The organism is Qipengyuania sp. ASV99 (assembly GCF_047872805.1).
Classification (GTDB): domain Bacteria; phylum Pseudomonadota; class Alphaproteobacteria; order Sphingomonadales; family Sphingomonadaceae; genus Erythrobacter.
The window spans coordinates 728217-779806 of sequence record NZ_JBLQUK010000001.1 but is presented as its reverse complement, the minus strand read 5'-3'; the positions used below and the strand labels follow the sequence as shown (position 1 = coordinate 779806).

Here is a 51590-nt window from a genome sequence, read left to right as displayed (position 1 = left end):
GGGCGCGAACCTCCGGCGAAAACTTGTTCGTTGTCTTGCTCATAAGGACTCCATCTACTCAAGAGTTGGAGCCTCCGACAATCCCGGGGCGGTTCACCGCCGCCGCCGCGCAGCGCCGCGAGCTTGAACAACTGGGACTTTCTCCCGGCGCCATCGAAAGCGTGATGCGGCCTTTCTCTGTTGAAATCGAGCGCGCCCATTTTGCGCCCATCATGGTCATCGAACCCGCAACCGAATTGTACGATCGGCTTGAATTCGACCCCGCCTTGATTGCCCGCAATATTGAGCGTGGCCGCCAAGCGGTGCGCGACCAGTGGAGCGTGCTTGCCAGGTTCCTTGGCGTGGCAGAGTAACTCCGCCTATTGGTCAGCCCGCGCCCGAGCGCCTGCATCTCCCGGTTCCAGCTTGCGGATCATTGTTACCCGGCAGCGCTGCGGACCCAGATTATCGTCGGGCACGATCAGATCCACGTCCAGCCCGTTGCATATCCTGCCCGCGCCGGTCTGATCAAAGGCAATGCTGCGGGCAAAGCGCAATTCAGGACAGCGGCTTTGCAGCTGAAATTCATACGTATCGCGGGGCCCGACATCAATCAGGACGCGCCGGTCGCTTTCCTGCCCGCCCGCATCATCAATATTGCGAAACCCAGTGACCTGCGCCGCAAAAAAGCACTGCCGCCCGCCCGCCTGCCGCGCCGAAAGCGCGCTATCGTCTTGAGCGGAGGCGGCGGCCTGACGTTCTACACCGGCGCAGGAAGCCAGCGACGCAGCAAATGCCAACGCCGCCAGCGCTGCGGGAGGAAGGGGGCGATATGTCATCATCCGATCATCCTGTCATACCGCGATGAACCCATGCTTTCCCGGCTTGGTTGGCTTGATCACAAGACCTTGTCGGGGCGCGGTTCGTGCTTGTGCTTTTCGCCTTTGCCAAACAGCCGGTCGAGCCGCTGCGCCATCGTGTTCGCCGCTTTGCGCGCGGCATCGTCAACCTTTGACGCATGGTCGGTGACGCCAATCGGCTTGCCGCCGCGCGGGCGCGCTTCGATTGTGCAGGCCTTGTCATCAGCACCGTGTTTGCTGCCGTTTTCATCGGAGACATGGACCTCGACCCGCGTCAGCCGGTCTTCGAACCGGGCGAGCTTTTCGCGGACCATCACCTCAATCCGTTCTGCGACGTTCTCCGTGCCCATAACCGAACTGTCGGAGTTGAACTGAAACTGCATCATGGCGAGGCTCCTCTGGATTGTTACGCTGTGGTTTCAATCTGGGTGCGATGCCTTGGTTTCGCAATGTAATTTAGGGGTTTCGCAATGTAATTTAGGGGTTTCGCGTGGCAATCTAGGAATCAGCCCGCGCGTTATTGCACGTCCAGCGCTTCTGCGGCGCGGCGCTCTGCGCGTTCGGCGTCGGCTTTGGCGCGGTCTTCGGCGACCCTGCGCGCCTGATCGGCCAGCGCGCGCCAGGTTTTCTCCGATCGCAATTCCCGCATCCTGACGTTGTCCAGCGTTGCCTTTTCGGCAGCAGCAGCAGCGGCATCGGCGCGTTCGCGGTAAAAATCGAAGGTCTGGGCCATGATTGGCTCCTGTGGGAGGATACGGAAGGCAGCGCCGGGAAGCGCGCCAGTAATTTTAACGGGTGGCGGCCGGGGCGCGGCACCAAAGCGCCGCACCCCGATCACTCAATATCAGTCAGCCGACGACAGGTTGGTCGCGCTTTCCTTGCCATTGCGGCCGGTTTCGACGTCATAGTTCAGACGCTGTTCCTTATCGAGGCTGTGCATGCCGGCGGCCTGCACTGCGCTGATGTGGACGAAGCTGTCAGCCGAACCATCGTCGGGCTGAATGAAACCATAGCCCTTGTCGGCGTTGAAGAATTTGACGGTGCCAGTTTTGGCCATGAGAGTGTTCCTTTCGAAGAACATAGGTTGCGGACCCGCGAACATGCGGGGCCGGTCGTGCTTAGGATCGTTCAGGGGAAAGGAAGTCGTCGTCTGGTTTACGCCGGGGCCTGTTGAACACTCCGTTCAAAGGCAAGCGGCGGTCGTCAAATCTCGAAGTCCGTCGCAAATTCCGACGTCAGCGCAGACTGTGTAGCAGGAGATCGCCGTTTCTCCTAATTATCATTGCTCCAGAGCCATTACGCGACCCGAACCGCGCCAGATATGCGCCAGCAAAACCACCCGATCTGCTTGACACAGTGGACATAGTGTCAAGCGCCATTTTTATCCTCAAACCTCTCATATCACACGATTTTCTGTCTTTTTGGGCGCTTGACACTTTTCCAACATTATTCCTCTTCGTCGCTGTCATGATCGCCTTCATCCGCGTCGCCCTCTGCTTCCGCCGCCGCTGCGTCGCGCGCATATTCCTCATACAGCGCGATGCGTTCCTGCCGGTCCTGTTCATCCCAGGTTTCCGGCCCGGCCTCGACCCGTTCAACCAGCCGGCCGAAATCATCCGAGCCATAGCGCGCGGCGACATCGTGCTGGCGCGCATGCGGCAGGCGAAAACTGTCGCGCATCATCAGCAGCGCAACCGTCAGCCGCTCATCATATTTGCGCGAGGTGCCGATCAGCTCGCCGCGGTGATAATGCGGCACTTCGACCCCGTTGAGCGCGCGCTCCATCGCGGCCTCTGCCAACGCATCAAAGCGGCACCGCAGCGCCGCCGTCCAGGCGTGATCGAACGGCTCCCCCTTTAATCGCGCGCGCAGGGCATAGGCGGATTGCCGCGACATCCCCGCCACCCGCGCCGCATTGGCAACCGAATGGGTGGAAGCCAGCGCCTGCAAGAAAGTCGCCTGCCGCGCCGGTGTCCACCCGGCACCGTCCTCCAAGGGAGCAGCGATCAACGCATGGGCGAGGGTGGGGTTGGGGGTGGGGGCGGTGTCTTCGTCGAATGTGTGGGTCATCTGCAAGGTTAAGGCAGAATTCGCGCGTGTAGGAAAGTTTTTGGTGGGGGGTTACCGTTTCGCAAGCATTGGCGTGGCACATGCCTGTCATGCCTGCGGAGATTCTCGCCCTCCTCGACAAACCCTGGCCGCTCGCCATCCTGCTGGCGATCGGCGCGGTCATTGGTATGGCCATCGAACGGTTCGTCGAAGGCGAAAAGCGCGAAGAGCGCCGCGCCTATTGGCAGGAGCGCAAGGCCAAGAACCGCGGACCGAACCTCAGAACAATCGAGCGGGCCGAACGTCAGCAGGCCCAGCAATCGGACTTTGCCGCCAACCAATTGAAGGCCGTCAGCAAGGCCGCCTTCACCTCGCGTGCATTGCTCAACAAATCAGAGGCCAATGTGTTCGCCGCGCTGGACAAGGCGGTGATCGCGCGCAATCCGCGCTGGCAGGTGATGGCGCAGGTTTCGCTCGGCGAATTCCTTGCCAGCCCCGACAAGGACGCCTTTCGCGCGGTTAATTCCAAACGCGTAGATTTCGCGCTGATGGACGACAAATGCCGCGTAGTCCACGCGCTGGAATACCAAGGCAGCGGGCACAACGTCAGCAATTGTGCGCCCGCAAGGGACGCGGTGAAAAAAGAGGCGCTTCGCAAAGCCGGGATCGGCTATCACGAGATAGTGGCCGGGCATACGACGCCGGCGGAATTGCGGGCTTTGGTGGAGAAATTGGTGGCTGGTTGAAGGGGACGCCGCGCTGCTTTAAGCGGGGTTCAATGACGCCAGTGACCATTCTTGTCGATGCCGACGCCTGCCCGGTGAAGGAAGAAATCTACCGCGTTGCCGAGCGTTACAAGGCCCAAGTGCGGGTCGTCAGCAACAGCCCTTTCCGCGTGCCGGTAAGCGAGCGGGTGAAGCGCGTGGTGGTCGATGACAGCTTTGACGCGGCGGACGATTGGATCGCGGAGGCTGCGGATGCGCGATCTGTCGTCATCACCGCCGACATATTGCTCGCCGCCCGCTGTTTGAAAGCGGGCGCGCGGGTGCTCAAACACAATGGCGAGGAATTCACCGCAGCCAGCATCGGCAGCGCAATCGCCACCCGCGCGATCATGGCGGACCTGCGCGCTGGGATGGATGGGGTGGGAGGCGGACCGGCGCCGTTCAGCAAGGCGGATCGCTCGCGGTTCTTGCAGGCGCTGGACCGGGTGCTGGTGGGGATGGGATGATGGGGAAGGTTCTATAGGGTGAGGGGAGTGAGCTAGCAAGCATATCAAAAATAATTCTACTCATGCTTGCTAAATAAGCAAGCATCCGGTATCGATTGCTGCAAGCATAAACGATTCGGAGATTGCAGATGGCTGACCCACAGAGCGCAGGAGGGAAGGCACGAGCGATTTCCCTATCAACTGAAAGGAGGGCGGAGATCGCGAGAAAGGCGGCCGAGACACGGTGGGCGTCACCCAAGGCTGCCTATGAGGGCGACTTGGCCATCGGTGACTTGAGCTTGCCCTCTGCCGTTCTCCAAGACGGTCGCCGCGTTTTAATCAGCAGGGCATTTCTTACAGCGTTGGGTAGGCCTTGGAAGGGTACATACCAAAAAAGCGATCGGCCCAATTTTGTAGATGCCCGTAATCTTGATTCATTTATCACAGAGGAAGTTCGAGATTTTCTTGAGCCGATCGAGTTCCGGAACCTCCGAGGCCAAAAGGTTCAAGGCTTTCGAGCAGAACTGCTCCCATTGGTTTGTGATGTCTACCTGAGAGCAAAAGATGCTGATGTTCTAACCGATGGCCAAAAAGCAGTAGCGCGTCAGGCCGAAATACTTACTCGCAGCCTCTCCAAGATCGGAATTTTGAGCCTTGTCGACGAAGCAACGGGCTATCAGTCGGTCAGAGCTCGAGACGAACTCCAGCGAATTCTTGCCGCATACATATCGGAAGAGCTACTTCCATGGGCGAAGAGATTTCCAGACTCGTTCTACGAGCAAATTCATCGTGTCTGGGGATGGGCGTATGCTCCGGGCAACAACAAGCGAACTGCCTACATCGGGAAGCTCACGAATTGGCTGATTTACGAACAGCTTCCTCCGGGCGTAATTGAAGAGCTGAGGCGGAAGAACCCACGAAATGTCGCAACAGGCCGGAGAAATTCTACTCACCACCAGCATCTTTCGGAGGAAATTGGGCATCCATCGCTTGAAAAGCAAATCACATCAGTGACAACACTTTTGCGAGCGACGCCAACAGGGAAGCCGGGCTTTTTCAAACAGCTTTTCACTGCTGCCTTTCCTCAAGACCAAGGCGAGTTGTTCCCTGACTTCGATACTGGAGAGAAGCCACGGAAGACATAAAAATCCCCGGAATGTGAATGCACCCCCCACATTGACACCGTCCCCCATCAGGCCCACGCCCGCTCTCGGGCATCTCGCCCCCGATTGGAACGACTTATGGCCAAGGGCCAACAGAAGAAGAGCAAGGAAGCGCGTAAGCCGAAGAAGGAAAAGGTGAAAACCAACGCCTCGCAGCCATCGCAAAAGCCCGGCGGGATCAAGGGGCTGGAGAATATGCGGAACGGGTGAGGCGATTAGCCCCTTCCCCTTGGGGATGGGTGTGCGACGCGCGGAATCATGCCCTGCCCTCTCACCGCCGAACCCCCATCCCCGACCCTTCCCCAAGGGGAAGGGAGAAGATGCCTCAATCGTGTTCGCGGCCCCCTGCCCCGACATACAGCTCGCGGCCGCCTTCGTTATAGCGGCGACTCATCTCCTCCATGCCCTTCAGCGCGGCCTGTTTGCTGGCCTCGGCGGTGTCCGCGCCCAGTTTTTCGGAGGCGAGGAAGCTTTCGGGGCTTTCGTTCTGCTTGGCGGCAAAGTCGCGGACTTCCTGGCTGATCTGCATCGAGCAGAACTTTGGCCCGCACATGCTGCAGAAATGCGCGGTCTTGGCGCCTTCTGCGGGCAAAGTCTGGTCGTGATATTGCTCGGCGGTTTCAGGGTCGAGGCTGAGGTTGAATTGATCGCGCCAGCGGAATTCAAACCGCGCTTTCGACAGGGCATCGTCGCGGACCTTGGCCGCCGGGTGACCCTTGGCAAGGTCGGCGGCGTGGGCGGCGAGTTTGTAGGTGACCACGCCGACCTTCACATCGTCGCGGTCGGGCAGGCCCAGATGCTCCTTGGGCGTGACATAACACAGCATCGCGGTGCCGAACCAACCGATCATCGCCGCGCCAATGCCGCTGGTGATGTGGTCATACCCCGGCGCAATATCGGTGACCAGCGGGCCGAGGGTGTAGAACGGAGCCTCCCCGCAGACCTCAAGCTGTTTCTCCATGTTCTCTTTGATCTTGTGCATGGGCACATGGCCCGGCCCCTCGATCATCACCTGCACGTCATGCGCCCAGGCGCGGTGGGTCAGTTCTCCGAGGGTGTAGAGTTCGGAGAATTGCGCCTCGTCATTGGCATCCGCGACGCTGCCGGGGCGCAGCCCGTCGCCCAGCGAATAGGCGATGTCATAGGCCTTCATGATTTCGGTGATGTCGTCGAAATGTTCGTAGAGGAAGCTTTCCTTGTGATGCGCGAGGCACCATTTCGCCATAATGCTGCCGCCGCGCGAGACGATGCCGGTGACCCGCTTGGCCGCCATCGGGACATAGGCGAGGCGCACGCCTGCGTGGATGGTGAAGTAATCCACCCCCTGCTCGGCCTGTTCGATCAGCGTGTCGCGGAAGATTTCCCACGTCAGTTCCTCGGCCACCCCGCCGACCTTTTCCAGCGCCTGATAGATCGGCACGGTGCCGACCGGCACGGCGGCGTTGCGAATGATCCATTCGCGGGTGTCGTGAATGTTGCGCCCGGTCGAAAGGTCCATGATCGTGTCCGCGCCCCAGCGGGTCGCCCACACCATCTTGTCGACCTCTGCCGCCACGTTCGACGCCACCGCCGAATTGCCGATATTGGCGTTGATCTTGACCAGGAAATTGCGCCCGATTGCCATCGGTTCGGTTTCGGGGTGGTTGATGTTGTTGGGGATGATCGCCCGACCGCGCGCAACCTCTTCGCGGACGAATTCGGGGGTGATGACATCGGGGATTACCGCGCCCCAACTTTCGCCGTCGCGGACAAAGTCCCTGGCCAGCTCACGGCCCAGATTCTCACGCTCGGCGACATATTCCATTTCGGGGGTGATAATCCCTTGTCGGGCATAGTGCATTTGCGACACGTTCATCCCTGCACGCGCGCGCAGGGGGCGCTTCACCGTGTTGGGGAACTGCGGGACGCCGCCGCTGCGGTCCGGGCCCAGCTGGCCGTTATCCTCGGGCTTCACTTCGCGTGCGTCATATTCCTCGACATCACCGCGCGCCCTGATCCAGTCGGCACGCTTGGCGGCGAGCCCGGCGTTGATGTCGATGGCGATCTCTGGGTCGGTGTAGGGGCCAGAGGTGTCATAGACCCGCACGGGTGCCTCCCCGCCCTCAAGGTCAATCTCGCGCATGGCGACGCGAATGCCGCTGCCGGTGCGCGCACCGACGTGAACCTTGCGGCTACCCCGGATCGGTCCGGTGGTGACGCCGATTTCGACAGGTGAATTGATGTCGGCCATGCGCAGTCTCTCCAAATGGCGAAAGTGCGGCCCTTCGACAAGCTCAGGATGAGCGGGTCAGACCACTCCCTCCGCCGATGTTAGTCGGTTCAGGTTCAACGGGTCGGGCGGCGCTTACCCCGCCCCTCTCAGCGCAAAGCTGCGCTCCCCGGGGATGACGCACAGAGTTACGCGCCGACTGCGCCCATGTCCAGCCGTCTGACTGAGTTGCGCGCAAACCGGCAGTAATGAAAATCCATCGCGGGGCACGAAAAAGAACTGGCATCCCGCTCAAATATAGAGGAAATTACGGATTGCCGGGCCAATTCAGGCCTGCCGCATTTTCACAAGCGTCAACAGCAGGGGCGGCACATTGATGCCGCGGTTTTTTTGGGGGAATTTTGACAATGAACATTTCTCGTCTTTCGAGCGCGATGCTGCTGGCGTCGACCGCAATAGTTTTTGCCGCTCCCGCCTATGCCGACACAACACCCGAATGCAACGCATCGGAGGGGCCGAACGTCGCTTCGCAGGACGATGGTCTCGAATGCGGGGTCAATGCCGCTGCCAGCGGCGCGAACTCCACCGCGCTGGGCAACAATACGGTTGCAAGCGGTGCCAACAGTGTCGCGGTCGGCGATACTGCGAGCGCAACCGAGACCGGCAGCACCGCAATTGGTCAATTCACGATCGCAGAAGGTCTTGGCACCACCGCGGTCGGTCAATCTGCAAGAGCGCTTGTCAACGGCGCAACAGCGGTCGGTTCGGCGTCAAGGGCGGAATCGACCGGATCGCTAGCGGTTGGCAATGGTGCTGTGTCGAGCGGCCTTAGCGCGGTGGCAATTGGCCGTTCGGCGGCGGGCGTTGGTGCGGATTCGGTCGCGGTCGGCAATGCCTCACGCGCAGGCATGGCAGAGGCGGTGGCGATTGGCGCAGCCGCCGAAGCGGCAGCGCAAGCGGCCATCGCCATCGGAATCAGCGCCGATGCGGACAGCGCCTTTGCCATCGGCATCGGTTCGGGCGCGAATGCTGCTGGCGAAAATTCCGTCGCTATCGGGGAACTGGCTCAGGCGAGTCAGGACGCCATCGCACTGGGGGAAAACTCCGAAGCCACGGGGCTCGGTTCCATCGCCATCGGTGCCAACACCGCAGGCAATGACAATTTCGGAACCATCGCCGGCGGCATTGCCACTATCGCGATTGGATCGGAGACTCGCATTAGTGTGGACGGCGCGATTGCGATTGGCGGCGATATGGACGGTGACGGGCTCGGTTCCTTTGTCAGCACCACCGGCAGCATCGCCATCGGCGCGGATTCCTTTTCGGTAGGCTTCGACGCGATTGCCATTGGCGCGGGTTCGATTGCAGACCTCGACCATTCGGTGTCGGTCGGCAGCGAGACCAATCGCCGCGTCATCACCAATGTCGCGGACGGTTACCGCGACGATCATGCGGTGACGCTGGGGCAGGTCAACGCACTGCTGTCAGGGGGCGGAACGCCGGGCGTCGTCGTCAATATCAATGGCGGGTTTTCGCCCACTGCGACCGGAACGGGCTCCATTGCGATTGGCGACGGGGCGTTTGCCGATGGCAGCGAGGCGGTGGTGGTCGGCGCGACTTCGGGCGCGGATGGCGACGGGGCGACCACCTTTGGCGGCTTTGCCAATGCGACCGGCACCAATGCGACGGCGCTGGGTTTCAGCGCCAATGCCAGCGCCAGCAACGCAACCGTGCTGGGCAGTTCTTCCAGCGCAGGCGCCAATGGCGCAGTGGCAGTGGGCACCGGGGTTCAGGCCTCGGGCGTCAACACGGTGGCCATCGGCACCGGGTCGAGCGCGAGCTTTGCCAATTCGGTTGCAATCGGCGCGGGATCGACCGCAACGGACGAAAATACGGTCTCGTTTGGTAGCAACGGCTTCGAACGCCGCCTCACCAATGTCGCCGACGGTGTGTTCGACACCGACGCCGCCACGGTGGGGCAATTGAACGCGATTGCTGGAAACCCGCTGTTCGATTCGAGCGGCACCACTGGCACCGCTTCGGCCACCGGGATCAATTCGCTGGCAGTGGGATCAGGTGCCTTTGCCCAAGGGCGCAATTCGATTGCCATCGGTCTCGACACCAGCGATCCTGGCGATGTTGGCGTCTTTGCGAACGGAGAAGGCGCGCTCGCCATCGGAGCTGAAGCGCAGGCCAATGCCGACAATGCGGTGGCGCTGGGGGCAGGATCGCTGGCGCTGCAAGCGGACACGGTTTCGGTCGGCAACGATACGCTCAAACGGCGGGTCACCAATGTCGCGGACGCGGTAGAAGACAATGATGCGATCAATCTCGGTCAACTCACCGAAGCTCTTATGGATGCAGCGGGCAGCCCCTTCCTCGCTGTCAACGCGGCTGGCTCTGCCGCTTCGGCCATTGGCACTCAGGCGATAGCCATCGGGGCAGGCTCCGATGCCCAGGCTGCCAGTTCAGTAGCGATTGGTGACAACGCCCGCACCGCGTTTGGCACTGGCAGCATTGCCATTGGCGCAGGCACCAATTCCTCCGGCGAAGGCGCGGTCGTCATCGGCCAAAGCGCATCAGCCTCTGGCGCAGGAGCGACCGTGCTGGGATCAGGCGCGAGCGAATTTGGATCGATCAATGGCACCGCGCTGGGCAAGAATGCCTTTGTCTCGGGGGTTAATTCGGTCGCGCTCGGCTCCGATTCCTTTGCCGGACAGGACAATACTGTCTCGGTCGGAAGAACCGGCCAGGAACGCCGCATCGTCAATGTTTCGGCGGGCACCGCTGGCACAGATGCCGTCAATGTGGCGCAGTTCAACGCCGCGCTAAACGGGATTTCGGGGGCCAACAACCGCTTTTTCGGGATCAATTCCGATGGCACTTCTGCACTGGCAAGCGGGGTGGATGCGCTGGCTTTGGGTGAAGGTAGCGTTGCGGCGGGCAATCGCGGTATTGCCGTTGGTGTTTTAGCCACCGCCAGTCAGGAAAGCGCCAACGCCTTTGGCACCAGAGCCCGCGCGGACGGGATCAATTCCGCTTCGTTCGGAGCGGATGCAAGAGCATTTGCGAACAACTCGATTGCTGTCGGCGCTGGCTCGATTGCAAATGCCAACTTTGCGACCGCTGTTGGCCGTTCGGCGAGCGCGACAGGCGACAGCTCCACCGCCTTGGGCCGGGCGGCCGATGCCTTTGGCGCCAACAGCGCCGCATTTGGCACCGGAGCACGTGCGGCGGCGCAAGGGGTGGCCTTTGGTCAGACGGCCCGGGCAACAGGAACCAACACCACTGCGCTGGGCCAACAGGCACTCGCAAGCGAATTGCTCGCCACCGCCGTAGGCAATTCGGCCTCGGCTTCCGGGCAAAGCGCAACCGCTATTGGCTCGCGCTCAGAAGCATCCTTCGCTGGTTCAACCGCCGTTGGTGCCAATGCCGAAACCACCGCCGCCAATCAGGTGGCGCTGGGCGGCACGGGCAGCGCTGTTCGGATTGGCGATATCGAAGCCAGCACCATGGCGCAGCAGGGACCGGTCGATGTGGTCACCATCGACCAGAACGGCACTTTGGGCCGCCAGACCGTCGCCACGGCTGCCTCGGTTCAGAACATCCGGGTTACGATGGACGGACTGCAGGCGATCACCGATGCGCAATTTGACAGCCTCTCCCAAAGCGTCTCCGCGCTTGACGGGCGGATCACCGGCCTCGCGTTTCAGCTGGAGGATCTCGACACACGTTCACGCGGCGGGATTGCCGCAGCTATGGCGATGGGGGGCACGATGATCGTGCCTGATAGCACGTTTTCGATGAGCGCCAATGTCTCCACCTATCAGGGCGAACAGGGATTTTCCGGATCGCTCGCCGCGCGTGTGGGAGAACGGGTGTATGTCTCCGCCAGCGTCGCGGGATCGACCGCAGAGAAAAGCACCGGCGGGCGCGTGGGCGTGGCGTTCGGGTTCTGAATGGGGAGAGGGGGCGGGCAAGCGAGGCTCGCCTGCGGGCTCGCCCCTATTCCGGCCCTTGCCTCTTGTGCAGCCAACAACACTCTGGTTTGTATAGGAGATCACCCAAACTAGGCTTTATCGAAAGGTCATGCCCATGAAAACACCAGTTGCAATCGCGGCGCTCGTGCTTGTCAGCGCCTGCTCTCCGGCTGAGAATGCGACAAAGGATGCAGCGACAACGGAAACAGCGATGGCTGAAGATACAGCCACGGTGAAGGAAGCCGAAACGCCAGCCCCAGAGGATCAGGCTTCCTCGAAGGAACCAGAGCCGGAGCCGGCAGCTCCAAAGCCAACCTCAACTGCGATCAAAGTCACGGGCACAGTGGACTCAATAATTCTGGACGCAGAAGAGCCAATGATCGAAATCTCCGGCCAAGGTGGCGCGAAATACCTTGCCGTCGTCGCAACAGGCCAGATTGACGCAATCCTCGACAACACGCAGGGGATCGGCAGTGCGATCAGCCTCAATTGCCAGAAAAGCGACCTCCCACCCGAAGATGGCTATATCTGGATAGAGGAGTGCAAATTGTCGTGATGCTGCATCAATCAGCCCCCTGACTGGCAGCGCCGCTCGCCGCGCCGGGCAGAAGTGCGCGGCCTTGCATCATTCGATCACCCGGCCCCGCACCATCACGAAATCGACATCTTCCAGAACGGTCACATCGGCCAGCGGATTGCCGTCCACCGCAATCAGATCCGCCGAATAGCCCGGCGCGATCCTGCCGATCTCATTCTCCAGCCCGATCACCCGCGCTGCCACCGTGGTTGCGCTGGCCAGCGCCTCGCGGTTGGACATGCCCTGCGCGGTCATCAGCGCAAATTCCTCAGCGTTGCGGCCATGCGGGAACACGCCTGCATCGGTGCCGAAGGCGATGGGCACGCCGAATTGCCGCGCCCGCGAAACCAGCGTCGCCATCAACGGCTGAACCGCGCGAATCTTGCTTTCGACCACCGGCGTGTAGGTGCCGCTGCCCAGACCTTCGGACACACCTCTTAGCGCCATCAGCGTCGGCACCAGAGTGGTGCCACTGTCGCGCATCACCTGAGCCGCCTGATCGTCGAGATAGGTGCCGTGTTCAATCGTATGGACGCCCGCGCGCGCTGCGGCCTCGATCCCGCGCGCGCCGTGGGCATGCGCGGCAACCCGCAGCCCCAGCGTTTCCGCCGTGCTGACAATAGCGCGCATTTCCTCGTCGCTGAAATGCGCCTCCAGCCCGCGGCCCTGCTGCGACAGCACCCCGCCGGTCGCGGTGATCTTTATCAGATCGGCCCCGTATTGCGAGGCAAGCCGCACCTTGGCAGCGCATTCGACCGCGCCGGTGCAGGTAAACCCGCTATCAAGCACATCGTTCACATGTTCGGTAAAGCCGTTCACGTCGCCGTGCCCGCCGATAATCGCGATGGTCCGCGCAGAGGTAACAACACGCGGTCCGGGCACCAGCCCTTCTGCCGTGGCGCGGCGCAGCATCTGCGTCACCTGATCGGTGCGAGAACCAAGGTCGCGCACCGTGGTAAAGCCCGCCAGCGCGGTCAGTCGCGCGTTCTTGGCCGCGATGAAGGTGAAATATTCGGGCGGAGTCGTCGCCGCGCGCCAGAACTCCCCGCTGGGATCGCCCGACAGATGCGTGTGCAGGTCGATCAGGCCGGGCAGCACGGTCTTGTCCGACAGGTCGATAACGCGCGACCCTTCGACCGCGTAAACCTCCAGATCATCGCTGCCTGCGGGCAGGATGTCGCGGATCGTCCCGTCGATCACAACGATGGTCATCGGCCCGCTCGGCTCGCTGCCTGCGTCCATGATGACGCTGCCCGCTTCGACAAGCAAAGTCTCCGCCGCTGCCGGTGAGGCCGTCAATGCGCCCAGTCCAGCGGCCATGCCCGTCAGCACACCCGCCCAGTTTTTCAGGAACCTCATGCGTCACTCTCCCCTTTTTATACTATGGCGCAAAGTGATGACCCGCCTGCGGGCCGCTTGCAAGCCTTGCCGCAGATTTGCCATTCGATGTTGGACCGTTATGGATGGAGCCATTCATGAATTGAAGAGAGGACTATTCGACCATATGACCCGCATTACGTTTGCCTCCGCTGCCCTGCTGGCCTCGGTTTCGCTGACCGCCGCCGCTGCCAATGCCCGCCCGATGACCCCCGAAGACGTCGCAAAGCTGGAAAGCGTCGGCGCGGTGGCGATCTCTCCCGATGGGTTGCGGATTGCCTACACCACCGCCAGCCTGCCTGACGTGACCACCGGCGAAGATAATGGCGGCACCACCAGCGAACTTTCAATCGCCACCGCGCCCGATGTGGCGCGGCAATTCCTGCCCGAAGACATCAGCCCCGGCGATGTGGCGTTTTCCCCCGATGGCCGGATGGTGACCTTCACTTGGGGCAAGGACGAGGAAGACACCGCCGTATGGGGCATTCCCGTCGATGGCGGCACCTATACAAAACTCGCCGCGATCAAGGATGCCGATGTCCGCGATTACCATTTCAGCCCCGATGGCAGCACGATCTATCTGCTGACCGGCGCGGCGAAAGACAAGCAGCGCGAGGCGCAGCGCAAGGGCGGTTTCAACGCCCGCGTTTATGAAGAGGAATTTCGCCCTGCACGCCTGTTCGCCGCCACCATCGGCAGCGCGGTCGACGAAAACCCGCGCGAAATCGCGCTGCCCGGCTTCGTCAGTGCATTCAAGATTTCCTCCGATGGGCGCATGGCCATCGTCGACACCGCGCCAACCCCGTTGGTGGATGACAGCTACACTGAAAAACGCGTCAATGTAATCGACCTCACCAGCGGCGCAGTGACCGCCGTGGTCGAAACGCCGGGCAAGATTGACGATGTCGAGATTTCCCCCGACGGATCACAATTGTCGCTGATTGCGGGTGTGGACATCAACGATCCCGCGCCGACCACGCTGCATCTGGTGGACACCGCCAGCGGCAGCTACCGCGCGCTGAACGCGGGCGCAGCCGAAGCGGCGGTGGATGCCGAATGGCTGCCCGATGGCCGGCTTGCTGCGGTGGTGCATGTCGGCGTGCAATCGCTGCTACGCATCTACAATGCCGATGGCTCGTTCGCAGAGGAACACGACCCCGGCGCGCTGATCCTGACGCGGGTGGAGGCTGCGGGTGACCGCATCGCCTTTGCCGCCAACGCGCCGCAGCATCCGACCGAACTGTTCGTGTGGAACCCCGGATCGGGGTCCGGGGCAAGCAATGGCGCGTTCGAACGCTGGACCAATCACAATGACTGGCTGTCAGAGATCAGTTTTGGTGAACAGCGCGCCTATTCCTACACCGCCACTGATGGGCAGACGGTCGAAGGGGTGCTGATCCTGCCGGTCGGCGGGGTTCCCGCTGGCGGAGCGCCGACAATCATGAATGTCCACGGCGGGCCAGAGGCGCATGACAGCAACGGCTGGCAGACCGCCTATTCAAAGCCCGGCCATGTCGCTGCGGGTCAGGGCTATGCGGTGTTCCTGCCCAATTATCGCGGATCGACAGCTTACGGTGTCGATTTCTCCAAACAGCATCAGGGCCGCTACACCGATCCCGAATTCCGCGACATCGTCGATGCCAAGACCGCGCTGGCGGCAGATGGCATCACCGACGCGGCGCGCACCGGCATCACCGGCGGATCATACGGCGGCTATGCCAGCGCATGGGGCGCGACCTATTATTCGCAGGAATTCGCCGCCAGCGTGATGTTCGTCGGGATTTCCGACCAGATCAGCAAGTTCGGCACCACCGACATTCCTTACGAGATGTACAATGTCCACAGCCGCGCATGGCCGTGGGATAATTGGCAAAAAATGCTTGAGGTGTCGCCGATCTATTACACCGACCGCGCGCGCACACCGCTGCTGATCATGCATGGCGAAGACGACACCCGCGTCGATCCCAGCCAGAGTATGGAACTGTACCGGTTCATCAAGGTGCGCCAGCCCGAAACGCCCGTGCGGCTGGTGTTCTATCCCGGTGAAGGGCACGGCAACCGGCTTGCCGCCAGCCGCTATGATTACAATCTGCGGATGATGCAATGGTTCGACACCTATCTGAAAACCGGCGACCGCTCCGCCGCCATGCCCGCCCCGCGCCCGCAACTGGCCGAAGGAGCAAAGGGGGCCGAGGCACCAGAGGACGACGCGGAGTAGGCCGCCGGACCTGCCCGACGGCGCAACACGCGCCGCGCGTTGGGAAACCGGCGCGCGGCGCGTGTTGGCGGGCCCTGCAATATTGCCCCTTGGCCCGCCCTGCCCTACGGCTTTGCGGGCATGAGCGATTCCCAATTCGATGTGGTCATTGTTGGCGGCGGCCTCGCCGGGGGCTTGACCGCGCTGGCGCTGCACCGGGCGCGGCCCGAATTTCGCATCGCTTTGATCGAGGCTGGGCGCAGCCTGGGCGGCAATCACCGTTGGAGCTGGTTTGACAGCGACCTGTCGGAAGACGGGCGCGCCTTGCTGAGCGGGTTTCGGCAAACGGGCTGGAATGGCGGGTATGACGTGCAATTCCCCAAATATCGACGCACTTTGGGGACCGCCTATCGGTCCATGGCCTCGCATGATTTTCACGAAGGCCTGACGCGCGAATTGCCCGCCAGCGCGATCATGCTGGAACGCAAGGCAATCAGCCTGGATGCACGCGGCGTTGATCTGATCGGGGGAGAGCGACTGGACGCGCGCGCCGTGATCGATTGCCGCAGTTTCCAGCCGAGCCCGCATCTCAGCGGCGGCTGGCAAGTGTTTTTCGGGCGGCACATGCGGCTGGCCGAACCGCACGGGCTCGAACGTCCGATCATCATGGATGCAACGGTCGATCAACTCGCCCCGCACGGCAATGGTGCGGCCTATCGGTTTGTCTACACTTTGCCGCTGGGCGCGCATGACGTGTTTGTCGAGGACACCTATTACGCCGATGACCCCGTGCTGGACCGGGCGGCGCTGTCGGCGCGGATTGACCAATACGCCCGCGCCCATGGGTGGCAGGACAATGCGATCGTCGGGCACGAAGCGGGGGTTCTGCCGGTGCTGACTGGCGGCGACTTCCGTGCCTATCAAGCCGAAATCCGCATCCCGGGAGTGGCGGCGGCGGGCGCGCGCGGCGGCTTCACCCATCCGCTCACCAGCTATACGATGTGCGCCGCGGTTGAAAACGCGCTGATCATCGCGGAAGAGGCTGATCTGACTGGCCCGCAGCTCGCCGCGTTGATGGAGGCGCGCGCGCGGCGGCATTGGCGCAGGACCGCCTATTACCGGCTGCTCGCGCGGTTTCTGTTCTTTGCTGCGGAACCGGATAAGCGCGTGAAGGTTTTTCAGAGGTTCTACAAATTGCGGCAGGGGTTGATCGAACGTTTCTATGCCGCCCGTTCGCGGCCATTGGACAAGCTCCGCGTCTTGTGGGGTGAACCCCCCGTATCTATCCCAAGCGCCATTCTGGCCATGTTCAAACGCGGCGCGCCCTTACGGCCGGACACTCAAACGGAGAAGAAAAAGGCATGACTGCCCCCACTACGCCATCGGCCTCCCCCCTGGCTGCCGCCAAACTCGATCTTGCCCCGGCGCTGCGCGGCAAACAGGGAATCGATCCCGTTCTGGCTGAGAAATATTCCGGCAAATCGGCCTGCGTGATCGGTGCTGGGTTCGGCGGAATGGCATTGGCAATCCGGCTGCAATCGCATGGCATTGCAACCACCGTGGTCGAAGCCCGCGACCGGCCCGGCGGGCGCGCCTATTACTGGGAACGCGACGGCTTTACCTTTGACGCCGGCCCCACCGTCATCACCGACCCCCCCTGTCTGGAGGAATTGTGGGCGTTGACCGGGCACAATATTGCCGACGATGTCGAATTGATGAAGGTCATGCCGTTCTACCGGCTCAACTGGCCCGACGGGACCAATTTCAACTATTCCAACGACGAAGCCGATCTCAATTCCGAAATCGCCAAGCTCAACCCCGATGACGTGGTGGGGTATCAGCGCTTCCTCGAATATTCGGCTAGGGTGTATGAGGAAGGCTATCTCAAGCTGGGCACGGTCCCGTTCCTCGATTTCAAATCCATGCTCAAGGCTGCGCCAGCGCTGATCAAGGAACAGGCGTGGCGCAGCGTCTATTCAATGGTGTCGAGCTATATCGAGCATCCGAAACTGCGCGAGGCGTTCAGTTTCCATTCGCTGCTGGTCGGCGGCAATCCGATGAACACTTCGTCGATCTACGCGCTGATCCACAAGCTGGAAAAGGACGGCGGCGTGTGGTGGGCGCGCGGCGGCACCAACCGGCTGATCGCGGGAATGGTGCGCCATTTCGAACGATTGGGCGGCACGATGCGGGTGGGCGATCCGGTGGTGCAGGTCCACACGATGGGCACCCGCGCGGATGAGGTCGAAACCAAGTCCGGCTGGCGCGAGCGGTTCGATGCGGTCGCCTCCAACGGCGATATCATGCACTCATACAAGGATCTGCTGTCGGGTTCGCCGCGCGGACCGCAAATGGCAAAGTCACTGAAACGCAAAAGTTTCTCGCCCTCGCTGTTCGTCGTGCATTTCGGGCTGGAGGGGACATGGCCGGGGATCGCGCATCACATGATCCTGTTCGCCAACCGCTATAAGGGGCTGCTCGACGACATCTTCAAGAACGGTGTCCTGCCCGAAGATTTCGCCATCTACCTGCATCACCCCACGGTGACCGATCCGAGCATGGCCCCGCCGGGTAAGAGCACGTTCTACGCGTTGGTGCCGGTCGCCCATATGGGCAAAATGCCGGTTGACTGGGACGAGGTCGGGCCAAAGCTTGAAAAAATGGTCCTCGACGAGGTGGGCCGCAGGCTCATCCCCGATATTCACGACCGGATCGTGACCAAATTCAGCTATGCTCCCAAGGATTTTCAGCAGGACCTGTCCGCTTACATGGGCAGCGCCTTCAGCCTCGAGCCCTTGCTGTGGCAAAGCGCCTATTTGCGCGGCCACAACCGCGATGATGTGTTGGGTAATTTCTACCTCGTGGGTGCAGGCACGCATCCCGGCGCAGGCATCCCCGGCGTGGTCGGCAGCGCGAAAGCGACCGCCGGGCTGATGCTGGAAGATCTGGCGAAGGTGGGCGCGTGAAACGTCTCGCCGTCTATTGCGGGTCCGCCAGCCCGGCCGATCCGCGCTATGTCGAACTGGCCTATGATGTCGGTGCGGCGCTGGCGCAGCGCGGCATAGGCGTTGTCTATGGCGGCGGCAGGCTCGGGTTGATGGGCGCGGTGGCCAAGGGGGCGAAGGAAGCGGGCGGCGAGGTGATCGGGATCATCCCCGAAAGCCTGATCCGCGCCGAGGTTGCCAACCACGATTGCGACGAACTCATCTCCGTATCGGGCATGCACGAACGCAAGCAGAAATTCACTGACCTGTCAGACGGATTTGTGACGCTGCCCGGCGGGGTCGGCACGATGGACGAATTGTGGGAGGCGATGAGCTGGGCACAGCTGGGCTATCATTCGGACCCGGTGGGCGTGCTGAACGCCTTCGGCTTCTATGACGATCTGCTCGCCTTCAACGCGAAGATGGCGGCGGTCGGCTTTGTCCGGCCAGCGCATCAGAACATCTTGATCGCAGCGCAAACCCTGCCCGATCTGCTGGAACGGATGGCCGCCTATGTTCCGCACACCCCGATCTTCCGCATGAAGGCAGAGGAACTCTAGGGCACGCGCTATGGCTGTCGATGCGGAAACACGCGCCGCGCTGGTAAACCACGCGCATCAGGCGATCAAATATGGCTCGCAAAGCTTTTCCGCAGCTTCGCAATTGTTCGACAGCGACACGCGCGAACGCGCCTGGCTGCTCTATGCCTGGTGCCGCCGGTGCGACGATATCGCCGACAATCAGGAACTGGGCGGAGTGCTGGGCGATCAGTCCGATCTCGACGCGCGGCTTGCGCTGATCCGGCGGCTGACGGCACTTGCGTTTGAGGGTAAGCCGACGGGCGATCCCGCCTTCGATGCGCTGGGCGTGGTGGCGCAGGAATGTGGGCTGACCCCAGCGATGGCAGAGGACGTGATCGCGGGATTTCAGCTTGATGCAGAGGATTGGCGGCCCCGAACCGAAGCGGACATGATGCGCTATTGCTATCACGTCGCCGGGGCGGTGGGCGTGATGATGGCGGTGGTGATGGGAGTCTCGCCCGAGGATCAGGACACACTCGACCGCGCCTGCGATCTTGGGCTGGCGTTTCAACTGTCCAACATCGCCCGCGATATTGTCGAGGATGACGCCGCCGGGCGCTGTTACCTGCCGATGGAATGGCTGGTCGAACAGGACATCGAACCGGGTCAGCACACCAAACCGCACCACCGCGCTGAACTTGCGGAAATGGCCGCACGGCTGGTGGCGCTGGTGGAAAAGCACGAGGCGGCGGCGCGGGTGGGCGCAGAACGCCTGCCCTTCCGCAGCCGCTGGGCAGTGCTCAGCGCCGCGCGCATCTACGGCGCAATCGGGCGCAAGGTGCGCAAACGCGGGACCGAGGCGTGGAACAGCCGCACCTTTGTGCCGCGCGGGGAAAAGGCGCTCTACGGCGTGCGTGCGTTCCTGTCGGCGATCATCAACCGCGAAAAGCATCCCGACGGGCCGATCACATGGGGCATCTCGGATTATCGGCCCACCACCTCATAATTGTCATTGCGGGCCGACGCAGTCGGCGCGGCAATCCAGAGCCGCATCGCGCAACGCTCTGGATTGCATCGACTACGTCTCGCAATGACCAAATTTTTGGGCTAGCGCAGCCCAATGAGAGGACTCTTGAAATCCGTCGCCGCGCTGCTTGGCCTTGTCGCCGCACCGCTGGCTGCCACCACACCTGAAGCAAAGCCCTCGCGCGAACAGGCCGAGGTCATGCTGGCCGCTGACGCCTTCTTCGCTGCCCTGCGCAGCGAGGACCGCACCGCGCTCGCAGCGGTGATGCTGTCCGAAGGCGTGATCTTCATCCACAGCCGGATGAACCCCGACCTGCCGCGTGTCGATGCCGTGCCGGTCGCCGATCACCTGGCACGCTGGGGCACGCGCTCCGGCGATTTCGACGAGCTCATGTCCTACGATCATGTGTTGGTGGACGGCGACATGGCGCAGGTCTGGGGGCCTTACCGCTTCCTGGCAAACGGCGCGACGTCGCATTGCGGGGTCAATTCGCTGTCGCTGGTGCGCACCGAGAGCGGCTGGAAAGTCGCCAACACCAGCTTCACCATGGAGCCACCGACGCGCTGCGCCGCTCTGGGCGCGCCTGAGGCACCCGAGTTCGCGCTATGATCACCAAACTCCTGATCGCCAATCGCGGCGAAATTGCCTGCCGGATCATCCGCACCGCGCGCGCGATGGGCGTCGCCACGGTCGCAGTCTATTCTGATGCCGATGCCAAGGCGCTGCACGTGCGCCAAGCCGACGAGAGCGTGCATATCGGCCCCTCACCCGCGGCGGAAAGCTATCTGGTGGGCGCGAAGATCATCGCCGCCGCGAAGCAGACCGGGGCGGATGCAATCCATCCGGGCTACGGATTCCTTTCCGAGAACGCCGACTTCGCGCAGGCCGTGCTGGACGCCGGGCTGATCTGGGTCGGCCCCAAGCCTGCCAGCATCCGCGCGATGGGTCTGAAGGACGCGGCCAAGCAGCTGATGCGCGCGGCGGGCGTGCCGGTGACGCCGGGCTATGACGGGTCGGACCAGTCGGTCGAACGGCTGACCAAGGAGGCCGAAGCCATCGGCTACCCCGTCCTCATCAAGGCGGTCGCGGGCGGAGGCGGCAAGGGGATGCGCAAGGTCGATGCCCCGGCTGATTTCGCCGCCGCGCTCGAATCCTGCCGCCGCGAGGCCAAGGCCAGCTTCGGCAATGACGAGGTGCTGCTTGAAAAGTGGATCACCTCGCCCCGCCATATCGAGGTGCAGGTGTTCGGCGATGCCCACGGCAACGTCGTCCACCTGTTCGAGCGCGACTGCTCGCTCCAGCGCCGCCACCAGAAGGTGATCGAGGAAGCCCCCGCCCCCGGCATGGACGCGGCCACCCGCGAGACGATCTGCGCCGCCGCCGTGCGCGCCGCCAAGGCGGTCGATTACGAGGGCGCGGGCACGATCGAATTCATCGCCGATGCCTCAGAGGGCCTGCGCGCGGATCGCATCTTCTTCATGGAGATGAACACCCGGCTTCAGGTCGAGCACCCCGTCACCGAAGAGATCACCGGGGTCGATCTGGTCGAATGGCAATTGCGGGTTGCAAGCGGCGAACTGCTGCCCAAGCGGCAGGAGGAACTGTCGATCTACGGCCACGCGATCGAGGCGCGGCTCTATGCGGAAGACCCGGCGAAGGGGTTTCTGCCGAGCACGGGGCGGTTGGAGCACCTGAATATATCGCCGCATTTTGCTCGCGTTGAAACCGGCGTCGATCGAGGAGCCGAGGTCAGCTCTTACTACGACCCAATGATCGCGAAACTCATCTGTCATGCTGAAGACCGTGACGCTGCGATCGCCGCACTACGACAATCAACGGGTCATGTGCAGGTCTGGCCGGTCAAGCAGAACGCCTGGTTCCTGTTCCGCCTGCTCGATCTGCCCGCATTCAAGAGCGGTACGATGACCACCGGTTCCATTGCGGAGAACATCGATACGCTGACAGGCCCGCCATCGCCGCCCAAGCTGTCCTTGGCGCTCTACGCGGAAGACCTGCTCTACGCTGACGCTTGGGGGAACAATTACGCCCGCCAATCGGGGATCGGTGGCTTTCGTCTAAACGCCGAACACAAACAGTCTGTGCGATTGCTGGTTGACGGCGTGGAGGTCGAAGTCGACCCGGCATTCGATGGCGACGACCCGGCATTCGACCTCACCATTCAAGGCAACTCCGGCAAACTCTATTTCTGCGACGGCGCAACGTTCCACATCCAACCCTATCGCCATGACGGCACCGGCCAAGCCTCAGCCGCAGACGGCGCGATCATTGCGCCCATGCCGGGCAAGGTCATCGCGGTCGATGTCGCCGAAGGCCAGGCGGTCACCGCCGGGCAGCGGCTCTTGGTGCTCGAGGCGATGAAGATGGAACACGCCCTCACCGCGCCCTTCGACGGGGTGGTCGAGGGGCTGAGCGTCAGCGCGGGCGCGCAGGTGCAGGTTGAGGCGGTGTTGGTGACGGTGGTGCCTGCCTCGACAGAAGAATAATCCGTAACCCCAGCGAAAGCTGGGGCCTAGGGCGGCAAGCACTGCACCATGAGGCCCTAGGTCCCAGCTTTCGCTGGGATGACGGTTTGCCTATGGGGTGAGAATGAGCTGGCAAAAGGAACTCGAAGAACTGCGGCAACGCGAGGCGCTTGCCGAGCAGATGGGCGGCGCGGACAAGGTTGCGCGGCAACACTCACGCGGCAAGATGGATGCCCGCGCGCGGCTGGCGGCGCTGTGTGACGAAGGCTCCTTCCGCGAGATCGGCAAGATCGCAGGCAGCGCCAAGTATGACGCCAATGGCGACCTCCAAGGCGTCACCCCCGCCCCCTTCCTCTTCGGCAAGGCACTGATCAACGGCCGCCCCGTCGTCGCCACAGCGGACGATTTCACCATCAGAGGCGGCGCGGCAGACGCTGGCATCGCGCGCAAGATGGTGCAGGCCGAGATGATGGCGCACGAGCTGAAGCTGCCCATCATCCGCATGATCGACGGGACGGGCGGCGGCGGCAGCGTCAAGACACTCGAACAGATCGGCGCAACCTATATTCCTGCCGTGCCCGGCTGGGGCGATGTAGTGACGAACCTCGACACCGTGCCGGTGGTGGCGCTCGCTCTGGGGCCGACGGCGGGCCTCGGTGCGGCGCGGACGGTCGCCAGCCATTACTCGATCATGGTCAAGGGCCTCAGCCAGATCTTCGCCGCGGGCCCCGCCGTGGTAGATGGGCTGGGCGAAGCTTACAAGGGCGGCGCGGCCAATCACGAGGAGGCCAAGGAAGTGCTCGGCGGATCGGCGATCCACACCCGCAACGGGGTGGTGGATGACGAGGTCGCCAGCGAGGCCGAAGCCTTCGCCCGCGCGCGGCATTTCCTCAGCTTCATGCCCGAATATGTCGGCCAGCACGCCCGCCGCGCCGCCTGCGATGACCCAGCGGACCGGCGCGAAGAGGCGCTGCTCAGTCTCGTTCCGCGCGATCCCAAGCAGGTCTATTCGATGCGCCGCTGCCTCGACATGCTGTTCGATCACGGCACCGTGTTCGAGATCGGCAGGCACTGGGGCCGCGCCGCGATCACCGCCTTCGCCCGGCTCGACGGCTGGCCGGTCTGCGTGGTGGCGAGCGATCCAAGCTACCTCGGCGGATCGTGGGAGGCCAAAACCAGCGAGAAGGTCGAACGTTTCGTCAGACTCGCCGACCAGTTCCGCCTGCCCATCGTGCATCTGGTGGACAATCCCGGCTTCATGATCGGGCGCGAGGCGGAGATGGCGGGGACGATCCGCTACGGCGTCAATGCCATGAACGCGATTTACCGCGCCACCGTGCCGCTCGCCAGCGTGGTCCTCAGGCGCGCCTATGGCATCGCAGGCAGCGCGATGAGCAATGCCGAGAGGTATCAATACCGCTATTGCTGGCCGTCTGGCGACTGGGGCAGCCTCCCGATCGCGGGCGGGCTGGAGGTTGCTTACAAGGCCGAACTGGAAGCCGCCGATGATCCGCAGGCGCTGCTGGAGGACATCCGCGAACGGCTGGCCAAGGTCACCTCGCCGTTCCGCAGCGCCGAACGTTTTAATGTCGAGGACATCATCGACCCGCGCGACACACGCCCGCTGCTCTGCGAATTTGCGGGGCTGGCGTGGCGAAGGTTGGAAAGCGAGCGCTAGGCCGGCCTCCAACCCCTCAAATATTGCGCATCTTCGTCGGCCCCAGCGCGGCATCGGGCGGACCGAACAATTTGCCCTTTTCGCTGAACAGCACCAGCGCAAGGCACGCCAGCCCGCTCGCCAGCAAAGCCAGCGCCAGCGGCTGCGCCGTTCCATCAAACGAATATCCGATCAGCCCGCCCAGCAACGCCGCCGTGGTCATCCTGACAAAGCCGTGTGCCGAACTGGCCGCGCCCGCAATCGCAAAAAACGGGTTCATTGCAATCGCGCCAAAATTGCTCCCGATAAAGCCGAGCAGCATCATGTTGATCGCCATCAGCGGGACGAATTGCCACAGCGTCTCATCGGGCTGATATGCGAAATAGACTTGCAACGAAGCCACGCCGATGAACACGAACAGCGCGGTGTGGCTGACCCGGCGCGCACCAAACCGTTCGACGATCCGCGAATTGGACCAACTGGCAAACGCCATTGAACCAGCGCAGATGGCAAACACAAAGGGGAAGATATCGCCCGCGCCAAATGTCTCGGTGATCAATTGCTGCGCGGAATTGATAAAGCCAAACAGCGCCCCGAACACCAGCGAGCTGCCAATGATATAACCGGCCACGCTGCGCAGGCTAAGCGCGCGGGCCATGTTGCGCGCAATCACGCCGGGCAGGATCGCCTGGCGGTTTTCATCCGTCAGGCTTTCGGGCAGACGGAAATACACCCAGCATCCCACCAGAATGCCCTGCACCGCCATCGCCACGAATATTGCGCGCCAATCGGCGACCAGCAGGATCAGCTCGCCAATGCTGGGCGCGATGGCCGGAACCATCAGGAATATGACAAAGATCAGGCTCATCATGCGCGCCATCTTGTCGCCGCCCACCCGGTCGCGGATGATTGCTGGTGGCAGCGCGACTATGCCTGCGCCAAAGAACCCCTGCGCGGCGCGCACCGCGATCAATTGATCGAATGTGGTGACCATCGCGCTGGCGAGCGAGAGCGCAATATAGACCGCAATCGAACCCAGCAGAACTGGCCTTCGCCCGAAACGATCGGCCAATGCGCCCGGCACCAGCGCGCCGATTCCGGCGGTGAGCAGATAGACCCCGATCACAAATTGCCGGTCGTTGCCCTCCACCGTCAGCGCCAACGCGAGTTCATCAAGCGCAGGCAGGATGGCGTCAATGCCGAACGCCTGCAGCGCCATCAGCATCGCCATCATCCAGATCAGCTCGGTTTCGTGCAGCGGCTTGTGCGCGGGCTTGGGACTGGTAGCGGGCGCAGAAAGAGAGGTTTCAGCAGACATCGCAGGCTCTTTGACGCCTGCTCCGCCCGATGAAAACTCTTCATTTCGCATGTGCACAAAAAACATCGCGGCCCGGATAGTTCCGCGCGGGCGCAAATGAGGCTAGATTACTCACCATGAGCGAGGATCTGCGCGATGATGGTGAGGCGGCGGGGCTGCGCAAGATCATCCATGTTGATATGGATGCCTTCTTTGCCAGCGTCGAACAGCGCGACGAACCGGATTTGCGAGGCAAGCCGGTGGCGGTGGGCGGCGCTGGCGGGCGCGGGGTGGTTGCTGCGGCGAGCTATGAGGCGCGGCGATTTGGCGTGCGCAGCGCCATGCCCTCCGTCACCGCAAAACGGCTGTGCCCCGATCTCATTTTCGTGCGCCCGCATTTTGACGCTTATAAAGAAGCGAGCCGCCAGATCCGCCGGGTTTTTGAACATCACACCCCGCTGGTCGAACCATTGAGCCTGGACGAGGCCTATCTTGACGTGACCGAGGACCGACTGGGTATCGGCAGCGCCACCAGGATTGCCACGCTGATCCGGCAGGAGATCAAGGCCAAGACCCAGCTGACCGCGAGTGCCGGGGTCTCCTACAACAAATTTCTCGCCAAGCTGGCGAGCGACCAGAACAAGCCCGATGGGCTATGCGTCATTCGTCCGGGCGAAGGGGCGCAATTTGTTGCGGGCCTGCCGATCCGACGGTTCCACGGGGTCGGGCCCAAAGCGGAGGAGAAGATGAAGCGGCTGGGGATCGCCACTGGTGCAGACCTCGCGGCCAAGGACATCGCTTTTTTGCGTGCGCATTTCGGATCGTCCGCCGATTATTTCTTTCGCGCCGCGCGCGGGATCGACCTGCGCCCGGTCAGCGCGCATCGGCTGCGAAAATCGGTGGGCGGAGAACGCACTTTCAGCGAGGATATTTCCAGCGGAGCGGCGCTGCGCGACACGCTGGAGACTATCATCGACATTGTGTGGGACCGGATAGAGGGCGCCGATGCGCGCGGGCGAACGGTGACGCTGAAGGTCAAATTCACCGATTTCCAGCTGATGACCCGCGCCAAGTCCTTGATCCATCCGGTCGCGGACAAAGCGGATTTCGCGCGGATAAGCCGTGAATTGCTCGACGAAGCGCTGCCCTTGCCCTCACCGATCCGGCTGATGGGCCTGACGCTGAGCAATCTCGAAGGCGCAGAGGAACGCAACGCGCCGCCGGATACCGCGCAATTGTCGCTGCTTTAGGTTCAGGGCTTATCCGGCTGTCCCGCGCGCTTTCCATGCGGCGATCCGCCGCCGCGTGACCTCGCCCAATGGTTCGGGCAGCGAATGCGAGGGGAAGAACCGTGCCTCCACCACTTCGCGCTGATCCGGATTGGGTTGAGCATTGATCGTCGCTGCAAACAGATAAGCGGTGTGCGGCGAACCCGACAGCACTTCCTCCAGCGTGGCGAAGGCTTCAACCGCGCCCAGCCGGATGCCCAGTTCCTCTTGCACCTCGCGCCGCACGCAGGCCTCGGGCGCTTCGCCGGGCGCAAGGCCGCCGCCGGGCAGCCCCCACACCTCGGGACCATAGGAATGGCGCAGCAACAAAACCTCGCCATTGAGGTTCATCAGCACCGCGCTCACCCCGGCAATTGGTGCGCCCCGCCAGATGCGCCAGCGGTGCCGGATGCGATGCGCAAGCGGCATCAAGGCGCGCTGCATAGGCGCAGGCAAAATGCGCTCTATAAGATTGGCGATCAGGTGAAGCATGTAACCGGAATTCCGCGCGCCCCTGCTGCGCGTAGCAAACGCGCGACGGGCAGATCATGCTCGCCCGCCATAGCCGCCTCGAACACGCCGCGCTTGTCACCCGCGCCCCCTAGCGTGAACAGAATTGCATCGCTCGCCAGCAAGGCTGGCAAGGTCAGCGTGATGCGGTCAAACGGCGCGTGTGAGGGCAACGGATCAGGGGTGAGGCGACGCAACATCTGCGGATCGTCCACTTGCGGATCGGTATTGGGAAACAGCGAGGCGGTGTGTCCGTCCGGCCCCATGCCTAGCCAAGTCAGCGCAAAACGGGGCGGGACCAGCCCCTCTTCCAGCCCTACAATAGCCGCGCCTTGCGGTTCCAGCAGGGCGCGGATCTTGCCGGTATTCGACGCTTCGTGGTCTTCGGGCACAATGCGGTCGTCATTGGGCCAGACTTCGATTCCGTTCCAACCTACCTCGCCCGTTTCGATCAGCGCTTTGATGATCGGGAATGGGGTGGACCCACCCGGAATGGTGATGGCAGCGGGCGCGGCAAGGCAGCCCGACAACCATGCGGCGATGGCAGCAGCATCGCCGCCTTCAATGATCGTTACATTCTGCATTGCCCACGCATAGCAAAAGGGCCGCTCCCGCAAAGCGGAAACGGCCCTCTCCTTCGAACGCGAATTCTCGCGTATCGTTTGTCTTATCCTAGCCAAGCAGCGAGTTGAGGAACCACACGCGCTCTTCGGCCATGTCGGTCCAATCGTCGATGAGTCCGTCGGTGGCGTTGTCGCCGGCGGCCTCGGCAAAATCCTTCATCTTCTTGAGCCGGGCGACCATGTTGGCGTTGTCATCGCGCAGTTCGCGGATCATGTCTTCTGCTGAAAGTGCGGCATTATCCTGATCTTTGACCTGGCTGTGCTGCGCAATCATGCCCAGCGAGGTGATCGTATCACCGCCCAGTTTCCGCGCGCGTTCACCGATGGCATCGATCTGGTCGCGGATGGCAATCGCCTGTTCGTCAAACAGCAGATGCAAATCGCGGAAACGCGGACCTTTTACGTGCCAGTGAAAATTCTTTGTCTTCACAAAAAGCGCAAAGTGATCTGCCAGCAAGCCGTTGATTTCGGCTACCATCTGGGTGGTCGAGTTAGCGTTGGGGTCAAGCATGATTATCCTCCTTTTCTATCTGTCGGGCACCATTGTCGGGGAATAGGCACCGCTAATATCTCCACTCTATCAATGATTGAGGAGGTCGTTTGATCCGAAAAATACCAATTCGCAGTGATCGGTTCAGTGGTTCACAAAAACATGAAACGAGCATTCAATCCGATCACTATCGCCGCAACTATCAAACCCCCGCCCATCACACTGCGGATCGCGCGCAGCGGGAATTGCGAGAGGCGCGAAAGTCCCAGCGACCAGCCGAGCGCCGCCGCCGCGATCCCGCCGATGGCCCCGCCGATCAGCGCGGTAGCGGGATAGGTCGCCTGCGCGGCAAAGGCGAAAATCACGAAGCGCGCTGCATCGCCGACTTGCCGCGCCAGCACCACGATCCCGATGGCGATCAGCGACCGGGTCGGCTCCGCCATCGCTTTCAATTTTACGGGCCAGATCAGTTCAAACGCTGCAATCATCAGCGCAAACGCGACCAGCATGGCGGCGGCGCGCGGCGGCAGGATGGCGGCGAGGCTGGACCCGGCATAGGCCATGATCGCCGCGCTCAGCAGCGCGCAGAACGCTCCCGTCACCAACAGCGGCAGACCGCGTTCGAGACTTTCGGAAAACTGCGCGACGATCAATTGCTCGCGCCCGCCAAAGGCAATGGCGAAGGTCATCACCAGGCAGAGCAGAAAGGAATCCATAGCACGCGCGCTGTATCACGCGGCCTGCAATCCGCCATCCCCCGCCGGAATGGACCTAACGCGAAGCGCCGCTTTCCAGCGCGGCAAGCACTTCATCCCAGCGCGCATATTTGAAATTCTGCGCATTGGGCGGATTGATCCCGTCCTGCGCGACGAACAGCCCGCCGGGGAAACCCGGGCCGAAATCGCGGATATCGAGTTCGATACCGTCGGTTTCCTCAGTGCTGCCATAGGTGCCCGCCGCGATGCGGAAACGGCCCACCGGGGTCACATCCGGCAGCCGCAGCACGGCGTAGGCATTGTCGCCCTGCGACGAGGCGACCAGATAGCCGCCGTCAGCGCCTTCTGGGGCCAGCGCCAGCCCTTCGACATCAGCAATCAGCAATTTATTGTCGACCCGCGCGACCATCCGCTTTTCACCATTTGCGATGTCGATCGCCCAGATGCCCGCCAGTTCCTCGCCAATGTAGAGCGTGTTGGTGCGCGGATCGGCAACGCAGCCCTCCGGCTGGCTCGGCACGGTGGCAAGCGTTTCTGTGACGCCTCCGAAGCTATTTCCGCCCGCTGCGATAGTCGTGCGGTAGATTACGCCGTTCTTGGGCGCGCTGAACACGGTGAATTCATTGCCCGACACTTTGCCTGAAAGCGGGCGATCGATGCAGATGCCGTAACCCTCACCCGGACCGACCGCGATGCTGCCAGCCGCGCTCAGCGTGCCGGTCGCGGTGTCGAGCAGTGCCAGCATGATCTGCGCCGTGGCCAGATTGCTGCGGTCGCTCGCCGCGACCACCACCCGGCCATCGCCCAGTTCGATCAGATCGACATTGTTGAGCCCCGATGCGGCGAAAAAGCTCTTTTCGCGGCCCATGAGATCATAGACATACAGCCCGCCCTTCTTGTCGGTGCCGACAATCAGGCTTTTCGCGGGATCTGCTGCATTGCGCCAGATAGCCGGATCGTCCGCTGCATCTTCATTGGCGGTCCCCACTGGCGGAGTTTGCACCCGCGCGGTCACCGTGACGGCAGGATCGCCCATCACCGGAATCGACGCACAGGCTGCCGCGATTGTCAGCGTGATCAGAGCAAAGCCGTGAAAGGGACGCAACATCAGAACGCATACCTCGCAACGAGCTGAAACACCGGACCGGCGCGCTCGCTTTCGATTTCGAACTCGTCAAAGTCGCGGGCCAACTGGTCGGCAACATTGTCGAATTTGTTGAACACTTCGTCCTTTGTGCTGTCCAGCAGGTTCGAGCCTACCGCGCGGATAGTGAAGCGGTCACCGATGCGTTTCTCGACAAAGATTTCAAGGTCCGCGCCGTAACTGGTGGTGACTTCTTCGGCGATCACTCGGCCAAATGCGGTGCCCTGTTTGCGATAGGTTGCCCCGAACGCCGCTCCGAATTCGGGCAAGTTCTGGATCGCGCCGAAGTTGTAGACATATTCGGACTGGTCGTTGAACCGCCGTTCACCGGCGAAATCGGTGATGTTGCTGTCGAGCAGCGCCAGATTGCCGAACACGCCAGTGTCGCGCAGGCCGATAAAGGCAAGGCTGAACGAGGCGTCGAACTCGATTCCGTAAACCTCGCCGCTACCCACATTCTGCGGCTGAAATACGAATGTGCCGGGCCCTTCCGATCCTTCGACCGCCATTCCCGTAAGCGGGTCGATAACCGTGGTCAGCTCGACCAGATTGGTGATGTCGCGGTAAAACACATTGACCCCGATCACGCCGGTTCGGCCAATTTTGTGCTCATAGCCCAGATCACCGCCCCATGCGGTTTCCGGGACAAGGCCTGGATTGCCGAGGAAATCGCTGTCTTCCAGTTCCTCTTCGAGCAGAACCGGCGACAGGAAATCGAGCCTTGGACGGCGCAGGGTCCGTGCCACCGAGGCGGTAAGGCGGCCTCGGCCCAGCTCATATTTGAACGAGGCCGACGGCAAGAACTCGTCATAATCCACGCTGGTAAAGGCAAGCGCAGCGGGGACGGTCGCATCTTCGATATCGACCGATGTGTTTTCCCAGCGAATGCCGATCTCTGCGGTCAGATCGCCGCGTTCAATGTCGAACAATGCGAACAGGTCGGTGCGGTCTTCGGAGATGGTGTTGACCCCGCCGGGGATGTCTTCGAACGGGTCGAACTGGCCGGCGACATCGAATGGATTGTCGCTGAACTGATCCCAGCTTTGCAGCGCCGGATCGAGGTCGATCTCTTGTTCCGCCACGGTTAGATCGCTGTCGCGTTCCTTGAACTGCAGAAACCCACCGATCACAAATTCGATGCCATCAGCGATCTCAAACTCGTGATCGATTTGAAACGACAATTCATCATCGACCACATCGACCAGTGAATTTTCGCCTTCGAGCACCGGCTCGGCGTCTTCGAAATCAATCTCAAATTCGGTGCCGTTTTCATTGCCGTCAAACCGGGCAAAGGTCGCGCGAAAGGTGGTTTCTCCGAGCGACCATTCCTGTTCGAGCCGCGCCGAAATCGACCATGTATCCTGATCGATGTCAGTAAATTCAGCATTGTCTGTAAGCAGATTGCCGCCGAGGAACACCGAGCCGCTGATAGCGGTCAGATCGTCATATTCAAACGAGCGTTCGCTTTCAGTCCGATCCGTGTGCACGAAATTGCCGAGGATTTCGAATTCCGTCGTCTCGCTCTCAATCCCCCAGCTGGCGTTGAAGGCGTAATCAGTGCCGTCGCGCGTATCGGTCTGGTCTTCGCGGTTGTCGAAATCGTCAGCGAAGAAATTCGGGTTGTTTTCGGGCGAATCTCCGAACCTCAGGCTCGATTTGATCTTGGGGTTGTAGCGCCCCTGAATATTGGCCCCGATCAGCACCCGTCCGCCAGCCAGCGCGCCGCCATAATAGAAACCACCCGAAGGCTTGAATTCGCCATCATCGAAAAGCAATCCGCCGCCGCGCACATATCCGCCGTCCAGCGAAAACCCATCGCGCAAAACGATGTTGAGCGATCCTGCAACCGCATCGCCAGTCCGGCGGGCGGAGGAGGAGCGGACGATTTCGACTTGCTGGATCAGTTCGGCCGGGATGCGGTCGAGGAAGAACGAGCGGTCCGCATTGCCGCCGGGCACGCGTTCGCCATTGATCAGGATCTGGGTGTAGCCGGGGTCCAGCCCGCGCAGCCGCGCGCCGTCGCTTTCAATCACGTCTGAAAGGAATGTCACCGAAGGCACCCGTTTCAACGCGTCGCCTGCGGTCAGGGGTTCGAACCGCTGGAAATATTCCTCGTCATAGATCAGGATCGGTTCGGCATCGGGGCTGCGATTGCGGAACCCGATGTCGCCCTGGACCACGATTTCGCGGGCGGTCTGGATTTCATCCTCGCCTTCCTCTGTTTGCGCGCCATCGGTGCCCTGAACCTGCTGAGCTGAAAGCGAAGGAGCAGCAATTCCAGCCGCCAATGCGAGCGCGGCGCTACCCGTGAAAAGACCAATACGCATGACCTGAAACCCCCGATAGTCCCGCGGCGCGGGATGCTGTTTCGAGGATCGCGGCTAGCGCGCGCAGATGACCGCAAGGCGACCGAACGGTGACACGGTCGTTACGGGCCGGGAATATGTATTACAGTTTGGTCATGGTGCCGCCGCAGCGACAGATTACCGAGGGGCGTTGACCCGAAAGTTGCTTTAGATCGCCGTCATTGAAACGCTGAGCCGCAGCACACCTTTCAGCCCATCGGCGCGCAGCGCAATCGGAACCCGCTTCAAAATCGGGCCGGTGCGATTGATCAGTTCGGTGCGCCCCAACGCGCTGAGTTGCAGACTGCGCGAATCGTAATCGATCATGACCAGTTCGGTTGGATCGAGTGCCCGCGTTGTCGCCGCGATCTGATAGCTGCGGCGCGAATTGCACGCCTCCCACGCAAATCCCTGCGCGCTTGGCTGCCCTTCGGCAATCACGAGGTCGGAGGCATCCAGCCTGCAACTTTCGGGAATCGACGCAGTCACCGTCACACGTTCGGTTTCGGCCTGTGCGGTCTGATGAAAGGCGGTGCAGGCAAGACCTGCAAAAATCACCCTGAAATAGCGCGGCATATTGGGCTCCGTGGCTGACTACGGACGCTTATCGCCGGATTTGCTTACCAAATGCTTCAGACCGGCGGCAAAAACGTGCCGCTCGGCAAATTAATGCATGTAACAGTGAAGAATAAAGCGGCTCAGCTTGTGCCATTATAGAACGACCTGCGCATTACCAAAATGAATCTCCGAAACTACGTAGAACTACTCTATACCTAAAGTTTAACACGCGGTTAAACCCGCCCCTGACGGCGTTAGTTTGTTGTCAACGGATGGTCAGTTGGCGCTATTTGTCCAGCTGTTTGCTCCGTTAATATGTCGGACCATCGAGAGCCGACCAAACAAAGGGGGGGTGGTGTAAAACCTCGCAAACGGGACCCCTTGCAATCGCGATCAAACCGGCGTGCGCCCTGCCCGCCGGCTTCAACGGAACAGGAAGGTATCCAGATGAAAAAGATTCTTACAGCTTCAGTGATTTCCATGGCCATGGCGACTTCGGCAATGGCTCAATCGAATGCCCAGAGCCAGGACGTGGTGGTCACTGCTTCGGTTCCACAAGAGTGCAGCATCGAAGACATTGCTGACCTCGCCTTTGCCTCGCTGACGATTAACGAAGCGCCCGGCATTGATGCCTTGCAGCTTTCTGAATTTGAAGCCGCCGGAAGCCAACAAGCCTGGGTGAGCTGCAATTTCAATAATCAATTGACTATCTCAACCCCGTTGCCGTTGACCTCGGCCACCGCAGCCGGTTTGACGGTCTCCCCAGGCAGCGAGCCCTTTACGAGCACGATTAACTACGGCTTTCGGGCTCAAAATTATGGGGGTGGGGAAGTCGTGGCCAATAGCTTGGATCGTCTAACTGCAACGCGGTCTACAGGCCCGATTCATCGGCAAGTCAGATTCAGCGCATTTGTCCGGGACGACCAGAATGCGGGCGCCCGTCCAATTGCCGCAGACGATTACACGGCGACGGCCACGGTGGAAATCACCACCATCTGATCCAACGGGTCTTTGGTTGTAACTGGAAAGGCGGGGAGGCGTTCCTCTCCGCCTTTTCGTTCTCACATCTATTGCCGTCAAAATGGACGCAGTTCGAATATCCAGATCGCATCCGTTTTGTATGCCGTGCTGCACTTGAATTTGATCCTTTGGGGGGAGACTGAATTGTGATCAGGCTATTGCGCGCGTTCGCCGCGTTCCTTGCTTGTGCGGGCCTGTTTACTGCACCCGCCCATGCCTCCCGCGTGTCGCCAATGGCGGTGGAACTTGATCCTTTCGGGCGCGGTTCGGTCGCGCGGATAGAATTCACCAACACCGCAGACCGCGATTTCCCTATCGAAGTGCGCGCCTATGTCGGCGAAATATCTGAGGATGGTCAGCTTCAACTGACGCCCGCCGACGATGATTTCCTGATCTTTCCGCCGCAATTGGTCATCGCCCCGCTTCAGGGTCAAGTGGTCCGGGTGCAATATGTCGGCGAACCCGACCTGGACGAAGCGCGCGTTTATTACATCGCACTCAGCGAACTGCCGATCGAACTCGAAGCCGGATCGCCCAAAGTTCAGGTCACGGTCCGCTTCAACGTGTTCGTGAGCGTGGAACCTGAAGGTGTCAGCGCGGTGCCGCGTGTCGACACGATAGAACCCGCAATTGTCGAGGAAGTATCCGGTATCAATGTGCGCGTTGCAAATGACGGCAAGGGGATGCTGCTGGCTGGCGGCCGCAATTGGACAATTGCGGGCACCACCACCAGCGGAGAACCTTTCACCCGAGAATTTGACGGTGCGCAAATGGGCGGGACGTTGGGTGCGGGCATTGTCGCGCCGGGCAAGGCGCGGCAGTTCTTCATCCCGCTCGACGTCGAGGTCGAGCCTGCGAGCGTCACCGTCGAAATCGAATAGATCAATGGCTATTCGCAATTCAGCGCAGGATCGCCTCAGAGACACGGATTATCGGCGACTATCTGCGCGCCCGGTATCGCTGATCGCTATGGCAGCCGCCTTGGCATCGGCTCCGGCGACGGCGCAATCCAGTGGCGAAGGGCAGTCATCTCCGCCCTCGCCCGATTCGGCACTAGAAGCGGTAGGGGAAGCCGCCGTGTCTCCTCAGCCCGACGCCGTTCCTGACCTTCCAACGCAGCGGCGCGCGACGATCCTGTCGCTGCCGTTGATACGCGGGGAGGACGCGCTGGGCGAAATCAATGTCGAAATCGACGGTGACGGTTCCGTGCGTTACGACCGGTTTACTCTGCTTAGCCTCCTCGGCCCGCTTCTTTCGGTGGATGGCAAGGCCAGGATTGCCGAAGCACTGGCAGCCGATGCCACAGCGGAGCCTTTTGTCTCGCCGCGTGTGCTGGCCGATGCCGGGGTTGCATTGCAATTCGACATGTCACGGCTGGAGGTGCAACTGCAAAGCCTTGCCCCCGAATTGACTCCGGTGATTGATCTTGATGCCCGCAACCGGCGGTTGGAGGATCGCCCGCCGACGATTCAGCCCGCAGGCTTTTCCGCCTATATGAATTTTGCCGGAAACCTCGACTATCTCGACAGCCCGACCGAAGGATCGCGGGTCAGCAGCCCGGACATCATTGCCTTTGGCGCGGCCCGAATGGGAAATTTCGCCCTGCAATACGAAGGCGGATCGACCATTCGTGAAAATGGCGAATACGGAGTGTTCCGCAGGTTCGTTCGCGGGATTTACGATATTGAAGGGCGCGATATGCGGATCAGCGCGGGCGACCTTCAGGCCCCCTCGCTGCCCTTGCTTGGCACGCAATTGCTCGGCGGCATCGGGATCGAACGCCGGCGACGCATTTTCGAACCGTTCGAACCCGCATTTCAGCTTGGCGGGCAGCGGCTGCGCATCTCCAGCCCTTCGACAATCGAAATCTTGAACAATGGCAATCTGGTGCGCACCATTCCGGTCGAACAGGGGATTTACGACCTCACCGAATTGCCCCTCACCTCTGGCGCAAACGATGTTGAAATTCGCATCCGCGATGCAGCCGGCAGGACCAGCGTTACCAATTTCAACTATTTCTTCGACCCGGTCGATCTCGAAGTCGGAGAGGTAGAATATGGCGTCTTTGCAGGCGTTATTTCCGAAGTGGCAAACTTGGAGCCAACGTATAATGGGCCCTTAGGCGCTTCGGCATATTATCGTCGCTCATTTACGCCATCATTGCTGCTGGGCGGGGCGCTGCAATTGTCAGAAGCGGCCCAATCTGCCGCAGCGGAGGTCCGCTGGGTCCCGCAAATCGTGCCTGGCGTGTTTGAAACCCAGTTCGCCATTTCCCGCGGTGGTGATGACAAGGTCGGGTTCGCCACCCGAACGGGCTATCGCTGGGCGCAGAACACGCCCACGGGCAGCCGCCAACTGGCGTTGGTGTTCGATTATGAAAGTAGCGGTTTTCAGCTTGCTGGTCAAAACGACGTCTTCGACGAAGAACGCATCACGCTGAACGCAACTTATGGGCAAAGCCTCGGCCTGCGCACCTTCCTCAATGTCGGGCTCAATCATCTTATCCGGGACACCAGCCCAGCTCGAACTAATGTCTTTGCCGACGTAATTCATCAGCTCAACAGCCGCCTGCGTATGGTGGCGGGGGTCGAATATGGCCGCAATGACGGCTTCGATACAGCCTTTGGCGCTCGCATTAACGTCACCTATCTGTTCGGCGGTAATAGCCGGCTGAACGCCGATGCGCGAAGCAGGCAATCGCTGTTCCGCGTCGGGGCCAATCGCGGGGTCGAAAACCGGGTTGGCGCGTGGGGCTATGACGTAAACCTGCAGCAAAGCGACGGGGACAACCTCGCCGATGCAGCGTTTCAATATCGCGGCAACCGATTTGACGGGCGATTGCTGTTCCAGACCTCTGGCGACGGGTTCGGCAACATCACCGATAATCGCCGCGCGCAAATGCAGCTTGCAACGTCGATTGCCTATGCTGATGGCTCCTTTGGTATCGGCAGAACCATCACCGACGGATTTGCGCTTGTCGAACCGGCCGGAGGGATCGCGGGTGAAGCGATTGTCGGCAACAGTCTCAACGATGGCGAATATCAGGGCCGTAGCGGGTTGTTCGGAGCAGCGCTGGTCCCCGACGTGCTCGGCTATCAGACCCGCGAGATCATCTATGACATCGATGCGAAAGGCACGGTCTTTGACGTTGGCGAAGGTCTCGACAGGATCCGCGTTGCGACCGGCGGCGGGGCGAGGGTCATTATCGGCAATACGCGGTATATCTCTGCGGTCGGCACGTTGTTGATCGGCGACGCGCCCGCATCGCTGCTGAACGGCCGGGTAGTGTCGGATAGCGATGAGGGTTTTGAACCGCTTCAGTTCTTTACCAATTCTGCCGGCCGGTTCTCGATCATCGGCTTGGCCCCGCGGCAGACCTACCGTATAGAGTTGAGCGATGGCAGGCAGTTTGAACTGATCGTTCCGGACACCACAGAGGGGCTTTATCGGATTGGCAGCATCGCCATAGAGGAGACGAAGCAATGACGTTCGGCAATCGGATCACCGGGTTCAATCGGATATTTTCACCGCTGGCCAGTGCGGCGCTTCTGCTCCCCCTTTTTCTGCCTGCCCCGGCGCTCGCTCAGCCAAGCGATGAATGTGACGTCCGGTTCGCGCAGGACAGCGCGACGATTGCCATGCTCGCGCCGGGACTTGGTATGGGTCAGCAGGCGATCGGCGAACAAACGATCACGGTCACACTCGTTCAAAGCACCGATGGGGACGACGATCAGCGCAGCGGAACTTGTCAGGTCGACCTGCGCCTGTCGCGGCTAACCAGCGATCCCTCTTTCCCCGAATACCGCTTGACTGCGTCGGGCCGTGCGCTCGAAGCGGGATTCAGCGAAACCGTCTCAAGCAGCCAGAATCAGATCATCGTCACAGTCCCATCGGGCCGCAGCGGACGCAGCATCAGTCTTCAGGCGTCCGCCCCGGCCGACTGGGGCACGATTGCGGGCCGCTATAATGAACAATTGCAACTTGCGCTGGTAGGCGCCAGCGGCGAAATCCTCGACCGTCTCGCGCTCAATCTGGAACTCGATATTCCCAAAGCGGTGGATGTGATGTTCGTCGGCGCGACAGGCACTGGGCAGACCAGCCGGATTGATCTGGGTGCGCTGTCAGCGACCGAACCGACACGCTCGCCGCCCTTTGGCCTCAGGGTCTGGAGCAGTTCGGGATACAAGGTGGATATTTCATCGGAAAATGGCGGAAATCTGGCGCATTTGCAGGCGATGGACGCGATCCCCTATCAGTTTGAAATCGACGGACGCAATGTGGCTCTGGGCGCGGCTCCGGCGGCCTTCACGCGCGCCAACGCCACCAGCCGGTCCGGCGATCTGTTCCGCTTGGGCGTTTATGTCCCGGCGCGGCGCAGTGTCGCGGGGGAATATCAGGACCGGATCACCGTATCGGTCAGCTCGATCTAGGCTCAGGATTCAAGCGTTCCGGGCCAGGATCAACGCGCCCGTGATACCGGAATCCTCGCCTAGTTTCGGGGTCTCGATCCGCTGACAATGGCTGCCCGGCAAATATCCCCGGTCCAGCAACGAGGCATGTTGTCTGACGCGGCCTAGCAAGCCGTCTGTCTGCATCACGCCCCCGCCCAGCACGATAATTGGCACCGCTGTCATAGCGAACAGGGTGTGGCAAAGCTGCGCAAGGTAGAATGCAACGATTTCATGCGCCGCATGGTTTGAGGGCAGCTCAGACAGGGACATCCCCCATCGCGCGGTGATTGCGGGTCCACTGGCCAGCCCTTCGAGACAATCACCATGATGCGGGCAAACCCCGTCAAACACTCGGTCGCCCGGATGACGGCGCGGTATCATATGACCCATTTCCGGATGGGCGACACCATGAACCGGCACGCCGCCGATAACCAGCCCGCCGCCGATCCCGGTGCCGACGGTCACATAGGCGAGCGAATTGTTCTCACCTGATTCGCGCGCGCCGAATTCAGCGAGGGCGGCGGCGTTGACGTCGGTTTCAAATCCGACCGGCACCTGCAACCGACGCTCAAAAAATCCGGCAAGGCTGCATCCTGACCAGCCCGGTTTGGGCGTGGTCGTGATCTGGCCCCAGCGCGGTGAAGCGCGGTCCAGGACGACAGGACCGAAACTCGCAATGCCCAGCGCTGACAGCCTGCCCTGCCGTTCGAACCAATCGGCCGCATCGGCAAGGGTTGTGGCCGGGTCACGGGTAGGGATGACATGTCGAGCCGCGATTTCATAAGGCGAAGCGCCGACCGCCAGCACGAATTTGGTGCCACCCGCTTCAATCCCGCCCAGCATTATCGGGCGATCCTCGCGATGGAGTCAGAGCCTTGCACCAATCCGCAGGCATCGCCGTCGATCTCCAGTTGCAGCAACGGCGCGGGCACACCGCCGAAATGCCTATTTTCCGGCACAGAGCCCGCAAGGCCCCAGAAATCGACGAAACTGCAAACTTGCAAGGATGCATCGACGAACCAGCTGTAGGTCTGGAACGGTTCGCTCTGCGGGTTGGCGATCACCAGGCCGGTGCCGTTGAGCGGACGGTAATCCCCGAAAAGACTGTCCGCCACCATGCCATACAATCCGTTAGGCGCACCGCGCAGTTCGGGAGCAAAGGTGCTGCGTTGGGTCGACCAGAAGACATAATAGCGGCCATCGTGGAACACCGCATGAGCGCGCTCCAGCTCATTGTTCACGCCGTCAGCGGCGATGAGCGGCGGCAACAGCTGCCAGTCGCCCGCAGCCCCCTTGCGCGCAGCCCCGACCGCGCCATTGAATGCGCTGACAGAGCCAGCGAGTGAGGCCGAGAATATCAGATATTCGCCGCCATCATCAGGATCGCGAAAATAGGCCGGATCGCGGAAGGCCTTGATCTTGCCCGCCTCGCCTTCATGCGCGTCGGCAGGCGTGTAATGCAGGCCATAGTCTTTCACCGACGGGTGCGGAGCGCACCAGCCCGAAGGAAGCCCGCTCTCATCAAGCGCGGCGGTCGTTTCCCACAGGCGCTGCTGATATCCGCCGGGGCGCTCTCTTGAGCCAGCGGCGGTGAAATAAAGCGTTACGCAGCCATCGTGAAACAGCGCCGATCCGGCCCATTCGCGTTCATACACTGCGGCGCGGTCAAGGCTATCGGGGAGCAGCGGCCCGAAATCGTGCCAACCGCCGGAGCGATGCTCGAGAAGGTGTATCTTCGCCTCGAAATGGCGCAGCGACGGATCACCCCGGTCGGGCGCGCTCAGCGCCATCCACAGCTCACGCCCTCTGATCCTTGCGACCCGGCCATCGGGCGATTGGATGGGCCACATGTCCCAATAGACCCGGCCCACTTGCAGTGCGCCTTTTTCAGCGCTGCTGACCAAAGGCACTTCGGAAAAACGACGCGGATCGATCAGGCGCACATGTGCTGCTGTCCAGGCCGTGGTCATGCGGTTACCTTAGGAGATTGAAGCTTGGGAACAACATTCGTGAAAAATGGGGCCAGCCAAAGGGGAAGGTCTCGGCTGGCCCCGCCTGCTTCCGAGCGGTCAGAAATCAAACCGCACGGATGCGAGTAAGGTCCGGCCAGCGATTGATCGCGCGCGCACGATACCATTGCCCGGAATCGAACCTTCCTCCGCCTCGGTATAGCCTGTGACGTCGAACAGGTTCTGCGCGTTGAGCCCGATCTCGACCCGGTCAATCGGACGCACCGCGAGGAAGGCATTGACCTGCGCAAAGGCAGGCAGTTCGAGCTGGTTGCTGTCTTGTGTGAAGCTGTCGGTGGTGCCGACAACATTGGCGCCCAGCCTGAACATGTCGGTGTCATATTGCGCGGTCGCCTGATAGACGAAATCGGCCTGGCGGCGCGGTGTGTTGCCGATCACCGTCACATCGAGCGCATCGACAATCTCTGCATCGGTCCAGGTTACGCCCGCAGACAGGCTGAACGGTCCGGTGCGATATGCGCCTTCGAGTTCGAGGCCGTATGCTTCAAATTCAGTGTCGAACAACACCAGCGGAGCAATATCGACATTCGTTTCGGCGGTCTTGGCAAAGAAGCCAGTGGCGAACAAGGATACCCCGCCCGACTGATATTTAAGACCCGCCTCCAGTTGATCCACCGTCGCCACCACACCCGCATCACCGCCTGGCAGGCTGCCGTCAGTGGTGCTGACTGCAGGCGAAAACAGGCTGCGGTCGGCGGTGTGACGCCCGCCCTGACTGTAACGTGCGAACACGCCCAGATCATCGGTGACAAGATAGTTCGCGCCGAGCGAGAAACTAACATAACCGAAATCGTAATTCACGGGCCTTGCATTGCCCAGCGGCAGGACGCTGGTCTGCGCCTCTGCCGGGCTGATGACACCATTGTTATCGAAATCGAAGCTGGTGACGCCAATGCCAAAGCCGCTGTCCGACCCGGTAATCGTACCGCTGGCATCGCCGTAATCATAGCGGATGCTGGCGTCGAGCGTAAGCCGGTCAAGCTCCAGCGACAGCGAGGCAAACGGCGCATAGGTGCTGTAATCGACATTGTAATTCCGGCGGCAACAATTGCCGAAGAAACTCGCGCCGAACCCGACCGTGCCATTTTGCGTCACCAGACCGCCGCCCGCGTCGCGGATATCGACCAGCACAGCCTGCCCATCGCCCTGCACTGTCTGGACGTGCGAAGTCCACACCCAGTCAGTGTCGATGGTCTGGCGCGATAGGTAGAAGCCGGTGGTAAAGTTGGCTGAACCTCCGCCAAAATCGAATTGTTTGTTCACGCGGAAATCATTGGTGACATTATCAAGGCTGTTGAGCCGGACGTTGAACACCACGACATTGGTCAGCAGTCCGTTGCCGCCGATTGTCGCCGCGCTGGCGGTCGCTCCTGTATTGGGACCGCTGGCAAATTCGATAGTCGAACCCGCGCCGCCAATGCCATCGGCAATATCCTGCGCCGCGCCCGCGCTGGCCGGGAATGGCGACTGGAAGCTGCCCGAATTGTCGGCAAAGCGGAACCGGTTGGTCAGCGTCCACCCGCCGCCCACTTCGATCTCACTCTCGATCCCGAAGGTCAGGCTTTCGACAGAAAGTCCGTCACGGAAATCGAAACTGGCGACATTGTTGTTTCCGTCCAGCGTCACAGCCGGGGTCAGGAAAGGGCTGTAAAGCGAATCGGTGCGCGGGTCGAAGCCGGGAATGGCGCTGTAATCAGGGTCGCCATTGGTGCCGCCGACAAACACCGGTTGCGGCAGAATCGTCGGGGTCTGATCGTCGAGATATTTGGCGCTGAAACGCACATATCCGCCATCGAACCTTTTGGTGATATTGGCCTTGATCTGGCCGCCATCATAACCGTTATAGCCTATGTCCCGCGGCCCTTCGCCGGTCCGATAGAATCCGCCGACGTGGAAGCTGAGATCATCGCCCAGCGGCGCGCCGTAATCGAAATCGAGCCGGTAGCTTTCGTAATCGAGCCCGACGCTGCCCTGAATCGCACCGCCTTCGCGCTCTCCCGTCTTGGAGATGAAGTTGATGACTCCACCGGGCGCGTTGGAGGCAAAGGTCGAGGCAGAGCCGCCGCGCACCGCTTCAACACGGGCTACGCTGCGATCAGCGCGCAGGAAATTGTCGGCATTGCCAAAGATAATGTCGCCAAATTCTAGGATCGGCAAGCCATCTTCCTGAAGCTGAATATAGCGCGCGCCGCCGGTGGAAACCGGGATGCCGCGCACCGCAATATTGGCGTTGCCTTCACCGCCGGATGCCTCCGAACGGATACCGGGTATCTGGCGGATCAGATCGGCTGAAGATGGTGCGCCAAGATTGGCAATGGCTTCGGCGCCAATCGTGCTGACCGAAACGGAGCTTTCCAGCCGGTTCTGACCGCGCGCCACCGCAGTGACGATGATTTCATTGCCCTCTGCCGCCGCGCCCTGCGAACCGGTTTGCGCATCCTGTGCGAAAGCCGGGGTAGAAAAAGCACTGAGCGCGACCCCAAACGCCAAAGCGTGACGAATTTTCATGACAATTCTCTCCTGGTCTTTCGCACTGTTGGCGTGCGATTCGGATTAAGGCATAAGTCGATTGCAAACGATTGCAACAAGAATCTTGCAATCGTTTGCAATCAGCCAGATTTTGTGTCACGCAAATGCAACGAAACGTCCGGCAGCGGCGCGCGTGAGAGAGGTATCCTGATGCAAACCACCACAAAGCCGCGGCTTTCGTTGCTGCGAATCATCGAAATGAACATCGGCTTCTTCGGTCTGCAATTCAGTTTTGGATTGCAGCAGGCCAATATGGGGCCGATCTATGGCTTTCTTGGTGCAGAGGAAGCGACGATGCCGCTGCTCTGGCTTGCCGGGCCGATGACAGGCTTGCTGGTTCAACCCATTGTCGGGGCGATGAGCGACCGCACCAATTCGCGGCTGGGTCGCCGCACGCCTTATTTCCTTGTCGGCGCGATCATCTGCACGATCAGCCTGTTTGCCATGCCCTATTCCTCGGCGCTGTGGATGGCTGCGGCGCTGCTGTGGATCCTGGACGCTGGCAACAACATCACGATGGAACCATATCGCGCCTATGTTGCGGACCGGCTGGTGCCCGCGCAGCGTTCGGTCGGCTTTCTGACGCAGAGCGCCTTTACCGGGCTGGCGCAGACGCTGTCCTATCTCGCGCCCACGTTGCTGACAGCCTTTGTTGCGCAGGATGTGCTGGACGACAATGGTATCCCGGTGATTGTGCGGATCGCCTTTGTCATCGGCGCGATCCTGTCGATCTCGACCATCGTGTGGTCGGTCTGGCGGGTGCCCGAATTGCCGCTTACCCAAGACGAACAGCAATTGCTCGAAAGCAAGCCGCTCACTGTTCGGTCGACGCTGGCCGAAATCACCGACGCCATCCGCACCATGCCAAGGCCCATGCGCCAGCTTGGGGTCGCAATGCTGTGTCAATGGTATGCGATGTTTGCCTATTGGCAATATGTGACATTCGCGGTCGGAAGGGCGATATACGACACCAGCGACCCTGGCAGCGCCGCCTTTCGTGAAGCCACGCTGACCACACAGCAAGCGGGCGCACTCTACAATTTCATCGCCTTTCTCGGCGCGCTCGCGCTGATCCCGATTGTCGCCCGCCTGGGCGCGCGAATGGTCCATGCCGCTTGCCTGACCGCATCGGGCGCGGCGATGCTGATGCTACCGGGTGTCGAAACGCCTGCGGGTCTGTTTGCGCTGATGCTGGGCATCGGGATTGGCTGGGCGGGAATGATGGGCAACACCTATGTCATGTTGGCCGATTCCATTCCCGCAGAACGCAACGGGATTTACATGGGCATCTTCAACATGTTCATCGTGATCCCGATGTTGATCCAGACCTTGACCATGCCGCTGATCTACAATCCGGTTCTGGGCGGCGATCCGCGCAATGTGTTGATGCTGGGCGGCGCGTTGATGATTGCCGGAGCCTTCGCCACTTTATTCGTTGACGCTGGACATCGCGTGCCGCGAGAGCAAAAGGTGCTGGCAGGATAGAACCACCTCATGCCCGACTGCACGCCCTCCCCCGAACAACCGCCGCGGCCTGTCCGCACGATAACCGACCTCGCCCGGATCGCCGGCGTGTCGGCAGGCACGGTTTCGCGGGCGCTGTCAGGCAACAGCCTGGTCAACACCAAGACGCGCAAGCGGATTGAGGCGATTGCCCGCGAACACGGTTTTCACCCCAATCAGATGGCCAGCCGCCTCAGACGCCAGAAAACCGGGGTGATCGGGGTGGCGATCCCGCTCGGCCATGATGTCCGCCAGCAGATTTCCGACACTTTCTTCATGACCTTGCTGGGCTATCTGGCCGATGAGCTGACGCAAAAAGGCTATGACCTGATGCTGCGCCGGGTCGTGCCGAGCGCGGACGAAGACTGGCTTGAACGCTTCATCGGTTCCGGCATGATCGACGGCGTGGTGGTGATCGGCCAGTCCGATCAGTTCGAGCGGATAGAGGACGTTGCTGACGGCTATCTGCCCATGGTGGTGTGGGGCAATCATCAAGAAGGGCAGCGCCACTGCGTTGTGGGCACCGACAACCGTTTGGGCGGCAAACTGGCTGCGGAACGTCTGATCGCGGCAGGATCGAGGAACCTCGCCTTTCTCGGCGACCCGGACCCGATCGAATTTGCCGCGCGCTATGCGGGCGCGGTGGAGATTGCGGGCAAGCATGGGGTTCCGATCCGGTGTTTACGCACCCATTTGTCCCCCGATCAGGTATCAGCCGAGATTGCCGCGCATCTGGCCACAATTGCCGATGAAATTGACGGGCTGTTTGTTGCAACCGATGCGATTGCCGCTGCTTGTCTGCAGGAAATGCGCAAGCGCGGCATTGCCGTGCCGGAAAAGATCCGGGTGGTGAGCTATGACGATCTGCCCATCGCCAGCCAGACTGTGCCGATGCTGACCACGATCCGTCAGGACATTGCCGCCGGGGCCAAGGGATTGGTCGAACTCCTGCTGCGCCGTCTGGCAGGGGAGGACACCGAAAGCCTGGTGCTGCCGCCGCATCTGGTGGTCCGGCAAACCGCGTGATCCAGTCATCCCGGAGCAACAGCAAAGACCATGCCCGCGCGCGGAACGCAGCGCTGGAGCGGGTGAAGGGAATCGAACCCTCGTCGTCAGCTTGGGAAGCTGCTGCTCTACCATTGAGCTACACCCGCTTGGCGTGCGGGGCCGCATCTGTCGCGAATGCCTGGTTTCGTCAATCCACTTTTGCCATGAGGGCACCGAGCCGGGCTGACAAACCCTACACGATGGAACACATGGAACACGGTCCTGAAGCGAATATGCACGACTGTCGCCCTTGTGCGTCCCAAGCGCCACCCTAGCCCGCAAAGCGTCACCCGAAAGGGCCCGCGCGGCGGGGGAATGGCTGGCGGGTTGAAGGGCGTCCATGCCCCGTTCGTAACACCGTGAGGCGATGTAGGACAGCATCACCGCCGAGGACCTGCTGATCGCAGCGCTGCGCATGCGACCGGACCGCATCATCCTTGGCGAGCTGCGCGGGATCGAGGCGTTCACCTTCCTGCGCGCGGGGCTTCACCGGGCATCCCGGATCGATGACCACCATCCACGCCGACACACCCCAGCGCGCGACCGAACAACTGGCTCTGCTGGTGCTGCAGGCCGGATCGAAGCTCAGCCGCGATGATGTGCGGCATTATGTGCGCGAGAGTGTCGATGTGTTTGTGCAGCTCGAACGGCGCAGCGGCATCCGGCGGGTGAGCCAGGTGCTGGTGGCGGGCTAGAGCGGAGGGATGGGGACATGCGTGGTAGTCTGTTCGAGACACAAGCAGAGGTCGGTATCGGCACGTCACTCGATTGGGTCGAAGCGCTGGTGCTTGGCGAAATCGCAACCGCGCTCGCGATCGTGGCGGTGGCGATAGCCGGGTTCATGATGCTGACTGGACGCGTGCGGATGGCCGGAAGTATTCGGGTCATTCTGGGCTGCTTTGTATTGTTCGGGGCTTCCTCGATTGCCGCGGCGCTGATGGGGAGTGTTGGCGAACCCAGGCAGCCAGTTCAAGTTGTGTTCGACCGCGAGAAAATGCAGCCTCGAGAGAAGTTGCCACCGTCGGAAAATAGTCCGTATTCGCGAGCTTCGGTGAGAGGCGGCGATTAAAGTGCACGAAGTTCAGCACCGCATCGAGCTGGTCCCGCTGGCCGACCGAACTCGCCTGCTCGCAGAACAGCTTGGTGCAACCCGTTGCAGCGAGCGCCGTCTCCTGCGCCTCCAACCCCGCCACATGGTCCACCGTCGATGTCCGTGCGTAGCCGATAAGCATCTGTAATCTCTCGCTTTTCCTTGCGAGAACAATGCCATCGGGTCACAGCTAAGTCACGGAGTTTGTTCGACTTTCTTCGTCAACACCGTCCCGCATGGGCCATGGCTCTGCGAGGCAGTGTCTCGCTCGAAGCGTAACGGGTTCAATGAGACGGCGGTGGGCCGGACTAGGCCGGAGTCAGATGACCAGGAACGTGTGAGGCGAGCCTTCTAAATCTGGCGTGCGCACGCATTCAAGATACACCTACATCGTCAAGGTGATTGGGAAGCCCCGCTATTCAAATCGTCCCGCCCGAAGTCGCAGCAGACACAATTTGTCCCACAGTTAGTTCGGCCTTTGGCCCTTCTTTCGCTTTGAACAATGATAGAAGGCTAGGTTCAGAGTGAAAATACATGTCCGCCTGGAATCCATCCAAACTCAAGCCGGTAACTTTAGATATTTCCAACAAAGCATCAATTGCGTCGTCGCCATCGAGCTTCAAATCTTGGACGAGACGTAAGCCGCGAGATATTTCACAGAATTTCCGACCGCTACGCCTCGCAATCACAGAGACAACAAGCTCCTCTGCATCGGCATCAGTATCCATATCATTCGCTTCCACTGTTGTAGCACTGATATGTATCATACCCTATTACCGCCACATCCACTGCAAGAAGTGCTCCGAAAACATAAGGATTAGCGCGCCCAGCCACACGAAACAAGTTACTGCTATTGAGCATACGCGGAACATTTATCTCAACATAGTGCCCGATAACACTGAGTAGATTCGTTGTCTTGGCCCCAATCTCTCGATAAGGCGGCACAATAGCCTTAGGAAGCGGTATCGCGGCAGCTCCTGAAGCAGCTGTTGCAGCACCCAGCCCATAATGATTGAGGGCACTGTCTTGAAGGCACTGGCCCAACTTCGACCAGTCTATCGAATCCTCAGGCTCATCACTTTGCGGCCTTCTTCCTGTTACGACAATCTCGTTCCCAAGGCCCGGGCCGAGGTTGGGAGTGGGGACCGAGGGGAATACTCCCGGGAATAAATCGTCAAGAATCGAATCACCAGGATAGGCGCAGACGCCAACACAATCATCTTCGCCAGGGGTTACACAAATACCTGGTCCTCCGTTGCATGGATCAGGCAGCTCATCCTGTAATCCGAACGGATCCACCCTGTTCACCGGATCATTCCCCACATACCCATACATATTGAGCCCATCGCCATATCCGATCGGGTCGGTCTGCATGAACCGCCCGAGCCCCGGCGAGTAGGCACGCGCCTTGTAGTGATAGCGAGCAGGAACCTTATGCCGGGGGCATAAGGAAGCCCGCGCAGCCCGATTTCGGGGATATATATCTGCGCTCGCTTCTCGAGGTGCCCCCGGCACCTCTGCGAGGCTCGCTGTAACGGAACCTGCCGCTGTTCTGCGTCCCGCCCGCAGAGCCGGGCATCCCGAACTCGTCATAGGCATTGATCGTCTCCAGCCCGCCGCTCCGGTTGAAGCTCGCCACAATCGAACCAAGCCTGTCGGCGTAGAGATATTCGGCAACGGTGTGATCGGCATTGGAGCCCGGATAGGCAATCGCCGGATCATCACCTCCTGACACACCGTGGACATAGCGGTCAAGCATCGTGCCTGCGCTGTTGTATTCCGCGATCAGATCGTTGCCTGGCCCCCCGCCCAGCAAATTAGGCAGGCCGCACCCCCTTGCCTCAAACGCTGCGTATCGTCATTGGATGGTCGCAAGAGACAGGAGACTTCCCATGCGTCAGATCGACCATTTCATCCTCGGCGACACCCCCGCGCCAACTCGCAAACATCAAGTCTGGAACCCTTCGACCGGCGAGGTGCAGGCCGAGGTCGCGCTGGGCGATGCGGCGCTGCTGGAACGCGCGGTGGCGACCGCCAAGCAGGTCCAGCCCGGCTGGGCCGCGACCAACCCTCAGAAACGCGCCCGCGTGATGTTCCGCTTCAAGGAACTGATCGAGGCGAACATGCAGAGCCTTGCCGAACTGCTCGCATCCGAACATGGCAAAGTGGTCGACGATGCCAAGGGCGATGTGCAGCGGGGCCTCGAAGTGATCGAATTCGCCTGTGGTATCCCGCAGGTGCTGAAAGGCGAATACACCCAAGGCGCGGGGCCGGGGATCGATGTCTATTCGATGCGTCAACCGCTGGGGATTGGGGCAGGCATCACTCCGTTCAATTTCCCGGCGATGATCCCGATGTGGATGTTCGGCATGGCAATCGCGGCGGGCAATGCGTTTATCCTGAAACCGTCAGAGCGCGATCCCAGCGTTCCGGTGCGGCTGGCGCAGCTGTTCGTCGAAGCGGGCGCGCCAGAGGGGCTGCTGCAGGTCGTCCACGGGGACAAGGAAATGGTCGACGCGATCCTTGACCATCCCGATATTCCGGCGATCAGCTTTGTCGGATCGTCCGATATCGCGCATTACATCTATCACCGCGGCGCGCAGAACGGAAAACGGGTGCAGGCTTTCGGCGGGGCGAAGAACCACGGGATCGTGATGCCCGACGCCGATCTCGATCAGGTGGTGAACGATCTGGCAGGCGCGGCCTTTGGTTCGGCGGGTGAACGCTGCATGGCGCTGCCGGTGGTGGTGCCGGTGGGCGAGGACACGGCCAACCGCCTGCGCGAGAAGCTGATCCCGGCGATCCACGCCCTGCGCATTGGCGTTTCGACCGATCCCGACGCGCATTACGGCCCGGTGGTCACGCCCGAACACAAGGCGCGGATCGAACAATGGATCACCACCGCTGAGGAAGAGGGCGCGGAAATCGTGATCGACGGGCGCGGGTTCAGCCTGCAGGGGCATGAGAAGGGCTTCTTTGTCGGGCCAACCCTGATCGACCGGGTGACCCCGCAGATGAAGAGCTATCAGGAGGAAATCTTCGGCCCCGTGCTCCAGATCGTGCGCGCTGATGATTTTGAACACGCGGTGCGCCTGCCAAGCGAGCATCAATATGGCAACGGGGTCGCGATCTTCACCCGCAACGGCCACGCCGCGCGCGAATTTGCGAGCCGGGTGAATGTCGGCATGGTTGGGATCAACGTGCCGATCCCGGTGCCGGTCGCCTATCACAGCTTTGGCGGGTGGAAGCGTTCGGGATTTGGCGACATCGACCAATACGGGACCGATGGCCTCGCCTTCTGGACCAAGAAGAAGAAGATCACTCAGCGCTGGCCCGATGGCTCACCCGATGGCGCAAACGCCTTTGTCATTCCGACGATGGGGTAGGCGCGGTGCGGGTAACCTTTGCAGCGTTCCTCGCCCTCGCGCTGGCTTCCTGCGGGGGAGCACCCGAACCAGCAGATGAGACCGTGCCTTCCGAAACGCCTATCCCGGTCGAGCCGGACGGCGGGCTCGGCGATGGTGCCGGGCCGCCTCCGGCCGATACTCCGGGGATGATCCCCGCGCGCTATCTTGGCGTTTGGGATTATGTCGGCGGCACCTGTTCGCGCGACAGCGACATGCGCATGGAAATCGCCCCGCGTTCGATCACCTTTTACGAAAGCTTTGGTCAGGTTGCGGGCGTCGGGCAGGATGGCGATGATGCAGTCGCCGACCTGGTGATGGAGGGCGAAGGCGAAACCTGGGTCAATGTTCTGCGGCTCTCGCTGGTCGAGAAAGGCGGGCAGACCTTGCTCCACACATCCGATGGCACCGCCCCCAAGGTGGCAGACGAATACCCGCGCAAAAAATGCAGTTAGGAGCCTTGTGATGATCCGCCAGATTGCCCTCTGTGTGCCCGCCACGCTTGCTCTGATCGGCTGCACAGGCAGCTCTGCTCCGCCCGCAGCACAGGCCCCTCTTGAACCAGCGCGCCCAGCACCCGGCAACTGCGATGCTGCGGCGGCGCAATCATACATTGGCCAGCAGGCCAGCACCGCGAGCGGCGCGGCGATCCTTGCCGCAAGCAAGGCGCGCACGCTCCGCTGGGGCCCGCCCAATTCGGCATGGACGATGGATTACCGCGAGGACCGGGTGAATATCCGCTATGATGACGCGATGATCATCACCCAGGTCACCTGCGGATGATTGGCCGGCGGCGCGTTTCCTCGGGCTCCCCCTATGAGGCGCAGTTCGGGTTCTGCCGCGCGGTGCGGGTCGGCAACCGGATCGTGGTCGCAGGCACCGGACCGGTTGAGCCCGACGGTTCGACCACACCCGGGGGCGCCGCCGAACAGGCCGACCGGTGCTGCGCCATCATTGTCGCCGCGATTGAGGAGCTGGGCGGTTCAGCCAGCGATGTCGTGCGCACGCGGATGTTGCTCACCGATTTCGGCGATCAGGCTGCCGTTGGCGCGGTCCATGCGCGCTGGTTCGGGCAGGCGCGGCCCGCCGCCACCATGGCAGGCGTAGCATGGCTCTGCCGGAAAGAATGGAAGATCGAGATCGAAGCAGAAGCGTTGATCGGTTAGGCCACGTCGCGCATATTCACGCCGAACACCTGTTCGCTGATCAATGCCTCTTCCACCCGCTCCATCAATTGCGCCGCGTCCGTCATCGCATCGAGTTCCTCGGCCGCAATCAGGACCTTTGGCTTG

At 61.3% G+C, this 51590-nt stretch carries 50 protein-coding genes, 1 tRNA gene, 1 pseudogene and 1 riboswitch (1 of these 53 only partly in view); of the genes and pseudogenes, 28 read left to right on the top strand and 24 right to left on the bottom strand.

Features of this window, described 5'->3' with window-relative positions; genetic code table 11:
• Positions 1-353, top strand: a 353-nt coding sequence (locus tag ACM64M_RS03930) for a hypothetical protein (protein WP_416227323.1), incomplete at its 5' end; no start/stop codon positions are given.
• 6 nt (positions 354-359) lie between these two features.
• On the opposite strand, the gene ACM64M_RS03925 is transcribed toward ACM64M_RS03930, so the two are convergent.
• From ACM64M_RS03925 to ACM64M_RS03905, 5 genes are all read right to left on the bottom strand, one after another.
• Positions 360-821, bottom strand: a complete 462-nt coding sequence (locus ACM64M_RS03925) for a DUF6491 family protein (RefSeq protein WP_416227322.1) — start codon at positions 819-821, stop codon at positions 360-362.
• 56 nt (positions 822-877) lie between these two features.
• Entirely contained in the window at positions 878-1225 is a 348-nt protein-coding gene (locus tag ACM64M_RS03920; RefSeq protein ID WP_416227321.1) for an HPF/RaiA family ribosome-associated protein, read from the bottom strand.
• A gap of 131 nt (positions 1226-1356) precedes the next feature.
• A complete protein-coding gene (locus ACM64M_RS03915) occupies positions 1357-1572 on the bottom strand; it encodes a hypothetical protein (RefSeq protein WP_416227320.1) in 216 nt (71 codons plus the stop codon).
• A 111-nt stretch (positions 1573-1683) separates the two neighbouring features.
• Positions 1684-1896, bottom strand: a complete 213-nt coding sequence (locus tag ACM64M_RS03910; protein ID WP_416227319.1) for a cold-shock protein — start codon at positions 1894-1896, stop codon at positions 1684-1686.
• Positions 1897-2285: 389 nt separating this feature from the next.
• Positions 2286-2909 (bottom strand): hypothetical protein, encoded by a 624-nt coding sequence (locus tag ACM64M_RS03905; protein WP_416227318.1) that lies wholly within the window; start codon positions 2907-2909, stop codon positions 2286-2288.
• An 80-nt stretch (positions 2910-2989) separates the two neighbouring features.
• Between ACM64M_RS03905 and ACM64M_RS03900 the strand changes: the two genes are divergently transcribed.
• The 4 genes from ACM64M_RS03900 (at position 2990) to ACM64M_RS03885 (ending at position 5471) form a co-directional block, all read left to right on the top strand.
• The gene (locus ACM64M_RS03900; RefSeq protein WP_416227317.1) at positions 2990-3634 is read left to right on the top strand and encodes a DUF2726 domain-containing protein; all 645 of its coding nucleotides are present in this window, start codon (positions 2990-2992) and stop codon (positions 3632-3634) included.
• 32 nt (positions 3635-3666) lie between these two features.
• On the top strand, positions 3667-4119 hold the full coding sequence (locus tag ACM64M_RS03895; protein ID WP_416227316.1) for a YaiI/YqxD family protein: 453 nt from the start codon (positions 3667-3669) through the stop codon (positions 4117-4119).
• Between the two features lie 128 nt (positions 4120-4247).
• Entirely contained in the window at positions 4248-5243 is a 996-nt protein-coding gene (locus ACM64M_RS03890; protein ID WP_416227315.1) for a P63C domain-containing protein, read from the top strand.
• Positions 5244-5339: 96 nt separating this feature from the next.
• Complete coding sequence (locus ACM64M_RS03885) at positions 5340-5471, top strand: hypothetical protein (RefSeq protein WP_416227314.1); 132 nt, start codon at positions 5340-5342, stop codon at positions 5469-5471.
• A gap of 115 nt (positions 5472-5586) precedes the next feature.
• On the opposite strand, the gene thiC is transcribed toward ACM64M_RS03885, so the two are convergent.
• Positions 5587-7491 carry a phosphomethylpyrimidine synthase ThiC gene (gene thiC / locus ACM64M_RS03880; protein WP_416227313.1) on the bottom strand — a complete coding sequence of 635 codons (1905 nt, stop codon included), beginning with the start codon at positions 7489-7491 and terminating at the stop codon, positions 5587-5589.
• A gap of 49 nt (positions 7492-7540) precedes the next feature.
• Positions 7541-7652: riboswitch (TPP riboswitch) on the bottom strand.
• A 225-nt stretch (positions 7653-7877) separates the two neighbouring features.
• On the opposite strand from thiC, the gene ACM64M_RS03875 reads away from it, so the two are divergent.
• A complete protein-coding gene (locus tag ACM64M_RS03875; protein ID WP_416227312.1) occupies positions 7878-11429 on the top strand; it encodes a hypothetical protein in 3552 nt (1183 codons plus the stop codon).
• Between the two features lie 232 nt (positions 11430-11661).
• Complete coding sequence (locus ACM64M_RS03870) at positions 11662-12006, top strand: hypothetical protein (protein ID WP_416227311.1); 345 nt, start codon at positions 11662-11664, stop codon at positions 12004-12006.
• A 69-nt stretch (positions 12007-12075) separates the two neighbouring features.
• Here the strand turns inward: ACM64M_RS03870 and ACM64M_RS03865 are convergent, their stop codons facing one another.
• Complete coding sequence (locus tag ACM64M_RS03865) at positions 12076-13386, bottom strand: amidohydrolase family protein (RefSeq protein WP_416227310.1); 1311 nt, start codon at positions 13384-13386, stop codon at positions 12076-12078.
• A 145-nt stretch (positions 13387-13531) separates the two neighbouring features.
• On the opposite strand from ACM64M_RS03865, the gene ACM64M_RS03860 reads away from it, so the two are divergent.
• The 8 genes from ACM64M_RS03860 to ACM64M_RS03825 all read left to right on the top strand — a co-directional run bounded on the left by ACM64M_RS03860 (position 13532) and on the right by ACM64M_RS03825 (position 24294).
• The gene (locus ACM64M_RS03860; RefSeq protein WP_416227309.1) at positions 13532-15622 is read left to right on the top strand and encodes a S9 family peptidase; all 2091 of its coding nucleotides are present in this window, start codon (positions 13532-13534) and stop codon (positions 15620-15622) included.
• A 120-nt stretch (positions 15623-15742) separates the two neighbouring features.
• Positions 15743-16966, top strand: a complete 1224-nt coding sequence (gene crtY, locus ACM64M_RS03855; protein WP_416227308.1) for a lycopene beta-cyclase CrtY — start codon at positions 15743-15745, stop codon at positions 16964-16966.
• Complete coding sequence (locus tag ACM64M_RS03850; RefSeq protein WP_416227307.1) at positions 16963-18567, top strand: phytoene desaturase; 1605 nt, start codon at positions 16963-16965, stop codon at positions 18565-18567. The genes crtY and ACM64M_RS03850 overlap by 4 nt, the downstream gene beginning before the upstream one ends.
• A complete protein-coding gene (locus tag ACM64M_RS03845) occupies positions 18564-19145 on the top strand; it encodes a TIGR00730 family Rossman fold protein (RefSeq protein WP_416227306.1) in 582 nt (193 codons plus the stop codon). The genes ACM64M_RS03850 and ACM64M_RS03845 overlap by 4 nt, the downstream gene beginning before the upstream one ends.
• Positions 19146-19155: 10 nt before the next feature.
• Entirely contained in the window at positions 19156-20112 is a 957-nt protein-coding gene (locus tag ACM64M_RS03840) for a phytoene/squalene synthase family protein (RefSeq protein WP_416227305.1), read from the top strand.
• Positions 20113-20226: 114 nt separating this feature from the next.
• The gene (locus tag ACM64M_RS03835) at positions 20227-20742 is read left to right on the top strand and encodes a hypothetical protein (protein WP_416227304.1); all 516 of its coding nucleotides are present in this window, start codon (positions 20227-20229) and stop codon (positions 20740-20742) included.
• Positions 20739-22637, top strand: a complete 1899-nt coding sequence (locus ACM64M_RS03830) for an acetyl/propionyl/methylcrotonyl-CoA carboxylase subunit alpha (RefSeq protein ID WP_416227303.1) — start codon at positions 20739-20741, stop codon at positions 22635-22637. Before ACM64M_RS03835 ends, ACM64M_RS03830 begins: the two co-directional genes overlap by 4 nt.
• A gap of 103 nt (positions 22638-22740) precedes the next feature.
• Complete coding sequence (locus tag ACM64M_RS03825) at positions 22741-24294, top strand: acyl-CoA carboxylase subunit beta (protein WP_416227302.1); 1554 nt, start codon at positions 22741-22743, stop codon at positions 24292-24294.
• A 16-nt stretch (positions 24295-24310) separates the two neighbouring features.
• Here ACM64M_RS03825 and ACM64M_RS03820 read toward each other — a convergent pair whose 3' ends face one another.
• Positions 24311-25591, bottom strand: a complete 1281-nt coding sequence (locus tag ACM64M_RS03820; protein WP_416227301.1) for a multidrug effflux MFS transporter — start codon at positions 25589-25591, stop codon at positions 24311-24313.
• 116 nt (positions 25592-25707) lie between these two features.
• Between ACM64M_RS03820 and dinB the strand changes: the two genes are divergently transcribed.
• Entirely contained in the window at positions 25708-26820 is a 1113-nt protein-coding gene (gene dinB / locus ACM64M_RS03815) for a DNA polymerase IV (RefSeq protein ID WP_416227300.1), read from the top strand.
• A 9-nt stretch (positions 26821-26829) separates the two neighbouring features.
• Here the strand turns inward: dinB and ACM64M_RS03810 are convergent, their stop codons facing one another.
• The 7 genes from ACM64M_RS03810 to ACM64M_RS03780 form a co-directional block, all read right to left on the bottom strand.
• A complete protein-coding gene (locus ACM64M_RS03810) occupies positions 26830-27330 on the bottom strand; it encodes an NUDIX domain-containing protein (RefSeq protein WP_416227299.1) in 501 nt (166 codons plus the stop codon).
• The gene (locus ACM64M_RS03805; protein ID WP_416227298.1) at positions 27318-27932 is read right to left on the bottom strand and encodes a 6-phosphogluconolactonase; all 615 of its coding nucleotides are present in this window, start codon (positions 27930-27932) and stop codon (positions 27318-27320) included. The genes ACM64M_RS03810 and ACM64M_RS03805 overlap by 13 nt, the downstream gene beginning before the upstream one ends.
• Positions 27933-28020: 88 nt before the next feature.
• Positions 28021-28482: a Dps family protein gene (locus tag ACM64M_RS03800; RefSeq protein WP_416227297.1), complete on the bottom strand. Its 462-nt coding sequence runs from the start codon at positions 28480-28482 to the stop codon at positions 28021-28023.
• A gap of 131 nt (positions 28483-28613) precedes the next feature.
• Entirely contained in the window at positions 28614-29177 is a 564-nt protein-coding gene (locus tag ACM64M_RS03795) for a hypothetical protein (protein WP_416227296.1), read from the bottom strand.
• A gap of 55 nt (positions 29178-29232) precedes the next feature.
• On the bottom strand, positions 29233-30285 hold the full coding sequence (locus ACM64M_RS03790) for a phytase (protein ID WP_416227295.1): 1053 nt from the start codon (positions 30283-30285) through the stop codon (positions 29233-29235).
• A complete protein-coding gene (locus tag ACM64M_RS03785; RefSeq protein ID WP_416227294.1) occupies positions 30285-32648 on the bottom strand; it encodes a TonB-dependent receptor plug domain-containing protein in 2364 nt (787 codons plus the stop codon). Before ACM64M_RS03785 ends, ACM64M_RS03790 begins: the two co-directional genes overlap by 1 nt.
• 186 nt (positions 32649-32834) lie before the next feature.
• Positions 32835-33242: a hypothetical protein gene (locus ACM64M_RS03780; protein WP_416227293.1), complete on the bottom strand. Its 408-nt coding sequence runs from the start codon at positions 33240-33242 to the stop codon at positions 32835-32837.
• A gap of 429 nt (positions 33243-33671) precedes the next feature.
• Here ACM64M_RS03780 and ACM64M_RS03775 point away from each other — a divergent pair, with 429 nt between their 5' ends.
• The 4 genes from ACM64M_RS03775 (at position 33672) to ACM64M_RS03760 (ending at position 38674) form a co-directional block, all read left to right on the top strand.
• Positions 33672-34223 (top strand): hypothetical protein, encoded by a 552-nt coding sequence (locus ACM64M_RS03775; RefSeq protein WP_416227292.1) that lies wholly within the window; start codon positions 33672-33674, stop codon positions 34221-34223.
• A 167-nt stretch (positions 34224-34390) separates the two neighbouring features.
• Complete coding sequence (locus ACM64M_RS03770) at positions 34391-35125, top strand: molecular chaperone (protein ID WP_416227291.1); 735 nt, start codon at positions 34391-34393, stop codon at positions 35123-35125.
• A gap of 4 nt (positions 35126-35129) precedes the next feature.
• Positions 35130-37730, top strand: coding sequence for a fimbria/pilus outer membrane usher protein (locus ACM64M_RS03765; RefSeq protein WP_416227290.1), 2601 nt, complete (start codon positions 35130-35132; stop codon positions 37728-37730).
• Positions 37727-38674, top strand: coding sequence for a hypothetical protein (locus ACM64M_RS03760; RefSeq protein ID WP_416227289.1), 948 nt, complete (start codon positions 37727-37729; stop codon positions 38672-38674). The genes ACM64M_RS03765 and ACM64M_RS03760 overlap by 4 nt, the downstream gene beginning before the upstream one ends.
• 9 nt (positions 38675-38683) lie before the next feature.
• On the opposite strand, the gene ACM64M_RS03755 is transcribed toward ACM64M_RS03760, so the two are convergent.
• The 3 genes from ACM64M_RS03755 to ACM64M_RS03745 all read right to left on the bottom strand — a co-directional run bounded on the left by ACM64M_RS03755 (position 38684) and on the right by ACM64M_RS03745 (position 43233).
• The gene (locus ACM64M_RS03755) at positions 38684-39538 is read right to left on the bottom strand and encodes an ROK family protein (RefSeq protein ID WP_416227288.1); all 855 of its coding nucleotides are present in this window, start codon (positions 39536-39538) and stop codon (positions 38684-38686) included.
• Positions 39538-40665 (bottom strand): glycoside hydrolase family 68 protein, encoded by a 1128-nt coding sequence (locus ACM64M_RS03750; RefSeq protein WP_416227287.1) that lies wholly within the window; start codon positions 40663-40665, stop codon positions 39538-39540. Before ACM64M_RS03750 ends, ACM64M_RS03755 begins: the two co-directional genes overlap by 1 nt.
• 99 nt (positions 40666-40764) lie before the next feature.
• Positions 40765-43233 carry a TonB-dependent receptor domain-containing protein gene (locus ACM64M_RS03745; RefSeq protein ID WP_416227286.1) on the bottom strand — a complete coding sequence of 823 codons (2469 nt, stop codon included), beginning with the start codon at positions 43231-43233 and terminating at the stop codon, positions 40765-40767.
• A gap of 171 nt (positions 43234-43404) precedes the next feature.
• Here ACM64M_RS03745 and ACM64M_RS03740 point away from each other — a divergent pair, with 171 nt between their 5' ends.
• Positions 43405-44739: an MFS transporter gene (locus ACM64M_RS03740; protein ID WP_416227285.1), complete on the top strand. Its 1335-nt coding sequence runs from the start codon at positions 43405-43407 to the stop codon at positions 44737-44739.
• A gap of 9 nt (positions 44740-44748) precedes the next feature.
• A complete protein-coding gene (locus tag ACM64M_RS03735) occupies positions 44749-45783 on the top strand; it encodes a LacI family DNA-binding transcriptional regulator (RefSeq protein ID WP_416227284.1) in 1035 nt (344 codons plus the stop codon).
• Between the two features lie 54 nt (positions 45784-45837).
• On the opposite strand, the gene ACM64M_RS03730 is transcribed toward ACM64M_RS03735, so the two are convergent.
• Positions 45838-45911, bottom strand: a tRNA-Gly gene (locus ACM64M_RS03730).
• Positions 45912-46219: 308 nt separating this feature from the next.
• On the opposite strand from ACM64M_RS03730, the gene ACM64M_RS03725 reads away from it, so the two are divergent.
• Complete coding sequence (locus ACM64M_RS03725) at positions 46220-46402, top strand: hypothetical protein (protein WP_416227283.1); 183 nt, start codon at positions 46220-46222, stop codon at positions 46400-46402.
• 114 nt (positions 46403-46516) lie between these two features.
• Positions 46517-46873, top strand: coding sequence for a TrbC/VirB2 family protein (locus ACM64M_RS03720; RefSeq protein WP_416227282.1), 357 nt, complete (start codon positions 46517-46519; stop codon positions 46871-46873).
• 16 nt (positions 46874-46889) lie between these two features.
• On the opposite strand, the pseudogene ACM64M_RS03715 reads toward ACM64M_RS03720, so the two are convergent.
• The 4 genes and pseudogenes from ACM64M_RS03715 to ACM64M_RS03700 form a co-directional block, all read right to left on the bottom strand.
• Positions 46890-47036: pseudogene (locus ACM64M_RS03715) on the bottom strand (recombinase family protein); the annotation flags it as partial.
• A gap of 277 nt (positions 47037-47313) precedes the next feature.
• Positions 47314-47622, bottom strand: a complete 309-nt coding sequence (locus ACM64M_RS03710; protein ID WP_416227281.1) for a DUF1493 family protein — start codon at positions 47620-47622, stop codon at positions 47314-47316.
• Position 47623: 1 nt separating this feature from the next.
• Positions 47624-48409 carry an RHS repeat-associated core domain-containing protein gene (locus ACM64M_RS03705; protein ID WP_416227280.1) on the bottom strand — a complete coding sequence of 262 codons (786 nt, stop codon included), beginning with the start codon at positions 48407-48409 and terminating at the stop codon, positions 47624-47626.
• Positions 48327-48710, bottom strand: a complete 384-nt coding sequence (locus ACM64M_RS03700; RefSeq protein WP_416227279.1) for a hypothetical protein — start codon at positions 48708-48710, stop codon at positions 48327-48329. The genes ACM64M_RS03705 and ACM64M_RS03700 overlap by 83 nt, the downstream gene beginning before the upstream one ends.
• Before the next feature lie 76 nt (positions 48711-48786).
• Here ACM64M_RS03700 and ACM64M_RS03695 point away from each other — a divergent pair, with 76 nt between their 5' ends.
• Genes ACM64M_RS03695 through ACM64M_RS03680 form a run of 4 tightly spaced genes read left to right on the top strand, consistent with a single transcriptional unit; the run spans position 48787 to position 51464 of the window.
• A complete protein-coding gene (locus tag ACM64M_RS03695; RefSeq protein WP_416227278.1) occupies positions 48787-50280 on the top strand; it encodes a CoA-acylating methylmalonate-semialdehyde dehydrogenase in 1494 nt (497 codons plus the stop codon).
• 5 nt (positions 50281-50285) lie between these two features.
• The gene (locus tag ACM64M_RS03690; protein ID WP_416227277.1) at positions 50286-50753 is read left to right on the top strand and encodes a hypothetical protein; all 468 of its coding nucleotides are present in this window, start codon (positions 50286-50288) and stop codon (positions 50751-50753) included.
• Positions 50754-50763: 10 nt separating this feature from the next.
• Positions 50764-51081 (top strand): I78 family peptidase inhibitor, encoded by a 318-nt coding sequence (locus ACM64M_RS03685; RefSeq protein ID WP_416227276.1) that lies wholly within the window; start codon positions 50764-50766, stop codon positions 51079-51081.
• Entirely contained in the window at positions 51078-51464 is a 387-nt protein-coding gene (locus ACM64M_RS03680; protein WP_416227275.1) for a RidA family protein, read from the top strand. Before ACM64M_RS03685 ends, ACM64M_RS03680 begins: the two co-directional genes overlap by 4 nt.
• Here ACM64M_RS03680 and ACM64M_RS03675 read toward each other — a convergent pair.
• Positions 51461-51590: the end of a hypothetical protein gene (locus tag ACM64M_RS03675; protein ID WP_416227274.1), read on the bottom strand. Its footprint extends 284 nt past the window's final position; the window shows 130 of its 414 coding nt (coding positions 285-414); the start codon falls outside the window, past its right edge — the gene reads right to left on this strand; it ends in the stop codon at positions 51461-51463. The genes ACM64M_RS03680 and ACM64M_RS03675 overlap by 4 nt on opposite strands.

Coding starts and splice junctions, on each gene's coding strand:
- dinB (WP_416227300.1), top strand. CDS start 25,708: ATGAGCGAGGATCTGCGCGATGATGGTGAGGCGGCGGGGCTGCGCAAG.
- ACM64M_RS03865 (WP_416227310.1), bottom strand. CDS start 13,386: ATGAGGTTCCTGAAAAACTGGGCGGGTGTGCTGACGGGCATGGCCGCT.
- ACM64M_RS03920 (WP_416227321.1), bottom strand. CDS start 1,225: ATGATGCAGTTTCAGTTCAACTCCGACAGTTCGGTTATGGGCACGGAG.
- ACM64M_RS03780 (WP_416227293.1), bottom strand. CDS start 33,242: ATGCCGCGCTATTTCAGGGTGATTTTTGCAGGTCTTGCCTGCACCGCC.
- ACM64M_RS03900 (WP_416227317.1), top strand. CDS start 2,990: ATGCCTGTCATGCCTGCGGAGATTCTCGCCCTCCTCGACAAACCCTGG.
- thiC (WP_416227313.1), bottom strand. CDS start 7,491: ATGGCCGACATCAATTCACCTGTCGAAATCGGCGTCACCACCGGACCG.
- ACM64M_RS03805 (WP_416227298.1), bottom strand. CDS start 27,932: ATGCAGAATGTAACGATCATTGAAGGCGGCGATGCTGCTGCCATCGCC.
- ACM64M_RS03790 (WP_416227295.1), bottom strand. CDS start 30,285: ATGTTGCGTCCCTTTCACGGCTTTGCTCTGATCACGCTGACAATCGCG.
- ACM64M_RS03710 (WP_416227281.1), bottom strand. CDS start 47,622: ATGGATACTGATGCCGATGCAGAGGAGCTTGTTGTCTCTGTGATTGCG.
- ACM64M_RS03695 (WP_416227278.1), top strand. CDS start 48,787: ATGCGTCAGATCGACCATTTCATCCTCGGCGACACCCCCGCGCCAACT.
- ACM64M_RS03840 (WP_416227305.1), top strand. CDS start 19,156: ATGGCTGTCGATGCGGAAACACGCGCCGCGCTGGTAAACCACGCGCAT.
- ACM64M_RS03745 (WP_416227286.1), bottom strand. CDS start 43,233: ATGAAAATTCGTCACGCTTTGGCGTTTGGGGTCGCGCTCAGTGCTTTT.
- ACM64M_RS03765 (WP_416227290.1), top strand. CDS start 35,130: ATGGCTATTCGCAATTCAGCGCAGGATCGCCTCAGAGACACGGATTAT.
- ACM64M_RS03685 (WP_416227276.1), top strand. CDS start 50,764: ATGATCCGCCAGATTGCCCTCTGTGTGCCCGCCACGCTTGCTCTGATC.
- ACM64M_RS03925 (WP_416227322.1), bottom strand. CDS start 821: ATGATGACATATCGCCCCCTTCCTCCCGCAGCGCTGGCGGCGTTGGCA.
- ACM64M_RS03895 (WP_416227316.1), top strand. CDS start 3,667: ATGACGCCAGTGACCATTCTTGTCGATGCCGACGCCTGCCCGGTGAAG.
- ACM64M_RS03875 (WP_416227312.1), top strand. CDS start 7,878: ATGAACATTTCTCGTCTTTCGAGCGCGATGCTGCTGGCGTCGACCGCA.
- ACM64M_RS03725 (WP_416227283.1), top strand. CDS start 46,220: ATGCGACCGGACCGCATCATCCTTGGCGAGCTGCGCGGGATCGAGGCG.
- ACM64M_RS03850 (WP_416227307.1), top strand. CDS start 16,963: ATGACTGCCCCCACTACGCCATCGGCCTCCCCCCTGGCTGCCGCCAAA.
- ACM64M_RS03795 (WP_416227296.1), bottom strand. CDS start 29,177: ATGGATTCCTTTCTGCTCTGCCTGGTGATGACCTTCGCCATTGCCTTT.
- ACM64M_RS03915 (WP_416227320.1), bottom strand. CDS start 1,572: ATGGCCCAGACCTTCGATTTTTACCGCGAACGCGCCGATGCCGCTGCT.
- ACM64M_RS03755 (WP_416227288.1), bottom strand. CDS start 39,538: ATGCTGGGCGGGATTGAAGCGGGTGGCACCAAATTCGTGCTGGCGGTC.
- ACM64M_RS03740 (WP_416227285.1), top strand. CDS start 43,405: ATGCAAACCACCACAAAGCCGCGGCTTTCGTTGCTGCGAATCATCGAA.
- ACM64M_RS03735 (WP_416227284.1), top strand. CDS start 44,749: ATGCCCGACTGCACGCCCTCCCCCGAACAACCGCCGCGGCCTGTCCGC.
- ACM64M_RS03910 (WP_416227319.1), bottom strand. CDS start 1,896: ATGGCCAAAACTGGCACCGTCAAATTCTTCAACGCCGACAAGGGCTAT.
- ACM64M_RS03720 (WP_416227282.1), top strand. CDS start 46,517: ATGCGTGGTAGTCTGTTCGAGACACAAGCAGAGGTCGGTATCGGCACG.
- ACM64M_RS03810 (WP_416227299.1), bottom strand. CDS start 27,330: ATGCTTCACCTGATCGCCAATCTTATAGAGCGCATTTTGCCTGCGCCT.
- ACM64M_RS03820 (WP_416227301.1), bottom strand. CDS start 25,591: ATGTCTGCTGAAACCTCTCTTTCTGCGCCCGCTACCAGTCCCAAGCCC.
- ACM64M_RS03800 (WP_416227297.1), bottom strand. CDS start 28,482: ATGCTTGACCCCAACGCTAACTCGACCACCCAGATGGTAGCCGAAATC.
- ACM64M_RS03680 (WP_416227275.1), top strand. CDS start 51,078: ATGATTGGCCGGCGGCGCGTTTCCTCGGGCTCCCCCTATGAGGCGCAG.
- ACM64M_RS03905 (WP_416227318.1), bottom strand. CDS start 2,909: ATGACCCACACATTCGACGAAGACACCGCCCCCACCCCCAACCCCACC.
- ACM64M_RS03890 (WP_416227315.1), top strand. CDS start 4,248: ATGGCTGACCCACAGAGCGCAGGAGGGAAGGCACGAGCGATTTCCCTA.
- ACM64M_RS03860 (WP_416227309.1), top strand. CDS start 13,532: ATGACCCGCATTACGTTTGCCTCCGCTGCCCTGCTGGCCTCGGTTTCG.
- ACM64M_RS03885 (WP_416227314.1), top strand. CDS start 5,340: ATGGCCAAGGGCCAACAGAAGAAGAGCAAGGAAGCGCGTAAGCCGAAG.
- ACM64M_RS03785 (WP_416227294.1), bottom strand. CDS start 32,648: ATGCGTATTGGTCTTTTCACGGGTAGCGCCGCGCTCGCATTGGCGGCT.
- ACM64M_RS03870 (WP_416227311.1), top strand. CDS start 11,662: ATGGCTGAAGATACAGCCACGGTGAAGGAAGCCGAAACGCCAGCCCCA.
- ACM64M_RS03825 (WP_416227302.1), top strand. CDS start 22,741: ATGAGCTGGCAAAAGGAACTCGAAGAACTGCGGCAACGCGAGGCGCTT.
- ACM64M_RS03830 (WP_416227303.1), top strand. CDS start 20,739: ATGATCACCAAACTCCTGATCGCCAATCGCGGCGAAATTGCCTGCCGG.
- crtY (WP_416227308.1), top strand. CDS start 15,743: ATGAGCGATTCCCAATTCGATGTGGTCATTGTTGGCGGCGGCCTCGCC.
- ACM64M_RS03750 (WP_416227287.1), bottom strand. CDS start 40,665: ATGACCACGGCCTGGACAGCAGCACATGTGCGCCTGATCGATCCGCGT.
- ACM64M_RS03835 (WP_416227304.1), top strand. CDS start 20,227: ATGAGAGGACTCTTGAAATCCGTCGCCGCGCTGCTTGGCCTTGTCGCC.
- ACM64M_RS03775 (WP_416227292.1), top strand. CDS start 33,672: ATGAAAAAGATTCTTACAGCTTCAGTGATTTCCATGGCCATGGCGACT.
- ACM64M_RS03760 (WP_416227289.1), top strand. CDS start 37,727: ATGACGTTCGGCAATCGGATCACCGGGTTCAATCGGATATTTTCACCG.